We start from the raw sequence: 57671 nt of genomic DNA on the forward strand, positions 1-57671 counted from the left end.
CCGAACCAGGGATGAAGCGCGTTCAGATATCTTTGATTATATTGAACGGTTTCATAATCCAAGAATGCGTCGTAGACTGGCAAAACGAGATCAGCAGTTTAGTGCGATTTTAAACCGTCCGTGATAACTGGGTAGAACCCGTTTGACCGAGTAGCAGTTCACTTTCAAGCCTTTTTGTCAATTTCCACAATAAATGGAAATTTACCATAATAGCTGCAACAGTTGATTTGCGAGTGAATCATATTTGGAGTCTGGTAAGTCAAGATCCCCAGCAACCCCGCCCCATTTTAAAGTTCATTGTAGGCCGGAGTGAGCTGTCCATCATTGGGGGCACCGCGCAAAATAACCCTAAATAGTTGATTATTACCTTAGTAATTTTCTTGGTTAATTATTGTCTCACCAGTATTGTCATACCAAGTCCACTTGCCCGTTTTTTTGCCATAGCTATATTCTCCTTCCATTACAAGCACGCCGTTCTGCCATTCTGTATACGACCCGTGCCGAATTACGCAGTGTCTAGCTCTTCTCTGCTCCCCAACCCCTCCCGTGAAGTTAACTTCTTCTTGGGCATTTGATACGCAATTTAGGGGATAACTGAACATTCGATCCCAGCTCGCTTCCGAGTTATCAAACATGCTGGGATACAAGAGAAACAGCAGAACTGCGAACAGCGATACATTTAAAATAGTAAGCACTTTATTAAGCATAGTTACCACTCTACAGTTTCGTTACATTATTGAGAGAATTCATGACTTGCTCACGGCGTTGTTTATGCCATGTAGCTGTGCGCGCTTGAAATATCACATCTGAAACAAACGACTGGCACTGATTAGTAGGAGCCCATCTTCCCAACTCTTGTCCTGGTCTAATTAGCTTATCTACGATATTTTCGTCAACATCGCTAACTTCTGTGCAGCTTGCGTTAGGATCCCCTGAACGCCCAGTATGATCGACTGTTTCAACCCTTGTGAAAGGGAGCTGGGAATTATTGCCTACATCGTCATCCCCGGGAGCCCCCATACCTGACTCATATGAATTAGTCTTTAACCATTGATGATCCATGGGCATCCAACCAAAGGCTGGTTGGCTACAAACAAATACCTGCAGCCCTATAGGATCCGTATTTAAGATAGGGTTATTCAAAACATAGGTATAAGTATTTAGTCCCCCATTTAGCCCTATTGGGTCACTCTGAAGGTAACGTCCTGTTGTCGCATCGTAGTCCCTGAAATAATTATACCAGCTTTGCTTTTCAGCGTCCCAATATTGTCCCGGGAAGCCAATATTAAAGTCTCCAACTGAACTGGTCAGCACGCTCCGATCAAAGGCTTCCAGTTTAGCTCGCCAGACAATGCTGCCCGAATTGTTTGTCAGCACTTCCGGGCGCCCTAAGTGATCGTTATGCACATAGTAAAGCTGATTGCTCTTAATGAGAGCGACCGGCTGGCCTGCAAAATAAATATATTGCTTGGTCGCTCCCTCAGCCAGTAACTGACCTTCTGGCGAATAAATGAAGTGCGTGGTAACACCCCCTGCAGTCTTGCGCACCCGCTGGCCTAAAGCGTTATACCCATAGGTTGCACTCCCGGCACTGACCATGCGGTTATCATTATTGTACGAATAGCTACGCGTCTGACCGTTAAAGCCGTTCTCACTGATAACGTTTCCGTTCGCATCGTAGCTCAGACTCCGCTGACTGGTGCCGCGTGTCACTGACAATAGCCTATTGGAATTCGCATCCATTGTGTAGCTTTCGCTCAGCGTACCTGAGCGACTCAGGCGATTTCCCAGCGTATCGTAGCTAAAGCCTGAATTACCCAGCCCCGAACTAGTGACACCCGTCAAACGGTTACGATTATCGTAGCTGAATGTCTGGGAGTCGCCGCTACGTATACCATTGGTGATAGAGCTGATATTCCCCGAGCTATCGTAGCTGTAGGTCAGCGACTGAATTCCCGGGGTCGTAATTGATGTCACCCGATAGGACGAGTCATAGTTAATCGTCCGCGAAAGGTTATTCCCAAATACCCAGCCGTTTACTGGGCCGGAGGGCAGTGCGGAAATACTACTCAGGAGCGGCGAGGTGACACCGTTAATGGTTACGGAAAGTGAGGCAACTTCACCGTACGCATTGTACTGATAGTTAACCCGGTTGCCACCCGGGTAGGTCATTGAGCTAACGCGCCCCTGGGAATCGTAGGCCCAGCCTACGGTATAATTACTACTTCCGATTGTACTGCTCTGCCCTGTCATTTTACCCCAGGCTCCGTACGTATAGGATGTTGAGCCGCTGGGGTCAGTAAATGATGTGAGCTTACCACGATGGAGCTGTACGCCCTGGTCGTAGTAAAACTGGGTTGTCTGATTGTTTAAGCGCTTCGTCAAGCGGCCAGCAGCATCATACTTTAACGCTGTTGTTATGTTGTGGGCATCCGTAATAGAAGCCACCGCGCCCACATTATTAAAGATCATAGAGCTCGTGTTTGTATCGGGACTCATCAACTGCTCAGTTTCACCGAACAAATTACGGCTGTAGCTGGTCTGATTAACCCGCGCATCGGTGACAGCTTCTATTCCTTTTAGCGAGTGACTGAGGGATGTCTGGCTGGTGTCGGCCTCCTCGGCCCGTACCAGGCGGTCCAGTAAATCGTGACTGAATTTTTGGGTCTTCGCACCGCCATCTTCGGTTTCAATGACACGCCCGGAAGCATCATAAAGATGTTGTGAAATGATATTGCCGTTGTGGTCTTTAACGGCGCGCAACATTCCCCTGGCAGTATATGTCAGGGTCTCAAGGTATACTGAAGTGGTGGTCGTTCCGACCTTTTCTCTAATCTGCCGCTGGGTAATATTACCGGCCAAATCACGGGTTAGAATAATTTCGTCATAGTTGCTTCCTTTACTTGTTTGGACGCGGATTAAGCGGCCTGCCAGGTCATATTCGTAATTGATGTCTTCGCCGGTACTATAAAGCTGCCGGGAAACCTTATTAAAACGGTTATACCAATACGTTACCTGATTGAAGCTGCCGTTCGTTGCGCGCTGCTTCACGGTCTGAATGCGCCCACGAACATCGTAGGTATATTCAGTTTTCGTGCCATCGGGATAGATAATGGTGCCGACATTGCCCAGGGCGTCATAGTTCTGATAAGAGGTGATGAATCCCAGCTCGTCAGTTACCTGGGTTAAATTACCCAGGCTATCGTAGGATTCTGAACGCGTCTGTCCTTGCGGGTTCGTAGTGGTACGGTTCGCTATGAGGTTACCCGTGCCATAGGTATATTGATAGGTCCACTCCCGTGTTAAACCGCCACCGGACAGGGTGTATTTTGTCGGGTCCTTTTGATAGTTGTAGGTATAGCTTTCATTGCGACCATCGCTTCGGCTGACTGAGGTCAGTCGCCGCGAGGTGTTCTCCCATGTATAGGACTCACTATATTCGTCGGCTGTCCCGACAGCCCGAACAATTTTGGTTGGCGAACGGCGGTAATACTGATAGGTGGACTTTTCGCCCGTGGCTGAGATTTTTGAATTTACCTGACCAATACTGTTATGTGTTTGAGAGGTAATAGCGGTACCGCAGTATGGCGTACCATCGGTTGTTACTTTTGTTAGACGGCTCTTTCCTGAATTCGCGTATGTGTAGGTTGTCTTGTTCCCCAGCGCATTAGTTACGACAGAAGTAGTGTATCCATAGCTGAATGTCGTTTTATCAATATTGTTTGCGTGACGGCTCTCTGTCACTCGCCCGTTAAAGTCGTATGTGAACCACGAATACCGCTGACCGCCATAGCTTACACCGACCAACCTATGGGTGACACTGGCGTCGTAATGGTATGTATGCGTAGTGCTGTCTGGATAAGTGACCGAGGTGAGTACACCGTTGGTGTAGCCATACACATATTGGTTGCCCTGGTTATCAATAATTTTGGATACGAGACCAGCAGCGTTCCATTGCACCGTGAGCTTACGGCCGCCAACGGCGACTATTTCGCTTAGCTTTCCAGCAACATAATTGAACGTAACGCCACGCCCGCCTGAGTATGTCTCTATCTTGGTTAGTCGACCTGCGCTGTTAAATACAAACTTGCGGCCATCTTCGAAGAACAGGCCCCAGCCGCTAAAATCCGGTACCGTGTTCAGTACGTTCGACCCCGAAGAGCTTAAAAAGGATAGCTCAGGAGGCTCGCCCGGAGAACGTTGCCTTGGCTCCTCAAAATGAATCTTTCGCCCTGCGCCCATGCGGATGTAATCTGGCCAGGCGTCACCGTCGACATTTGAAGTCAGGATAAGCTTTATATCCAAAGCTGATGCCAGCCTGGCCCAAAAGCGCCAATGTGACTGTTTAGACTTGAGTAGTCGCGCGTCAGCGAAAAGGGGAGCTGCCCTTTAAGTACGACATCGGTAATTGATTCGACCTTTTCCCCTGATGATACGATGACGGGGTTACCCGCCCGACAACTGTCTTCCTTTTGCTCTTCAATATAGGTGTTTACGTTTGCTACGTCAGAACCGATCGAAGCCTGCAAGTCTATCATCCAGAAAGAGTTAAAGACGATTATGGGCTCGGGTTTAAGTCGTGGTGCCGTGACCTGAATTCGCTCTTCTGGCACTTCCTCCTCTGCCAGAGCTTGCGGAACAGAGAAAAGTGCTGTGCCAAAATTAGCGATAAATAGAAGAAGAATAAATCCTTTTTTAGAGCTCATTCGACATACTCTGTAATCCCCCCATTTTAGACAGCAGTTTTTCGTATAAATTAATTGACCGTTAGCGTTATCTGCCTGCAACGACCCTAAGCGTCTGCATTGATGTACGGACATAAAATGCGTAGATTTCGGTAAAATTTTTGGCATAGAATAGGTGAGTCATTATCAAAATCATGATAGCTGACGGGCGAAGCAACCTTTATTGGTTGATCGATTAGACGGCCGAGTCCCGTCGATCCATCGTTATTACAAGTAAGCGGAACAATGCGGTCCTGGTCTCCGAAGAAAATTGGTCTGCAATTCAGGAAACATTCTACCTGCTAGCTGTTCCTGGGATGCGTGAGTCTATTCGTGAGGGGATGGATACTGCTGTGGATAAATGCGATGAGAAGCTGCACTGGTAACGCCGAAGTTAGTTTACACTAAGCAATCTCAGGTTCTGCCGCCAATGGTAAGGAAAAGCCAATGGTTTTCCGTGAAGCGAACGTTGAAGATATCCCCGCCTTGTCCGGGATACGTCTCTCGGTTAAAGAGAATGTTTTGTCCGATCCGGGCAAAGTCACAACTGAGATGTACGTCGCCTATTTAAGTGAGTCGGGCAAGGGCTGGCTTTGTGAAATTGACGGCGAGGTGGTCGGATTCTCGGTCGCATCGCTCAACGATGGGTCCATTTGGGCTTTGTTCGTGAAGCCCGGATATGAGGGAAAAGGTATCGGCGCACGGCTCCTGAAATTGGCGGCTGATTGGCTGTTCGACATGGGCGCGACGAGTATCATTTTGAGTACCGATGCGAATACGCGCGCCGACCGGTTATATGAGAGGCAAGGCTGGTCGCGCGGCGAGGTTAGAGCCGATGGCGAGGTGGGTTATCGACTGGATAAAACGAGCCCGATCTGAAATAAGATAACCATGATCAGAGCGGGCCAGTCCGCTAAAACATATTTGGAACTCCGTTTATGATACGAAGTGAACCCCAGCGTTACGAACCACCCACGCACGGACTCAATATTATTCCGTTCGCCTTTATGGCGGGAGGTTGGCTGGCCCCGCTCATCATGTTCTGGCTCTATGTCTGGGGTCCGCTCAGGCCGTTCGATTACCCAGCTGGCGACCTCATGCCTGGAGTCTTTGTCTTGTTCGCGATGGCCATTTCAGTCGCCCTATGGTGGATTATTCCGCGTGGCTACTTTCGCGTGTCTGAGTTTGAGCAGACCGGTCGGGTCTATGAATTACTCGGCGTACTGGTTTTCCGGAAGTTGGTCCCGGATGGGGACTTCGCCAATCGCTGGGAACGCCGCAAAGATCCCAACTACCGCATGATACGGTCGCGCAAATCGGCAGCCGATTTCATCAAACGCACCGAACAAAGCGAGCGAGGGCATATCGTTTTGTTGGCTATCGGTGCCGTTTCAGCAGCCCACGCATGGAGTATTGGCTGGCATGGCTGGGCGCTGTATCTGAGTGCCGGCAACATTGTGGTAAACGTCTATCCGATATTGCTGCAGCGCTACACGCGTAGCCGTATTTACCGGATTTTGCGGCGAGAGTCAGGAATAGCAGCTTAGGTGCCAGATGGCGGGTAAATGTCGGCTTTTTTTGGTTTCTGACAGGAGTCAATTTATACAATAATCCTGATTCAGGAGCGCATTGTGATTGACAAAATTTCGGATAATTGGAAAACACTTCCGCTATTTGTAAAAGTTTGGTTTGTGTTCAATTTTCTTCAGTCCCGCCCCACCAGAAATACAGCTACCTGTAGTTGCCACCGCTAAAACGGGGTAGAACCCGGGGCCACCATACTTGCTTCGAACCGCCGCCTTGGCTTTTCTTAACTCAGGGTCCACCGTCCTTATTCACTTGTTCGGGACGCGTCATTTCTAAAGGCTCACCTTCGTCGTCCTGAAGCTGATAGTCAAAAGCTGCTTGCAGGCCAGTCTCTTCTTCAGGTATATCAAGCTCATCTTCAGTATGGCCTGGATAAAATGCAGATAGCAGAGAGATAAGAATTCCCACTGATGCAAACATAGAGAAGCTCTCGGCATAACCAAACTTACCCACTAGTAAACCAATCAGCGGCGCCCCGACTGCCTGGCCTAAGGCACAAGCCAAAAAGGGTAGCACCGGCCCCATCGACAGCCGACCCGGCAATAAGCGAATGCCGGTCATCAAGTAAAGGCCGGTTAAGCTCATGTAGGCCAAACCGAAGACCAAGGCTGAAAAAATGGCAAGATAGAGCTGACTTGGGCTGGCGGCCAACAAAGTTAAACTGGTCGCCAACATCATCAGCATAAGTGCGTGGGTAATAGCAGGGTTATTTCTATCGGCCAGATCACTGATAACGGCTCCCCCTAAGCCAGCAATACCTACGGCTAACCACAACCAACCACTTTGTTGAGAAGTTAATGAGCCCAGGTTGGTGACTAAATCGGGGCCAAAGGTCCAGTATGCTGAAGCAATAAAGCCCATAGCAAAAGCAAACAAGGACAGCTTTAAGAGTCGCCACCACTGCCTCACAGTAATTTTAGGGGGCGGTGCTGCGTTTGCGGGGGTGATCTTAGAAACTGACGGAATGAAGTACCAAGCAAGAAAAACGCCCCCAATGGCTATCAGGGTGAATGATAAATAGGCGTAGCGCCATGCCCCAACTAAAAATAAAACTGCCGGAACAGAGAACGCGACACCAATGCTGGTGCCAGCATTCATAATTGAGCTGACACGCCCATGGATGGAACGGTCTACCAAGGCCTGCATCGCAGAAGTTAAGGCTGGCATCATTAAGCCGGTGCAGATACCACAAGCGATGACGCCTAAGCCCAGAATAAATGGGCCACTTGCCTGACTAATGAGCGCCAGGCCGAGAACACTAAACGAAGCAGATAAAACGGTGGTGTTGCGTGCACCGAAATACTTGGTGACCAATGGGGCAATTAAACTGATAAAGACGAAACTAGTCAGCGGTAGAGCGGCGATAAGACCTATTGTACGAGCGCTCATATCCAGGTCAGCACGTATTTGTGGAACAAACAATCCAAAGGCAAAACGAGCTAAACCAAAGCTTATGGCAATAAGGATGGCGCCGATAAGTGCAAAGCGCATGCCTGAGATTCGAGTCATAAAACGCCTCCTACTCTAGCTAGGCTTATTAGTCTAGGATGCTTTCTCAAGTTATTCTCCCAAATTAATGAATCCAGGCATCCCTGATGACAATTTTTCTCGCGTCAGCACAACACGTTTGACTTAACGTACGTACTTAAAAGCGCACCTTTAGTGCATGTTTGAGCATGTAAGAGGTAGATCATGACCAGCATCACAGTAACCGAGGCGCGCAGCAACCGACTACTAGCACGGGTATGAGGCGGAACAAAGCCGCCCCGTTTGAAAAGCTCACGTCGAATTTAATATTTAGCGTCGCTTCGTGTAGACAGTGTTCGATGAAAAAAAGGTAGTGAAACTTTCCGCTTTGGAATCACTACCAATAGCACCAACAGACGCGTCAGCTAAGCGGTCTACATTCGCCCTTAAAAATAGGTCTCATTAATCTTCTCAGCCACGGTAATCAACCCCACCTGCATCTCATCAATGAACTCATGCAGGCTGCCCTGGTTGAGTGACTGCGGTTTGCCGTCCGACAGCCTCGACTGCAAGGTTTCAACTGCCTTGATGGCGTTCTCATTGTGCGGTAGATCCTGCAGCAGCGACTTCGCCTGCATCAGGGTGTGTGACAATGAGCGCGGAAAACGCTCCTCCTGGAGCAGGAACTTCAGCACATCCGGTCGGTTGATGCGCAGGCGGATTTTTTGGCGGTACATCTGATAGGCTGACATGGATTTCAGCACACCCATCCACTGGATATTCTCAAAAGCCGGGGTCTCATCCTTCAGCTCAGGGAGCAGGGTAGCCGAACGGACATCGATGATACGGGTGGTCATGTCGCCCCGCTCCAGATTACGCCCCAGACGCAAAAAGGCATAGCCCTCATCATGGGTCATAATGCCAGCCAAAATACCAGTAAGTGTCTGGTTGGCGCGGATGACCGCAGTCAGCGACTCATAGCGCTTGCGGCGGCCAACCATCGACGGGCGATTCTGCATGGCCGAGAGATAAAGGGAATTAATCTGCTCCCAGCTCTCGGTGGGGATAATTTCCCTTACGGTGCGGGCGTTTTCCCTCGCCATAGTGAGCGAATTGATAATCGAGCTGGGGTTATTCTTATCCGTGACCATGTATTTGACCACGCTATGCTCGTCGGCCTTTTCATAATGCTCATAAAAATCGTCGCGGGCCGATAAAATATCGATTATTGGTTCCCAGCCTAGCTTTACGGTGGTGGGCATGTCCATTAGCAAATGCGAGTTTACGTTGATCAGCCGGGCGGTATTTTCAGCCCGCTCCAGGTACCTGGCCATCCAGAAGAGATTGCTTGCTACACGTGACAACATTGATTAAGCCTCCATATCCACTATCCAGGTGTCTTTACTGCCCCCGCCCTGCGACGAGTTGACCACGATAGACCCTTTGGTTAAGGCTACGCGGGTGAGTCCACCCATAGTGACTTTGATATCTTTGCCACTTAACACAAAGGGCCGCAAATCAAGGTGTCGCGGTTCAGCTTTGTTTTCAATCAGGGTTGGTGCGGTGGACAGCATCAGCATCGGCTGCGCAACATAGTTACGCGGGTCTCTGCGGATCAGGCGCTTAAATTTTTCACACTCGGCTTTGGTGGCATGGGGACCAATCAGCATGCCATAGCCACCGGATTCGTTGGCCGGTTTCACAACCATGTTATGGATATTCTCAATCACATGGTCGCGCTCGTCCTTATTGATGCACTTGTAGGTGGGTACGTTCGGAATCAGCGGATCTTCATTCAGATAGTACTTAATAATGTCAGGTACAAAGGCGTACACCACCTTATCATCCGCCACCCCAGAACCAGGGGCGTTGGCCAGTGCCACGTTGCCGGCCTTCCAGGCCCGCATCAGGCCGGGCACACCCAGCATCGAATCAGGATTGAATACCTCGGGGTCGATAAAGTGGTCATCGACGCGGCGGTAAATCACATCCACCCGCGCTGGCCCTTCAATCGTGCGCATATAGACCACATCGTCGTCATCGACGAACATATCCCGACCTTCAACCACCTCGGCTCCCATCTGCTGGGCCAGGTACGCGTGTTCGAAATAGGCGGAGTTATAGATACCCGGGGTCAATACCACCACTTCGGGTTGATCAATGTCTCGGGGCGACAGCTCGCAGAGCATGTCATAGAGATGGGACGGGTAATCATCCACCGGTAAAATGCTGTACTGCTCAAACATCTCTGGAAAAACCCGTTTCATCACCTTGCGGTTCTCCAGCATGTAAGACACACCGGAAGGAACCCGTAAGTTATCCTCAAGGACATACACGGTGCCATCGTTGTCCCTGACCAGGTCCGAGCCGCAGATATGCGCCCACACACCCAGCGGGGGACGAACGCCCTTGCACTCAGGCAAAAAGTTTTTCGATTTTTTCAGCAGATCAGCGGGAAACACACCGTCCTTAACGATGTTCTGATCATTGTAGAGGTCATCGATAAACATATTCAGGGCTTTGACCCGTTGCTTCAGTCCGCCTTCTATCTTTTCCCATTCTTGCTTGTCGATAATTCGCGGGATAATGTCAAACGGCCAGTCGCGGTCGATAGAGCCTTCTTCCTCGTGATAAACCCGGAAGCTAATTCCCATTACATGAATGGCTGACTCTGCGGCCGCCTTAAACTCTTCAAGATCGTTATCCGTCAGGTTGCGTAAATAGCCGCACATAATTTCAGCTGCAGCACGCGGTTTCCCCGACGCCCGTAATAATTCATCATACAGGTTGGTGACTTTGTAACTTCCCCAACGAATGGTCATGCACAACTCCCTCTGGTGATTTATTATCCAGCTATAACCATAGTGGCAATTCCACCAAAAAGACAAAAAATGGTTTGTTTTTATGCTGAGTAACATAGAAAATACGATGAATTCAGGCTGAGTCTCAGCTGATATTTCTGGAGTATTCTGTGACCTATTGTTTGGCAATCCGTGTTAATAAAGGCCTGGTATTTGCGTCTGATTCGCGCACCAATGCAGGGGTCGATTATGTAGCCACCTACAGTAAAATGAACCGTTTTACCTGGGAAGGTGAGCGCTCGCTGGTGCTGTTGTCCGCAGGTAGCCTGGCCACCTCTCAGGCGGTGGTTAACGCCATTAATTCGGATCTGGAAGATCCTGATGCGCCCTTTAACCTGCGCAAAGGCAAGCACTTGTATGATGTCGCCAGTTACATCGGAAGTTTGAGTCAGCGAGAGCAGCTACAGCACGCTCCGGCGCTTGAGAAAAGTAAAGTCAGCGCTGAAGCGAGTTTTATCCTCGGCGGCCAGATAGCCGGTAAATCTTGCGAAATCTACATGATTTATCCGCAGGGCAATTATATTAGCGCCTCCGACGATACCCCCTATTTACAGATCGGTGAGAACAAATACGGCAAGCCTATTCTGGATCGTATTATCACAGCGAGCACATCGCTGGAAGACGCTGCCCGCTGTGCCATGGTCTCACTTGATTCGACTGTGCGCAGTAATATCAGTGTGGGCTTGCCCATCGAGTTGGCTATCTACACCTGCGATAGCCTGGAGACGCCCTGGCACAACAAATATCGCGCGTTCAGCCCAATGTTTAAATCCATGCAGAAACAATGGAATGAGGGGCTGCGGCAGGCATTTTCGGGCCTGCCACGGTTCGATTGGGAAAAAGAAGATTAATTTTGTGCGCGGTACGCAGTACTTATAATTTTGTGTACAAAGCGTAGTTTATCGATGGCGCTGGAAGACAGCACAAAAGGGTAGGCATCTTCGAGGCCCATGCTGCGGTTAAGTGCATTCAAAACGGCCGTGAGCCGGCACCAGTCGTTATAGAGCTGATTAAAATGCGCTTCTGTTCTGGTCTCGTCACTTTGCGGCAGCTGCTCCAAAGGGTCGATAACCTGATGTGATGATACGCTGAAATCAAAATCACTGGCGGTTTCCAGTGTGTCCACCATATGCAGGTAATGCGCCCAGGTTTCCGCCCAGTCCTCCCAGGGATGCATGCTGGCATAAGCACTCACCCATACCTTGTGCCAGTCCGCCGCCGGACCATTCTGATAATAATTTTGCAGCGCGTAGGTATAATTCAGCGTCTCATCACCGAAGAGCTCCCGGAACTCATCCAGCCACTGGCTGTTACGGACCAGTCTGTCCCAGTAATAATGGCCGGACTCGTGGCGAAAATGCCCCAGCAGCGTGCGATATTGCTCATTCATTTCCTCACGTATTTTCATCCGCGAGCTGTGTTGAGCTTCTTTCAGGTTCAGGGTGATAATGCCGGCACTGTGCCCGGTGGTGACGAAATTTTTGACGGTCAGCTCGTTGCCATAGTCGTCTTCAGTTTCATCTTCAAGAAACTCAAAGCCCAGGCCATGTTGTGGATCCTCATAGCGGGATACCACCGGCAGCTCCAATTTATACAGGGTGTAGAGCAACCGCCGTTTGGCCTGTTCCATACGGGACCAGAGTTGGCGGTTCTCCGGCTGATCCAGATTGGGAATGGTGCGGGTTAACTGGCACGAAGCACATAGATCACCGGACTGTTCAGCCGGAACCATCCAGTTACACACATCCTGCACCGAATAATTTATACACTTCCGGTATAACTGGCCGTTAGCTGCGGCGCGCCACACGCCCTCCGCATGCCGGGTAAAGGCACTCAGTTTTTTTTCATCGGGCATGAACCCCAGCATCAGCCCACACACCACACAACGGGTGTTGGCAAAATGCAGCGTATTACCGCACTGACATGAAAATGTTCGCATAGTTAAGTACCGTGGTTTCCTACCGTTGAGCAATTAGTCTGCTTATTAACTTAGCACGTTAAAGCTACAGAGAAACTTAAAAAGCCGTCTCAGGTTCTGCTTGCTCGTTAACTTAATGAGCAATATGATGAAAACTTGTTGCCTTCTCACGATGCAAGGAATGCCCACAGTGAAACAATTAATAATTATATTGGTGCTGCTGTTATCAGGCTGTGCCACCACCAAAAACAGTAATGAACAGGCCGCAGTTCGTCAGGGAGATTTGATTCAGCAGTACATGGAGCAAGGCTTAGAAGATTTATCCTACGGACACCCGGAGAAAGCCCTCGGCGAATTCGATCAGGCAATTGCGCTTTGTAAAAAGCAGTTTGCTGGTAGTGAAGAACGGGTTTATGTCGCACGGGGAATGACAGACAGTATTTACTATATGCTAAAAGCACGAGTCGATAATGAATCGGCGGTGGCAGTGGCTACCGACTGCGCCGATGCTTTTTATTTGCGTGGTTATGCAAGTATTGAATTAGGGCAGATAGATGCTGGCGAACAGCATCTGAACAAAGCGCTTGAATTTTCTCCGGTAAATTCAATGTACTTGTCAGAAATGGGGCACATCTACCATATTAAAGAAGACTGGCAGAAGGCACTGGATACCTTTGCACAAGCCGAAGAGTTCTCTGCCTTCTCGCCGGAAGAACTGAAAGCGAGTGAATTAGCCCGCGCGAAACGAGGAGTGGGGTTCAGCCTGATAGAGTTAGGTCGGCTCGATGAGGCAGAGGCAAAGTTCAGGGAGTGCCTGGAGCTTGATCCTAACGACGAAGTTGCGCTGCATGAGCTTAAATACATAGAAGAGCAACGAAACAGCGGGTAAAACCAACAGAGGTTTAATCTGATGGCGCCACATCCAAATCGCGTTCTGTTAAGCACAGCTTTCGTGGCGCTTGCAGCCTTTTTCTGGGGGCTGTCGGGCGGCATTGGCGGCATGCTGACCGATCAAGGCTGGAGTCCAGTGGTTGTGTCGTTTTACCGTGGTGCGATCGGGCTGGTGTTTGTTCTTATCTGGTTGGCGTTGCGCCCGGGCGGTAGCGGGCTGTCAAAGAGCCGGCTATGGTTCTGGTCAGCAGTTGCAGGCGTGGGCGTTGCAGGCAATTTCGGATTTTACTTTTTAAGTATCGCTGAGGGTAGTGTTGCAGTGGCAGCGACCCTCATGTACTGCGCTCCGGTTTTTGTTTATCTCGTATCCTTCATTCTCAGACTCGAGCAGCCGACGCCGTTTAAATGGCTCTCAATGGTTTTGGTCATGCTTGGTATTGTGCTGTTGACCGGTATCTACGATATGGATGCCAGTGAGGTAACTTTACTGGCTGCTGGTGCCGGCCTGCTCTCGGGTCTGTCTTATGCACTTTTTATCTTCGGTTTTAAATACGCGGCCCCGCACGGCAGCCCCCAGGAGATTTTGCTGGTCGCTTTCGCGGTACTCGCCCTCATCTTAGGTGTGTTGGGCGACACCGGGCAACTGGTGGCGGCGTTCACCACCCAGTCCTGGCCGTTGTTCTTGATCTTGGGCGTGCTTGGCGCCGGGCTGTCCTTTATTTTATATATCGTTGGCCTGAACCATACCGCGCCGGCGGTGGCCTCGATTGTGGCTATGATTGAACCTGTCACCGCCTCGATGTTCGGCGTTGCGATTCTGGGTGAAAGGCTTGCGGTCTCACAGGTAGTCGGCATAGCGCTGATTTTGATCACGGTAACGGCGTTGAGTTTCTATTCCAATAGCCGCCGGCATCCCACTGAATAGCTTTAGCGACGGTTACAGATTGTCACACTAATTACCTAACGGAATCACAGTTTTGGATTTTATAATCCAGGTAATTATTTTATTTGGAAGCAACCATGAAAAAGCTCATAGTGTCTCTGTTGTTCGGTGCAACTTTAGTTAGCGGCTATGAATCAGATTCCGGTCAGTCGCAAGACCTTTATCATTTCAGTGATGCGGTCCGCTTTGCTGAGTTACTACAGAGCAGCGCTGAGCTGCCAGACGCTGAAGCCATTCAAACAGCCTATCTTGACCATGCCACACGGGGTGTTGAAATTTTCACGCCGAACCGGATAGAGAATGCCAAAAATTTACACGCTGAACTTCATCGCAATCCCGAAGCCTATTTGCATGCTGTGGAACGCTGCCTGCCGGCTGTAAAGGCACTGGAAGCCGAAGCTGTTGACGTACTTCGCCGGGCCGCGGAATTACTGCAGCAAAAAGAGGTAGCGCCAATCTATATGGTATTCGGCGCGATGAATTCAGGCGGGACCGCGGGGCCTGATGGGGTTGTAATTGGCCTGGAAGTTGCGTGTCAGGAGGTGCAAAACCTCGATGAAGCGAATGCGTTGATAGCGAACCTGGTTGCCCACGAAATTGTCCATGTGTACCAGATCCGCAATGTATCATCAGAGCTTGCCAGCATGCGGCCCACAGTGCTCAGTCAGAGCCTGGTCGAGGGCTTAGCGGATTATATTGCGGTGCGGCTGCAGGGCAAAAGTACCCAGTCAGAAGCAGAGCGCTATGACTACGTAGTGCAGCACGAAGCTGAACTCTGGCATGAGTTTTCTGCGCAGCTTGATAGCCACACGCTGCAGCCCTGGATGTATCAGCGGCAGGTTGAAGGCCGGCCAGCTGATCTTGGCTACAGCATTGGGCGACGGATTGTTGAGGCTTACGTCGCGAACTCGGTTGATGAAGCAGCCGCGCTAAAAGAGTTACTGAGTTTCTCCGATCCGCATGAGATCGTGCGTAAGAGCGGTTATGCGGAGTCACTGGATTAAGGGATACCCGGGAGGATTTGATCTTATGCCAGCCACAGGAACCATTAATTACGTTGAAATGCCTGCTAAAGATATTACAGCCACGAAGCAATTTTTCGGCGATGTGTTTGGCTGGGAGTTTATCGATTACGGTCCCGACTACGTATCTATTCAAAAAGCCGGCCTGGATGGCGGCTTTTTTAAGTCGGATAAAATAGCGACCACCGGCGCTGGCAGCGTGCTAGTTGTGCTTTACAGCAGCGAGCTTGAAACGACCCTTGAGCGGGTCAAATCTGCTGGCGGTGTAATTGTGCAGGAAATTTTTTCCTTTCCCGGAGGCCGTCGTTTTCATTTTTCTGATCCTAACGGCAATGAGTTTGCGGTGTGGTCCGAGCCAGAATAATGAACGCCTCCTCCGTCTTCGCAGGTTAACTGATAAAATAGATTTACTTCTGGAAGGGGGTTAATCGCAGCAGCCCCTCTTATCTTCACCCATCCCTGCCAGGCTCTCCGGCGCCTCAATACAGCACTCCGAATACAAAAAGCCCAGCAACGCCTCAACTTGTTCAAACTTGAGCGTGCAGTAGAGCGTGCGGCCGTCGCGGCGCTGTTCCATCAAGTCCACTTTGCTCATTTTGCTCAGGTGGTGTGAGAGGGTGGAGTTGGGGATCTCCAGCGCCTGTTGGATGTCGCCCACGGGGATGCCCTGGCGTCCGGCTCGTACCAGCAGGCGGAAAATGCCCAGGCGGGTTGGGTGCCCCAGCTCCGCTAACTGGGCTGCTGCCTGTTCGATTTCAAGGGATTGTTCCATCACATGCACTCCATCCGGCCTATTCGTTACCAGCCAGTTTACTGCTCCTGAAAATAATTTCCACATTTATCGAAATATAGATTGACACTTCGATATTTGTCGAAATAATATAATTCGACAATAATCGAAATATTGGAGCCGTTATGTCTACTTCATTTTTATCTGCCGCGCAGTTTTTTGTAACCACGCTCACCGAACTTCTGGTGTTGTTTGTACTGATCAGTATGTTTGTGTACTGGTTGCAGGATCGCTTCCCGGCTAAGCGTATTCAGGCCATGTTAAGCGGCGGCAGTGGCTATTTTACTGCGGCGGCACTGGGCTCAATCACGCCGTTTTGCAGTTGCTCAACATTGCCGATGCTGGTGGGCATGCTGCGGGCCCGGGCAGATTTTGGCCCGGTGATGACGTTCCTGTTAACCTCGCCGCTGCTCAATCCGGTGTTGATGGTGCTGTTATTCACTATATTCGGCGCAAACTTAACGCTACTATATGCCGCCGGTGTGCTGGCGCTGTCGCTTAGCGCTGGCTTTCTGCTCTCTGCGCTGCATTTCGAGCGTTTCATCACATTGCCCGCTGAGCAGAAAAGTTGCTGCAACACATCCTGTACTGGTGCCGTTGAGCCGGTAAAGCCGACGCTCAGCCCGTACCTGGCGGATTTATTTAAGCGTGCGGTGAAAGAAACCCGCGCCTTCCTGCCGCAACTGGTTGCCGCGGTGGTGGTGGGTGCCTGGATCCATGGTTACGTTCCTGCTGAGTTTTTCAGCCAGTTCAGTCAGGTATCGGGCTGGTACTTGATTCCGGTCGCGGCGCTGTTAGGTATTCCGCTGTATGTTCGTGCCAGTACCATGATTCCGCTGGCGCTGAGCCTGGTAGGCAAAGGCATGAGTTACGGCAGCGTGGTGGCGCTGACCATCGGCGGCGCGGGTGCCAGCCTGCCGGAAATGATTATCCTTAAGCGTATTTTCCAGTGGCCGTTGTTGCTGGCTTTTATTGGGGTGGTTTTTGTCACCGCGTGCCTGACCGGCTTCGCGATTGATCTGGTGATGTAGGGGGCGGTCCATGAACATTGAGGCTTATTCAGCAGATGATAACGCAAGCGCGTTGACTGCCGCTGAGTGGCGCGACCGACTGCGGCAGGCTTCGGTCGGCCTTGAGACCAAGGGGCAGGGCTTTACCCATGCGCCGGTTTCTCTCAGCCCCTGGCGTTTATCGGATAGCCAATGGCAGCAAGCTTTGGAAGCTGCAGACTTGCTCGGGCGGTTATCACAACTTATGGTGCGCGACCGGAGCTGGCTGCTGGAACATACAGCGGGGCTTGAAGCTTCTGACTCGGTGCCGGGGACGATTTGGCGACTGCTGAGCCTTATTCCAACTGACCAGGTGCAAACCGTGCCTGTTGCGCTTCAGCGTCACGACCTGCTAATGGATACCGACGGCCTGTGGCGCTGGGTTGAAACCAACCCGATTGCGGCCGGCATGGGGCCCTTGAATCAGCGCTGGTTGGAGACGCTTGCTACTGTCCAGCCCGCGTTTTACGCAACGAACCCGGCGATCAAGAAGCAAAGCTTTAGTTTGGCGGATGGGGCCCGCCGACTGGCAGCTGAGTTTGGCTCCGACTCGCCAATGATGGTTATGGTTGTCACCGACGATGAGGACAACATTTATGACCAGCAGTTGCTGACCCAGGAAGTCGAGCGTCAGGGCGTCAGTGTGTTGCGGCTGACACTTAAAGAATTCTCAGCTGCGGCTAGCTATTGTGATCAGCGGCTGTTTTTGCCCGATGGCCGAAGGGTAGATTTAATCTACTGGCGTACCGGCTACAACGCTGAAGATTATAGTGATGATACGCTCTGGCAGTTTCGCGCGAAGCTTGAGCAAACCCGCATCGCTCAATGCCCGGATTTAGCCTCGCAACTGAGTGGCAGCAAGTGGTTGCAACATGTTGTCAGCAGGCAGGTTCACTATATTGACGGCTTTGCGGACTACTTCGGTCTGGATGAACGCGAACTGGCGCTGCTGCAGCAGCTTTGTCTGCACTCTTATTCAGTAGCCGATTTATCTGTGCCTGAATTTCACCGGTTGGTCAATCAGGGTTACTGGTATAAAACCCAGCATGAGGGCGGCGGCAGCGTCGCGCGCGGCCTTTCAGCGCTAACACATTACGCCAGCCGGGATGCTGCCGATATCCTGATGGCAAACATCGACGCCGCGGTTCGTTCGGCGCCCATCAGTAAGTTAGTGAATGGCGAACTGATCAGGCTGTCTTTCCATATCAGCGAGCTCGGCATCTTTACTCTGGGCCTGACGTCGGAATACGGCGGCTACCTGTGCCGTACCAAAGCGCAACATAGCCTGGAAGGTGGCGTACATCGCGGTGGAGCGGTACTGGATACCCTGGTTATAGCAAAAGCGGTCTAACTATTGTCGGTCCAGCTTGGGCACCCAGATCGCATCCTCCTGCTGTGGATCACCAAAGTATTCACGCTGACTCTCGGGCAGGCTGGCTACCCAGGCTACGCTGTAAGCATCCACCTTGTCGTGCATTGCGCCCCGGCAAATGTGTTTTAATTCGGCCCAGTCATTTTCGCTATTGGGCCAGCCGGTATATTGGCTCACAGCTTTCAGCTGCACCATCGGCTGGCCTTTCTTGGTTTTATGCTGTGCTGCCGATCCCAGCCGGCGCGCGATGGCTTGTGGATAGATCTCCAGGCTGGGTGCAATTTTCGTGACTTCTTCTGCAATCGCGATGCCGGGCAACATAAATAGCTGCATGGCGTGGGGCATCCGATTGGCCGGGCCGCCTTGAGCCAGATGGGCCTTGCCTTTGGCAATAATGCGGTCAAAGTCATCAATGGATGGTGTTTTGTAGCAACTAATGCCATTTGCGTTCAGCGCACTTTCCGCAAGCCGTGAAGGCATATGATTGGGGCGGGCTCGCAATGCGGAATCAATACCAATGCGTACCGGATTCAGATGGTGCTGCCGACAAACTTCTTCAATGTACTGCCGGGTTTCGCGGGCGTAGTCACGGTTGATTGCGGCCGACACTGTCGATGGGTTTCCCCGGCCTTGTGGCGGTTTCTGGGCAAAGGTATTCAGCGCCAGCGGGCGCAGAATGTCGTCGTCCTGATAACACATTACAACCGGCAGGTATTTAGCCCTGGCGCAGGCTACATCAATCCCGATAAATACATCTCTCATGCCAGTGCCCTTTGCTGAATTTGCCCGATTCTGGGTTGGGTTACTACACTTAACTGAAGTTTATCTAGAGTAACGCGCAACCGGAGGCGGTGTCAGCCCCCTCCTATACAGAGACAGGCAGGTATCTATTATGAACACCAGGGAAACGATGATTGAGCGCCATTTAAAAGGCAGGGATGTTCAGGATTCAAGGGTGATTGAGGCGATGCGTGAAGTCGATCGCTCGTTGTTTGTGCCCGAAGAATTACAGCAGCACACCTATGACGATCGCCCATTGCCTATCGGCAAATCCCAGACTATAAGCCAACCCTATATTGTGGCCTATATGGCACAGGCTTTGCAGCTTAACCCGGATGATAAGGTGCTGGAAATTGGTACCGGGTGCGGCTACAACGCCGCGGTTTTATCCCGCCTGGCAAAGCAGGTTTACTCGATCGAAATTATCGAGTGGCTGGCAGAACTGGCAAAGAAAAACCTCGCGAAAACTGATATCGATAATATCGAAACCCGCTATGGGGATGGCTACGAAGGCTGGCCGGAAGAGGCGCCCTTTGACGCCATTGAGCTGACCGCAGCACCGGCAAAAATCCCGGGAACACTTAAGAATCAGCTAAAAATAGGTGGCAAACTGCTGGCCCCCGTTGGCAAGCAAGAGCAGGAACTGGTGCTGGTTGAGCGCATTAGCGAGGACGAATTCAAGGAGACTAAGCTGCTGCTGGTACGCTTTGTACCCATGACCGGTAAAGCGGGGAAGGAGTAATTATGAGTGAATTAACCGATAGCAATGAGCTGGCGCCGGCCCGCGAACTTATGCAAGGTTTTGCTGAGCGGTCCGGACTTGCTAATGACAGCGGTGACGCCGCCCGCCGCTATCTCTGGACAGACGCTTTCGCGACGCTAAATTTCCTGGCATTAAGTAATCTGGATGGAGACAAAGTTTTTGACGCGCAGGCGCTGCGCACTATTAAAGAGGTCCATTGCCATTTGGGACAGTACGCGGAGCAAGATTCCCGCGCGGGCTGGATCAGTGGCCTGGAAGAGGAAAAGGGCCGCGAACACCCTACGGTCGGCGGTCTGCGTATAGGCAAAAAGCGACCCGAACGCAAAGAAGGCGAACACTACGACCAGAAGCTGGAGTGGGAGCGCGACGGCCAGTACTACCACTACCATACCCGCTGGATCAACGCACTGCTCACCGCCAGCAAGCATTTCAACAATAAGCAACTGGCGACCTGGGCCGCCGAGCTCAGCATCGCCGGCTCGCGCTTCATCGCCGACAAGGAGGGGGCAGGCACCAAGATGTACTGGAAGATGAGCGTGGATCTGTCGCGTCCGCTGGTACCTATGATGGGCGCCCATGACCCGTTAGAAGGACTACTATGCGCGATGCAGGCCTACGCTGAAAGTGGCTCGTTCAAGTATGAGTTTGACGGTTACATAGACAAGCTGAAGGCACTCTGCGCCCGTTCGCACTGGGCCACGGACGACGCGCTTGGTGTCGGGTCGTTGTTGCTTAACGTGGTGCGAGCGGCCGAGTTACAGACCTTTATGGAACTGCCACCAGCGGTTAAACCCGAACGCCTGCTGCGCGATGCTGAGCAGGGACTGGATGCGATTTACCGCTCATTCAACGCGGATGAGTCAGCCAACTACCGGCTGGCATTTCGTGAATGCGGATTATCTCTGGGTCTGCGCTGCCTGAAAGGCAATTTAGCCTTGCTGAAAGAAAATGCCGTCGAGCCACAGATTGATTCAGCCATCTGGCAGATGGCCGATGACATTGAAGCATTCTGGCTGGCTGAGAAAAACCAGCAGGCTTCGACTTTTCAGGACCATCTGGATATTAATGAGGTGAGCCTGGCTGCTAGCTTACTGGCGAAAGAGAAGCCGGAAATCTACACCCGCATTTAATGCGATGACCCGACAGACAGGGAGTAAGACGATGACAGATTCAATCCTTAAGACCGTTCAGGAAAATAAACACGATTTTGAAAGTATCGACGATCTGCGCCCGCTGCTTGAAGCCGTTCAAGACAAGCAAATAGTGATGCTTGGCGAGGCTTCCCACGGCACCCATGAATACTACAAGTGGCGGGCAAAGATATCGAAAGCGCTGATGGAGGATTACGGTTTTGATTTTGTGGTGGTTGAGGGCGACTGGCCGCCTTGCTATGAGCTTAATCGCCATGTGAAAGGCTATGACGATGCCATCCGGGATACGAAGCAGGTGCTTAAAGAGTTTGAGCGCTGGCCGAGCTGGATGTGGGCGAACTGGGAAGTGCACGAATTTGCTCAGTGGCTGCGTGAATTTAATGAGTCACGTGATGAAGACAAGCGTAAAGGCTTTTACGGGCTGGACGTTTATAGCCTGTGGGAATCAATGGACGCCATTATGGAGTATCTGCGCGATGAAGATCCTGAAGCCTATGAAACCGCCAAAACCGCAATGCGTTGCTTTGAACCTTATCGGGATGAAGACGGTCAGCGCTATGCAATTTCCACGCGACTGGTGCCTGAAGGCTGCAGCGATGAAGTCGGCCGGTTGCTAAGTGAGGTACGCAGCAAAGCGCCCAGCTATAACTCTGATCCCGAGGAAGCCTTCAGCGCCGAGCAAAACGCCAACGTGAGCAAAAACGCTGAGCATTACTATCGGATTATGGCCAGCGGCGGCGAGTCGACCTGGAACCTGCGTGACCGTCATATGATGGATACCCTGAAGCGACTGATGGATTTTCACGGCAAAGATGCCAAAGGCATCGTCTGGGCCCACAATACCCACATCGGCGATGCGTCCTACACCGACATGGGCGATCAGGGGCTGTTTAATCTCGGCGAGCTGGGCCGCGAAGAATATGGTAGCGAGCAGGTGGCGCTGGTTGGCTTTGGCAGCTACCGGGGCAGTGTTACTGCAGGTAGTGCCTGGGGCGCCAAAGTAGAGGACATGGATTTACCGGCAGCCCGGGAAGGCAGTTGGGAAGATATCTGCCATCAGGCCGGTAAGCAATTTTTTGTACATTCTAAAGATTTGAAGTCGAACTCCGGTCTAAAGCGGCGCCTTCCACATCGTGCCGTCGGAGTCGTTTATAATCCGCGACACGAGCGCTACGGCAACTACGTACCAACGGTGATTCCGAAGCGCTATGATCACTTTGTGCACTTTGATGACAGCCAGGCGCTGCACCACATCGATATCAGCAGAGATGTCGCTAAAATTCCGGATACCTTTCCGCATGGATTATGAGCGCACGCTCTCCAAGAGTATGGCAGCTACGGGCTTACCAGTTAGCCAGGTAAGCTCTGAGCTCTGCGGCTGCGCCCTCTAAAAACGCTCTGCGATCAGCCAGATAAGGCGCATTGCTGGAGTAGGGCATATATTGTGCGCCATCCAGGCCTAAACACTCGTTATTGAAGGTCGTAAAGAGATTGTTCACCCGGGCTTCTTCGGGTTGCAGGCGTGCAACCTCTACCTGTAGTGCGTTGAATTCGTTTAGAAATCCTTGCATTTGCTGATATTGGCAGTTGGAATTGGCACGGCGTTGCTGCGGGGTATTACAGTAATCGCCGTAATAGTCAGCTACTTGCTCGACGCGCGAACGCAATGACTCAAACTTTCGATCAAAGGCTTCTATATCACGATCCAGTTTTGGAGACGCTGCTTGTATTGGTCGTATCGCGTAGGCCTGACACCAGTCATACAAGGCATTGTGTTGTTCCGTCTCACGAGCTTCATTCATATAACTGATACATTGGTTTTGCCGGTAAGTATCGTTAGGGAATTCGTTTACACAGCGGAGTGAATCATTGAACGCATCCAGTTCTGCTGCGGTGCAGCCAACCAGTAACCACGCGCTGAGCGCCATCATCGACAATTTAGCCCATGACATGTGCGAATTCCTTCTGATAGGGCAGATATTTCGCTTTTTATAATCGCGGAGCTGGTTGGCTGTCAATATGTTTTTTAGTTAGTGATTACTTCGCCTCTATAGCAATCTCCTGGAGGCCTTTTTTAAGTAGTTCGGGCTCCTGCGCGCCGCTGATTATGTACTGCTGATTAATGATAAAAGCGGGTACAGCGGTGACTCCGGCTTGCTGATAGACAGCCTCGTCCTGACGCACATCGTTGCCGTAATCCTCTGATTGCAGTATGTGCTGTGCGGCGGCCACATCCAGCCCCGCCCGGTCAACGCAGGTAAGTAGCACATTATGATCCGATACATCGTCGGCATGGCCGAAGTAAGCCTCAAATAAGGCCATTTTCAGCTCGGTCTGACGATCAAACTGTTTGGCCCATTTCACCAGCCGGTGGGCGTCAAAGGTATTGCAGGTCAGACGCTGCTGCATCTTGCTGAAATCCAGGCCCAGATCGCTGGCAATCTCCATCATCTGCGCCTGGCTCTTTTCCATTTCAGCTTCGCTGCGGCCATATTTGCGGCTCAGTGCCGGCAGGATCGGTTCCTGCTCCATATTCGGATCAGGATTAAGCTCAAAGGCATGCCATTCAATGGTGAAATCCTGTCCGTCGGCCAGATCTTTCATCGCGACTTGCAGTCGCGCATAACCGATGGCGCACCAGGGGCAGGCAATGTCAGAAACAATATCAATATGCATATGGGCAGCTACAACCTCGCTCTGTTTGATTTAATCAGAGTATAGCGAACTATCGCCGGCTCTGCTGCGATGCTGGACGGCGCGGCGGGTCATCGACTAGGGTTAACTGTAGTTATTTCATTTGGAGATTTCAGATGTTGGTGGTAGCAGCTTTAGGAGGCAACGCGTTATTAGAACGCGGCGAAGCCGTCACTGCGGAGAATCAACGCGATAATGTGAAGAAGGCCATGCACGCGCTGGCGGATGTGGTGCGCGCCGGCCATCAGTTGGTCATTACCCATGGCAACGGGCCGCAGATTGGTCTGCTGGCGCTGCAGAACGATGCCTATGATTCGGACAAAACCTTCCCGCTGGATATCCTTGGAGCTGAAACCGAGGGCATGATTGGCTACCTGTTGGAGCAGGAATTGGAAAACCAGCTTGGCGAGAGCCATGCCGTAGCCACGCTGTTAACTCAGATTGCAGTGGACCCCGATGACCCTGCGTTCGCACAGCCAACCAAGTTTATCGGTCCGGTTTACGATAAAGACGAGGCCGAAGAATTAAAGAACAAACATGGCTGGGATATCGCTCAGGACGGCGATAAGTGGCGCCGCGTGGTGCCATCGCCTGAGCCGCAGAAGATCCAGGATCTGAAAGTACTGAAAATTTTGCTGCAGCAGCAAGTCATCACCATCTGCATTGGCGGTGGGGGTATCCCTATCGTGCGTCAGGAACACGGCACCTATACTGGCGTCGAAGCGGTGATTGATAAAGACGCCGCCAGCGCCTTGCTGGCGGAGCAGGTCGATGCTGAAGCACTCTTGCTGCTAACCGACGTCGATGCCGTTTATAAAAATTTTGGCGAGCCTGATGAGCAGGCTATCGGTCGGATGACCATTGACGAAGCGAAGGATTTCGATGCGCCGTCAGGTTCCATGGGGCCAAAAATTGCTGCCGCGGCGCGCTTTGCCCGCAGTGGCAAATTCGCAGCCATCGGCCGGCTTGAGGACGCCCTGAAAATACTCGAGGGTAATGCGGGTACCCGCATCTCCGACGAAAACTAACCGGCTCAGGTAACCGGATTGCGCTCCTGCCAGCGGCGGTCCAGATGCGCTTCGCTGCTAATGACTTCTTTTAATAGCTCAACTGCATTCCAGACATCCGCATAGCTGTTATACAGCGGGGCGAAGCCAAAGCGCAGAAAATCCGGTGCGCGGAAATCAGCAATCACGCCGGCTTCAATCAGGGCCTGACAGATGCCATATGCATGCTCATGCTGATAGGACAGCTGGCTGCCGCGGGTCACTGGATCTTTTGGCGAGATCAGCCGCAGCTCAGTACTAAGTCCATGTTGCTCCACTAAGGAGTGGAACAGTTCTGACAGCTGAATCGATTTGGTGCGCACTTCTGCCAGGCTGACGCCATCGAATGCCTCAAGCGCTGCGTCCACCGCGCTCATGGATATCACCGGCGGCGTTCCGGAAAGAAACTGACTCATATCGTCGGCGGCTTCATAGTGCGGGCTGAAATCGAACGGCCGTACATGACCCATCCACCCGCACAGGGGTTGTTGCAGGGCGGTATGATGGCGCTGCGCCGCATAGACAAAGGCCGGTGCACCCGGGCCGCCATTCATGTACTTGTAGGTGCAACCAATGGCGAAATCAACCTGCCAGTTATCCAACTCCACCGGCATCACACCGGCGCTATGGGCCAGGTCGGCAATCATCAGGGCGCCAGCGGCCTGGGCGGCGGCGGTCAATGATTGCAGCTCCAGTCGGCGGCCGGTGCGGAAGTTCACCTCAGTGGCCAGCACCGCTGCAGTTTTCTCATTAATGCTCGTTTCAAGTTCATCTTCTTCGACCATTACCAGGTGACAGTTGCCGGCGCCGATAAGCTGTTCCAGCCCCTGCACCATGTAGAGATCCGTTGGAAAGTTGTCCACCGTCGATAGGATCTGATTGCGTCCAGGCCGTATGTACAGGGCGGCGGCCAGTACCTTGAACAGGTTCACCGAAATCGAATCACAGCAGACGACCTGGCCATCGGCAGCGCCAATTAACCGGCCAATTTTATTGCCGACCCGCTGCGGCAGGTCGATCCATTTGTGGCGGTTCCAACTGGTGATCAGGTGTTCGCCCCACTGGGTGGCGGTGACCTCGCTCACACGTTCGCGGGTGGCGTAGCTCATTAGGCCCAGTGAGTTGCCGTCGAGATAAATGGTATCCGCTGGCAGGTGAAACTGCTGCCGCCCCGAAGCGAGCGGATCCTGTTCATCCAGCCGGCTGATATCGCTTGTGCTGATTAGCTCGCTCATTTATCCGCTTCCTTTTTAGCCGCTTCCTCTTGTAAGCTTTTTTCAAGTACATCAACAATTTGTTGCCAGACTGGCGCACCCGGGTGAATCATATCAAAATGCCCGGCATCTTCGACCCATACTGTGGTTGCGCCCTCAAGCTGTGCCTGTTCGGCTGAAACGATTTTATCGGCACGACCATGGATAAGGATAGTTTGTGGGTGAGCCTGCTGTGCGGCGGGGTTTGCCTGCTGATAAAGTGCCGGGATAGCGTCTGGGAGTCCGCCCATGAACGCGGCGGTTACGCTCTCGCAGCTATTATCACCGCGGGCATAAGCCGGCAGGTCAGTGATGGCCGCCAGGCCAATTACCGCGTCGACATCGAGCTGCGCTGGCGCGTTGGTACCGGCTAGTAATGCCAGGTGGCCGCCGGCTGAATGGCCCAACAAGGCTACGCGTGACAGATCCAGTTGTGGGTTTTGCTGTTTAGCGAGCATCGCCAGGGCCGCCTGAATATCTTCGTAGGATCCTGGCCAGCCACCACCCGCATCGCCGGTGCGGCGGTATTCAATGGACCAGACCGCAAAACCGGCGTCAGCCAGGGCTGTGGTGAAAGGCCGGGTATGGGCGATATCGTAGGCGTTCAGCCAGCAGCCACCATGGATAAAAGCGACCACCGGTACTGCGTCGGCCTGCTCAGGTAACCATAGTTCAGCATATTGCAGGGCATCGGGGCCATAACTCACCACCTGAACGGGAGTGCCAGGTTCTAACTGAGCGACAGCGGGATAAGGGACATCAGGGCTAGTCGCCTCATACCGTGGCGGCGTGGCGGTACAAGCCAGCAGTGTCGTGGCCGCTGTCAGCAAAGCGCTGGTGCGGATTGCAGTTGTATATCGTTTAGTTAAACCCGGCATTATAAAAACTTCCTTATGAATCGAGTTACGGCGCTCTGTGCTTCGGCTATAATACCAGCTTAATTTCTGTCAGGATCAGTTATGCAAGACCAACATATTATCGTCGTCGGCGGCGGTGCCGGCGGTCTGGAACTGGTTACCCGCTTAGGTAAAAAATTTAAGAACGATCCCGGGGTACGGGTTACCCTCGTTGACCGCTACCTTACCCATGTCTGGAAGCCATTGCTACATGAAGTGGCTGCCGGAGCCCTCGATGCCGACTCTGATGGTGTCGATTACCGGATCCAGGCAGCAACCCACGGTTTCCATTTCCGCCCCGGTGAATTGTCCGATATCGACGTCAAAAACAAAAAAATTGTATTAGCCCCAATTTATGATGCGGAAGGCGATGAGCTGGTGCCCGGCCGCACCATGGATTACACCCGGTTGGTGGTAGCGATTGGTTCAGTGACCAATGATTTTGGCACCAAAGGCGCTGAAGAACACTGCTATTTTATTGATGATGTAAAGCAGGCCACGCAGTTCCACCATACCCTGATTAATACGTTCTTATCTATGCAGGCGCATAACTACGATCATCCTATGCGGGTGGCGATAGTGGGCGCTGGTGCTACCGGTGTCGAACTGGCCGCAGAGCTATACAAATCAGCTGAGCTGATCCGGACCTATGGTTTTGAGGACTTTGATCTTAGCCAGTTGCAGATCTGCGTGATTGAAGCAGCACCGCGGATCTTGCCGATGTTGCCGGAACGCATTGCTGAGTCAGCGCGCGAGAAGCTCGAAGAAATAGGTGTAAAAGTTATTGTCGATACCCCTATTACCGAAGTTCATGAAAAAGGCTTTGAAACCAACAGCGGCGAAATGATTGAAGCCGAACTGAAAGTCTGGGCTGCCGGGGTGCGGGCGCCGAAGTTCCTGAGCCAGATTGAAGGTCTGGAAACCAATAAGAATAATCACATTGTGGCTACCGCTTTGCTGCAAGCCAGCACGGATCCCTCGATTTATGTCATTGGTGACTGTGCTGCCTGTGTGCAGCCGGACGGCTCACGCGTGCCGCCGCGGGCGCAAGCGGCACATCAGATGGCAAAGCATGTGTACGAGGCGCTGCAGCGCGACTTTAAAGGTCAGCCGTTAAAACCCTATATTTACCGCGACCACGGATCGCTGGTATCGCTGGCGGACTATACCGCCGTCGGCACGGTGATGGGGCGTCTGACCCGTGGTGCGATGAAGGTGGAGGGCTGGCTGGCGCGGTTTATGTATAAATCGCTTTACCGCATGCATCAGGTTGAAGTGCACGGGTATTTTCGGACGTTGCTATTCATCATTGTGCAAAAAATTAATCGACGGCTGAAGCCGCGATTAAAATTGCATTAACCCACTAGCGAGTCGGTTAATATTTGTACTATGCTGATCAGTGGCAACAGACTGCCAGGAGGTGATTATGCGGTACTTACTAATAGCTATTGGTATGGGGTTAATAAGCTTCAGCTTATCAGGCTGCCAGCAGACAAACTCTGCGGCTGTCGCAAAACGGACTGTCAATTATGACTACGTAAAGGCCGTTGAAGATGCTGCCGATAAAAGCTCAGCGAAGCGAGTTGAAATTATCTGGATTAACCCGCCTACCATTAAGGTCGCAAAAAACGACAGCGACTAAGGATATTTCAGACACGGATGTCTCTTATTCGTGTTGAAACCGGGATTCAATATCCTGGCGCAATTGTTTTTTCAGTCCCAGCAGAAATAGCACTTCAGTCACTACAAACAGCGGGCCCACCGCCAGACCCATCAGGTCGTCAACAAAGGCCGGTTTACGCCCCTCAAAGTAATGACCGATAAACTGGATGATCCAGCCGATTACGAACAGACCAATACCCCAGCCCAGCCACGCAGCGGTATCCAGTTGCGCGACTATGCCGCCAAGCCACACCGCGAGCAATAGCAGTACTGTCATCAGCAGGCCGATACCCAGATCAAGGCGGGCATAGAAAGCCGCAGCAAACAGGCTGATAATGAGGGCGGGACTAATCCAAACAGTCAAATTTTCAGTGCCGGGCAGGCTGGCGAAAAACAGCGGTCGCGAGAGCAATATTTCGATAGCGATAACAATCATAGGCACGCCCACAATATGGGTAATGATATTACGGCGGTTGCGATGATAGGCGGCATAGCCGGCAAGATGCTCAGTTATTGTTTTCATGGGCTTGCTCACTTGTTGTTTTGTTGTCAATATTACCGCGTTTGCTCTAAACCACAAGGATAACTAAATGCGTGAGCAACTGGAACGTAAAGCTTTTCTGATATTGCTCGCCGGCGTCTCGCTGGCCTTTTTCCTTATTCTTGAGCCCTTCTGGTCAGCCATTTTCTGGGCCTGTGCTATCGCAATTATTTTCAGCCCTATGCAAAGCTTCTTTAAGCAGCGGATGGGTGATCACCCGAACAGTATTGCCTTGCTGACGCTGTTGATCTGTATGGCTATAGTGGTTATTCCGGTGATTTTTCTCAGCGTCATGTTTGTGCAGGAAGGGATTCAGTTCTATCAGCGCCTGGATACCGGGGAGATCGATCCGCAGCTTATTCTGCAGCAGTTGCGTGAAGCCTTTCCGTTACTGGATTCATTGTTGGCGGAGTTCGGCGTGAATACAGAAAATATCCGTGAGCATATTACCCAGCTGGCGAAAAATGCCAGTCGACTGCTGGCGCGGGAGACCCTGGCAATTGGCCAGAATACATTCAGTTTTCTGGTGAGTCTGGCACTGATGCTCTATCTGGCATTCTTTCTTCTACGTGACGGCAGCAAATTACAACAGTTGATGATTCGTGCGCTGCCCCTTGGCGATGAACGTGAACATGCGCTGTTTAAAAAATTTGTAGAAGTTACCCGGGCGACAGTAAAAGGCAATCTGGTCGTGGCGGTGGTACAAGGCGCACTGGGTGGAATTATCTTCTGGGCATTAGAGATTCCCGGGCCTTTCCTTTGGGGTGTGGTGATGGCTTTCTTATCGCTGATCCCGGCAGTCGGAGCGGCCTTAATCTGGTTTCCTGTAAGCTTATATCTGTTCGCCACGGGTGACTGGATCAGCGCCAGTATTCTGGTGGCTTACGGCGCCATTGTCATCGGCCTGGCGGACAACGTGCTGCGCCCGGTGTTAGTTGGCCGCGATACCAAACTGCCTGACTATGTGGTGCTGTTCTCCACCATCGGTGGCTTGTCGCTGTTCGGCATCAACGGCTTCGTTATCGGGCCATTGCTGGCAGCGTTGTTCTTAGCTTGCTGGCAAATTTTTATGACTGACTTTAACCAGGATCACAAAGCCTGAGCGTCAGCGGCATCGCTGTCCAGCCGCGGACGGTGATAGCCGCCGGTGATGCCCTGTTTACTAAATACCCATTGCCAGAGCTGCAGATTGCGGGCGCGGAAGGCGCCAGCGCAGGACAGCAAATAGTAGCGCCACATGCGGAAAAAAGTCTCGTCATAATCGCCTTCGAGCTTTGACCAGTTGGCCTCAAAATTTCGGTACCAGCTCATTAGCGTCGGGTCATAGTCCGCGCCGAAATTATGGACATCCTCAGTACAAAGTATGTCCCGGGATACCCGGTCGATGTGTGTCAGGCAGGGAAGCTCGCCGTTCGGGAATATGTATTTACTGATCCAGGGGTCGGTACCGTGCATATCGCGGTTACGCCCGATGGTGTGGAGTAAAAACAGACCGTCATCGCGCAGGCAGCGCTCAACCACCTCAAAGTAATCTTTATAGTTGCGCTGGCCGACATGTTCGAACATGCCGAGACTGACAATAGCGTCAAACTTTTCATTCAGATCACGGTAATCCTGCAGGCGAAATTCAATTGGCAGCCCTGCGCATAGCTGTTCCCCTAGTTTGACCTGCTCTTTGGAGATCGTCACACCGACACATTCAACGCCGTAATTTTCAGCAGCGTATTTCATGAAACTGCCCCAGCCACAGCCAATATCGAGGAGTTTCATTCCGGGTTGCAGTTGCAACTTACGGCAAGTCAGCTCGAGCTTGTTGCGTTGGGCCTGTTCAAGGTTCTGGGCGTTATTCCAGTAGCCGCAGGTGTATACCATACGTTTGTCGAGCATCTGCTGATAGAGCTTGTTGCCGATGTCATAGTGGTGCTCGCCAACCTTCCAGGCACGTTTGGTATTCTGCAGGTTGAAGAAGCGGCTTCTCAGGTGATGCCAGAGCAACCGGCTGGGTTTGATTTTTTCGCCGATTCGGGCCCGCAACAGCCGGTGGAAGAATTCATCCAGCTGCTTACAGTCCCACTCGCCAGCCATATAGGCTTCGCCAAGCGCAAGGTTGCCGCGCGCCAATACATCCTGAAAGAAGCCCTCATTATTAACCTGGATATCCCATGGGCGATGTCCATTGATCTCAATATCCGCTTCTTTTAATAGTTCTTGAATAAAGACCCTGGCTTGACTCATGAATTCCTCCTGAAGATAGTCGCTGCATCATTCTAGGCCGAATTTCATGCTTTTGCATATTCAGCGATTAAGATGATCGCGATGAAACAAACTCAGGGTAAGCCTCGACACCACAGTCAGTCACATCCGCACCGACATATTCGGCTTCTGCCGGGATACGAATGCCAAGCGTTTTTTTCAGAGTCCACCATACCGCCAGGCTGGTTATGAATACCCAACCAAAAATGACACCGATGCCATAAAGCTGGGCAAGCAGGCTTGCTTCAGGGTTAGTCAGCACCACACAAAGCAGCCCATAACAGCCGGCTACACCGTGCACGGATATTGCTCCCACCGGGTCATCCAGTCGCATACGATCCAGCGCTATAATTGCTAAAACCACCAGCAGCCCGGCGCCCACTCCGATCAGGCTGGCTACCGCAGGCGATGGTGCTGCCGGCTCCGCAGTAATCGCCACCAGGCCTGCCAGGGCGCCGTTTAGAATCATGGTTAAATCGGCCTTTTTCCAAACAAGTCGCGTTAAGAGGTAAGCGCTGATCGCTCCGGTTGCAGCTGCCGCGTTGGTGTTCACGAAGATCGAGGCGACCGCGTTGGTGTTCGCCATACCTGTTATCTGCAATTGAGATCCGCCGTTAAACCCGAACCAACCCATCCAGAGAATGAGCGTGCCTAATGCGGCGAGAGGCATGTTAGCCCCGGGAATGGCATAAACGCGTCCTTGCTGCCCATATTTTCCGTGACGGGGACCAAGTAGCAGCACCCCCGCAAGCGCGGCCCCAGCGCCAGCCATATGAACAATGCCCGAGCCGGCGAAATCTATGAAACCGGCTTGGGCGAGAAATCCTCCGCCCCAGGTCCAGTGGCCTTCAATAGGATAAATAACGGCGGTAAGGATAATGGTAAATAGCAGAAAGCTGGTTAGCTTCATTCGTTCAGCGACCGCACCCGATACAATTGACATAGCGGTGGCGACAAAGACAACCTGGAAGAAAAAGTTTGCCGCTGGTGCATGACCGCCAGGTTCTGGCTGGCCGTACATTAGCTGATAGCCAATAAGCAAAAAACTGGTGCAGGCGATGGCATAGAGTAAAATATTTTTGACCAGTATTTCGGTGGTATTTTTACTGCGCACCAGCCCGGCTTCAAGCATCGAAAAGCCCGCCGCCATCCACATGACTAAGGCAGCACTGATCAGTAAGTAAAAGGTATCGAGGGCGTAACTTAGTTCGCTAACAGACATATTGTTCTCCTTAGATTGCCTCAGCGTCAACTTCGCCGGTACGAATTCGGACTACATGGCTCAGGGGAATCACGAAGATTTTGCCGTCGCCGGTGCTGCCGCTATAACTGGTCTGTTGGATGGTATCGACGACAGCATTAAGCTGGTCATCGGTAACCGCGATGTCGATTCTTATCTTCGGCAGAAAATCAATACGGTACTCAGCTCCCCGGTACAGTTCGGTGTGACCTTTTTGTCGTCCAAATCCCCGAACTTCGGTGATCGTCATACCCTGGCAGCCAATTTCACTAAGCGCTTCGCGGACATCACCGAGCTTGGATGGCTTGATAACGGCTATAACCAGTTGCATACGCCTCTCCTTGTCTATTTCGTACTGTGTCAGGCGTTACTAGAGCAAGCATCGTGCCAGATCGTAAGCAACTGATATATCGTTGTTATTAATAGCCATCGCGCTGGCTGCGCACCACCAGGGTGCGGTGCACGCGGCGTTCGCAACATACTGGTGCAGCAATCACGCACCGATTCATACTGGACACTGGTGAGAACAGGCCGTAATGTTTGAGGAACCAGTTTGAGATGCTTAAAGATATATAAGAGGTGGGTGAAGTGAGTATAAAAAAATTGACTATCGCCGTTACCGCTTTGCTGTTGTCTGCATGCGCCACGGTCCCGGATAGTCTGAACGATCAGCAGCTGGCGCAGGCCCGCAATGTTACATTCATTAAACCTTATGAGCTGTCGCGCACCGATGTGGAATTTACGAGCCGCGGTGAGGTGGTTGGCGAGTCTTGTCAGGCTAATGTCCTGGCTCCCCGGGCAACCCAGGAACGCGCGCTGTTGGAACTAAAGATCGCAGCGGCGGAGCTCGGTGCCAATGCAGTGGTTCTGCAAAGCTGCCAGCAGCCGGCCGGCGGTGGTTGTAAAAAACTCTGGGTTTGCACAGGAACGGCACACGATATGCGGTCACTTCAATAATACAAAAGAGGTTTAGTTATGCGCAAGGCGCGGCGAGCGATCGATCTAATCGGTCAGACCGATCTGCTGAGAGTAAATTCACTGTCTGAATTAACTGGCTGTGAAATGTATGTAAAACTGGAATCCCAAAATCCGGGCGGATCCATTAAAGACCGCGCGGCACTTCAGATGATCACCGACGCCATGGCCCGGGAGGAATTGCGGCCGGGTATGACAGTGGTTGAGGGCACCGCCGGCAATACCGGTATTGGCCTCGCAATCGTCGCGCGCGGCTTTGGACTCAATATGCTGGCGGTGATGCCTAATGATCAAAGCCCGGAAAAGGAACGCATGATCGCGCTGCATGGAGCCCAGCTTAAAACGGTAAATCCGGTGCCATTCCGCGATGACAATCACTTTTACCACACCGCCCGGCGGCTGGCAGAGTCGCGGGCTGATTACTGGTGGGCAAATCAATTTGAGAATACCAGTAACTTGCGTGCCCACTACCTGCATACCGGGCCTGAAATTTGGCAGCAGACCGAGGGAAACATCGACATTCTGGTATCGGTAGCGGGAACTGGCGGCACTATTGCCGGCAATTCGATGTATCTCAAGGAGCAGAACCCTGACGTGCAGGTGTGGCTGACCGACCCCGATGGGTCCGGGATATTCAGCTATCTTAAGAGTGGTCAGCATATCGCTGACGGTAGCTCAATGACTGAAGGCATAGGCATTATGCGGCTGGTCGAAAACTTTAAGCAGGCGCAGATTGATGCGGCGGTTAACCTGCCGGATCAGGATCTTATCAGCATGTCGCGCCATGTACGTGAACATGATGGCATCGTGCTGGGTAGCAGTTCGGCGCTGAATCTGGCCGGCGCGCTGCAGGCCGCAGCCCTGCATGGGCCGGGCAAAACAATCGTGACCTTTGCCTGTGACCTGGGCGAACGCTCAGCCAGCAAACTCTATAATCCTGATTATTTGGCTAATCGCGGCCTGAGCGATCAGCCTGAACCCATTACTGAGATGCTGGCGCGCTATAGCGAGGCCGGTGACAGAGTCTGGTATCGCTGACATGAAGCTGAAAGCGCTGCTGCTAATTACATTACTATCGCTGGCGCAATTGCTGTCGCCGGCGCTGGCGCAGCAGCAGGAGCCGCTGGTTATTGCGCATCGCGGCGCCTCGGGCTATGCGCCGGAACATAGTAGTGTGGCAGTGGCACTGGCACACGCTATGGACGCTGATTATATCGAGCAAGATATTGTGCTAACCCGGGATAAGGTGCCGGTGGTGCTGCATGACCTTCAGCTCGATGCGATAACCAATGTCGCTGAGGTGTTTCCCGATCGAACCCGACCGGACGGTCGCTATTACGTATTAGACTTCAGTTTCGCCGAGTTGCAGCAACTCACGTTGCAGGCGCGTATTGACCCTGTCAGTGGTCAGGTGAAATACCCGCAGCGGTTTCCGGCAGGCCAGGGGCAGTTTGATATTATGAGCCTGGCCGAGCAACTTGAGCTTATTCAGGGGCTCAATGTCAGTCGCAATCAACAGGTTGGCATTTATATAGAGATTAAAGCCGCCCGCTGGCACCGCGATCAGAATTATGACATAACGGCAGCGGTGATGCGGGTGCTGCATGACTACGGCTATACCGACGAAGTGAGGCCCACCCCGGTATATCTGCAGAGCTTTGATCCTGAAGTATTACGACGCCTCAAACGAGAATTCCACACCCTTATCCCGCTGGTGCAGCTGATCGGCGAAAATCGCTGGAATGAGAGCCCGGCGGATTATGATGTTATGCGTACCGCAGCAGGGCTTGAGGCAGTAAGCAGCTACGCCGACGGAATTGGTGTTTGGGTACCACAGGTGTTGCTGGGAGTTAATAAACAAGGGCAGCCAGAGTTTTCAGCCGTGATTACAGATGCGCACGAGGCCGGGCTCTTTGTTCATGCTTATACTTTGCGTGCCGACGATTTACCTAAAGGGGTATCCGGTTACGAGCAACTGTATGCCTGGTTGCGCAAGGCCGGAATTGATGGTGTTTTTACCGACTTCCCTGATCGGCACCGCTAAGCAGGCGGAAAAGTATGCCGCATGCGGTAGCCATCGCTGCCTTCATCGTAGTAACCAGCAAGCACATCGATTACCGCGAAATCAAACTTCTCGTATAGCCGGATAGCAGCCAGGTTATCTGTTTTTACTTCCAGTGAAATGCTGCCAGCGCCTTGTGTTCGAGCGTAGTTCATCGCATGTTGCAATAAGGCTTTACCCAGCCCGGTACCCCGGGTACTCGCTAACGTGGCCAGCGAATAGAGCCGCCAGTTACGGCTATTACTGCGACTCAACAGTAATGAGTAACCAACCAGCTGTTGCTCGCTGGTAAGCGCAATATGCAGGGCGGCACTGGGGGATTTCAGCAGCCGGCGAAAGCTGCGACGACCAATCTGACTGTAATTGAAGGTCGCGGCTTCCAGTGCCACTAGTTGATCAAGGTCAGTTACTTCTGCGGGCCGGATAATCCAGCCCGGTGCTGTAGTCATTTTATTTTTCGTCCAGCCGCCGCGCGAAGTCACGCATGATGATGTGATAAAGCTCATCACCAAGCAGTAAATCTTCAACGCCGGAATCGATTGACGGGTTATCGTTGATCTCGATGATAACCGGGCCGTTGGTGGTGTTTTTGACGTCAACACCGTACAGGCCGTCGCCAATCAGGCGGGTAGCCTGTAGCGCGGTTTTCACGATTTCCTTCGGCACCTGGTGCAGACTTACGGTTTCAAAGCCGCCGGATTTACCGCGGCTGCTGGCGCTGGCATGGTTGTAGATCTGCCAGTGATTGCGAGCCATCAGATATTTGCAGGCGTAAATCGGGCGATTATTGAGTACGCCGATGCGCCAGTCAAAATCGGTTCGGACAAATTCCTGGGCCAGCAATATGGTCGACTTCTTAAAGAGTTCGGTCGCAATTTTCTTAAAGTCTGCCTCGTTTTCGGCTTTTTCCACACCGATGGAAAAAGAGCCATCCGGAATCTTTAGTACGACCGGGTAGCCCAGCCGCCCGCCAATTTCGTGGTAGTCAATCGGTTGCTGGCTCAGCAATAGCTCCGTGCGGGGCGTAGGAATGTTGTGTTTATCCAGTAACTCCTTAAGGAACACTTTGTTAGCACACTGCAGGATCGCATCCGGCGCATCAATAACCACCAGCCCGTTTGCTTCTGCTTTTTTGGCGAAGTGGTAGGTGTAATGGTTAATCCGTGTGGTTTCACGGATAAAGAGCGCGTCAAATTCCAGCAACCGGTTGAAATCGTCAGCAGTGATGAGTTCGGCTTCGATATCAGCGTCTTTTGCGGCTTTCACAAAGCGCTGCAAGGCTCTTTTATCGCTGGTCGGGATATGCTCGTCCGGGTCATGCAGAATTGCCAGGTCATAGCGGTATTCTTTGCGTGCCCGAGCTTTGCGCCAGACGCGCTTACTAAAGGTATCCAGCGAGTTACCAAAAAAGGTCTGCTGCTCATCGTCAAGCTCAGGCAAACCACCGGCCCGCAGATTATTAATGAACCACCGGCCCTGATAGGCGAATTCCACCCAAAGCACCGGGCACGGATAACGATCAAAAATCTGCCGGGCAAAGTGGCTAAGCTGCGGTTGCTCGGCCTGACCAAAACAAATTAACACCGATACGGGTTCATTCTGATCCGTACTTGCCAGAAACTTGCTGAGCTGCTTATCAGTATTGGTCAGCAACAGCTGATAATGTGAGAAGTTCGTCAAATCGGTAATAGTAGCTACCGACGGCAGCACACGTTGCCCCCGTGCCTCGGCTAGCAGACTCACATAATAGCCCGTAGACAGGTAACTCAAATCTCCGCACAGGTTCAGCAGTTGTGTGCGGGTTTTTGAAGGCTGCTGAAGTAGGTATTCGCTTGCTGTAATAGTCGATTGGCTTGGGTAGTAGGGCTGCCAGTCGGTAATGTCATCTAGAATAATTAACGCAGAGTTTTGCATAGCGGCTCCGAGGTGGATATGCGGCGCATTTTTATGCTCATTAAGCAAAAAATACAAGAACTATTTTACCAAAATATCGTAAAGCATTCGTCCATCAATAGGATGTAAGCTATTCTCAATAATCAATAATATAGCCAAGTGTAACAAACTTGCGCTACTTAAAGGTGATGGAGGGCTGGACATGCTGACTCTGCTGGCAAAATTTCTGCGTGCACTTAACTCGGAGACCGGCGCCTGGGCGCTCGCCTTTGCGTTTGTGTTGGGCATGATTATGGGGCTGACCCCTTTATGGCGCGTTCATAATCTGTTGATTCTGTTAATTGCATTATTATTTCGGGTCAATCTCACTGGCTTTATTCTGAGCTTTCTGTTGTTTTCAGGCTTTGCCTACCTGCTTGACCCGCTATTTCATCAGTTCGGGTTTGCGATTTTGTCCGCAGAGAGTTGGCAACCGGTGTGGCAGTCAATGTATGACTCGGCTTTCTGGCGGGCCTTACAGTTTCATCACACCATCACCATTGGCAGCATTGTGATCAGTCTGGCCTTCGCGCCGGTGCTGGCGGGGGTGAGCTTCTGGATTATCAGCCAGTACCGGCGGCGCATTCAGCGCTGGTTTAATCAGCTGCGCATTGTACAGGCGCTGAAAGCCAACCGCTTTTGGGCGATTTACTCAAATTTACGGGGGTAACGGATATGGCAACTCACGTTCGTCGTAGTGCAGTACGCTGGCCTGGATTGGCTGCTTTCCTGATTATTCTGGCGCTGCTGGCGGCATTTTCATGGTTATTGCTGGATAGCATTTTGCGCTGGACCTTTGAACGCAGCCTGGGCACGCTCAATGGCGCCGAGGTCAATATTGAACGGGTTGAACACCAGTGGGTGCCCCTGACCATTCAGGTGGACGGCGTGCAGATGACAGACCCCGCTGAACCCGAGTTCAACCGGGTGGTGATCGGTCAAGCCCGCGGCGTGCTGAACTGGGAGCAACTGCTGCTTGGCCGCATTCATTTTGACGACGTGGTGAGTACTGGTATCCGCCTGCGGCAGCAGCGCGAATCGCCCGGTGAGGTCTATAGCCTGCCTGATAAGAAAGCCATGCAGGGCTGGGCAAAAGGTAAACTTGCTGACCTGGGGCTCGAGATGCCGTCGGTGGATGATATTATCAGCCGCGTTGATTTAAAGACCCCGGCCGCGATTGAGCAAGCCCGTACTGCGTTTAAACAACAGCAGGCGCAGGTAAAGGCAGCGCTTGATGGTTTGCCTGGCAAAGAGAAGCTGACTGAATATGAAAAGCAGGTCAAAGCACTCAGTGAAGGCGATATCAGTAATCCGCAGCAACTGCAGCAACGCATGGAGAAGTTTGAGCAACTCAAAGCTCAGTTTGAGAAAGATCGCAACGCGGTACAACAGTTTCAGGAGCAGGCCTCGGAAGCAGTTAAGGTGTTGCGGGAAAACCTTGAGCGGGTCAAAGCGGCGCCCCAGCAGGATCTGAACCGGGTTCAGCAACTTATGCAGTTTAATGCCGAGGGGCTGGGCGAGATTACTGAGGTACTCTTTGGTGAGCAGATGCGCGTGTGGAGTAAATACATTTTGCTGGCCTATGAGCAATTGGCACCCATGATTGCCCGTGCTGCTGACGAGTCGGTGGTGAAGCCGCAGCGCGGAGAAGGCATCTGGTTTTCTTATACCGGTGCCGACGCGGCGCCGGATTTTCTGATCAAAGAGGCGCGGACCGAGTTTGAGCTATTCGGTACGGTGCTTAATATCGACTGGGATAATATTACTCACCAACATCAGCAACTGGGGCAACCTACGGTATTTCGGGCGTCGGCCGATAACAAGGCGCTTTGGCGTAGCCTGAATCTGAACGGCGAATTAAAAATGACGGATGCCGGCGTGGATGCCCGTCAGCAGTGGCAACTGCAGGGCGTGAATTTGAGTAATATTGGCCTGAGCGACAGCGATGAATTTACCGCCAGCCTGATCAATGCGCTGCTGGACAGCGATGGTTCGGTATCGCTGCGCGATAGTCAGCTGGACGGCTCCGGCGTGGTCCGGCTATCGGATATGCAGGTAAGCGCGGCAGCGGACAATCGGTTTGCTGAAGTTGTGGCAAAAGCTCTGGAAACCTTACAGCGGCTCGACATTAAGGCTGATATTCGCGGTGCGATGACCACGCCGCTATTTAACCTGCGTTCGGATTTGGATAAGCAACTCGGTGGGGCGTTGAAAAGAGCGGCGTTAGAAGCTGGTGAGCAGGAGCTGTCAGCACTACGTAGTCGTCTGCAGGCGCAGGCCAGTGGCTTCACGGAAGAAAATCAGAACGATCTGAATGAGATTTTGGCACTGCTCAAGGATGCGGAAAACCGCGAACAGCGCCTGAATGATTTACTATCGGTAAAACTACAGGATCGCTTACAGGATAAATTAAAAGGCCGGTTAAAAGGGCTACTCGGCAATGGTGAGTAGCCCCGCCTGGAAATCAGTTTTCTAAGAAATCTTTGATGGTTTCAGCTTTGCTCTGGATGCCAAAAATACCATCCAGATGGCCCCAGATTCCGTCAATTTCTTCGTAGATGGGGTCTTTGCCCTGGGCCTTTAACAGCTCAACGGTTTGTTTTGCCAGGTAAGGCTGTAACAACAAATCATTGCTCGCTGGCAGAAATAAGGTTTTCGCCTTGATCCGTGCCAGCCCGCTGGCTAAATCCTCCTGATGACCAGCCACAAATAACTGATTAGCCCGTATCAGGTACAACAGATGGTTGGCATCAGCCAGTGGTGCGCGGGTGGCTGCTGCACCAAAGAGGTAGTCAACCGCCGGCAGACTGTTGGTGACACTGACCAGTCCGTCCTCCGGCAGGGTTTCCTGCTGCGGTGCCTGCATATTCATAATCACCGGATGCATGGCTTCCTGGGTGATCATAGCCAGGGTGCTGGTCACACCTTCCAGTGGCGCCACGCCATCGTAGTAATCGCCCTGATTCCAGTTTGGATCCGATTTAATGGGGCGCGCCCAGTGTTCCAGTGCCATGATCGTCCAGGCATCCATAGCCCCGGTGCCAATGACTGAAATCATGCGTTCGACCTGATCCGGATAGGCTGCTGCCCACTCAATCGCCTGCAGTGAGCCCATCGAGGCTCCCGCTACGGCGTGCAGCTTGTCAATGCCCAGACTGCTAAGTAGTTCACGCTGTACATTGACGAAATCGCGGATAGTCACGACCGGAAAGTCGAGGCCATAGGGTTCGCCGGTGGCCGGGTTAATTGAGATTGGCCCGGTCGTAATCACGTTCGGGTCGTTCGGGAAGGCGTTAACCAGGGTATCTGAACTGATTACGAAGTATTTATCCGTGTCGATGGCCTTGCCCGGGCCAATGATGCTGTTCCAGTAGCCAGGCATAGGGTCATTCTCGGTGTACTTGCCAGCGGCGTGGCTATTACCCGAGAAATAGTGGGTGATGAGAATCACGTTATCTTTAGCTTCGTTAAGCTGGCCATAACTTTCCCAGCCTACATTGACCACCGGGATCACTTCGCCGCTTACCGTGGCGAAGTTCTCGGTTGTGAAGGTCTGTTTTTCGACCAGCATATCGGCCTGGGCCGGCGTGGCCAGCAGATAGCCACTGATTAGGCCGATGGATAATAATAGGTTTTTCATGTCAATTGCGCTCCACGAGGTAATTTGCGTACTCTTTGCGTAATTCATTTTTGACCAGTTTGCCGGTTCCGGTATGCGGTAATGAGTCGACAATCAGAATTTCATCCGGTGTCCACCATTTGGCAATCTTTCCCTGTAAAAATTCATAAATCATGTCGGTAGTTAGTTCCATGCCTTTATTGGCGACTACCAGCAGCAGTGGGCGCTCATCCCATTTCGGGTGTTTTACGCCGATCACACAGCTTTCATTAACGGCCGGATGCTGACTACAGATATTCTCGATTTCGAGTGAACTGATCCACTCACCGCCGCTCTTGATGACATCTTTTTTACGGTCCACCACCTTCATATAGCCGTCCGGGTCAATCACTGCGATATCGCCCGTGGCCAGCCAGCCATCGGCAAAAGTGTCAGGGTCATTGCGCTGGTAATAACTGCTGGCAATCCAGGGACCCCGTACCCGCAATTCACCACTGGTGGTGCCGTCGTGCGGCAGGGCTTTACCATCGGCATCTACGATCTGCATATCAACGCCAAAGCAGGCGCGTCCGGCGGTGGTCTGGATGGCGTAGCGCTGCGCTTTCGGCAGCGCCATCAGCGCCGGTTCTGGCGGCGCGGAACTGGCCAGCGGGCCGGTTTCAGTCATACCCCAGATTGGCTGCCAGTAGACGCCGTAAACTTCGTCATAAGTTTTAACCAGCCCCAGTGGCGAGGCTGCTCCGCCCACACAGACCCGCTCGAGTGATGGCATCGACCGGCCTGATTCACGCAAGTAGTTATGTAGCGCCAGCCAGATAGTCGGCACGGCTAGCCCGACGGTAACCGCTTCGGTACTGATAAGTTCGTGCAGGGCTTCGCCGCTCATACCACTGCCCGGCAATACCAGCTTGCAACCGGACAGCGGCGCAGCATAGGGTGCGCCCCAGGCACCGGCGTGATACATGGCCACCACTGGCATCAGTACGGTATCGCCGCGCAGATCAAGTAGTTCGCGGCTGGCAGTGGCCTGTGCGTGCAGTACCATAGCGCGGTGCGAGCTTAATACACCTTTCGGATTACCGGTGGTCCCAGAGGTATAGCAAAGCAGGGCGCCGCTGTCTTCATGCACAGCCGGCCAGTCAAACTCCAGCGGGTGGGGTTCAATAAATTCTTCATAGGGTTCCACCGGCAGCCAGATTTGCTGCAACTCTTGTTTGGGGTAATGCTCATTGTCGCAAAGCATCACTATGCCTTTCACTGACTTCAGTTCATTAGCAAACTCACTGAGCAGGCCGGCAAAGCCGATATCAACAAATAACCAGGTATCTTCAGCATCGTCGATCATCCAGCGGATCTGCTCGGCGAATAAACGTGGATTTACAGTGTGCAACACGGCGCCGATACCACTGACGGCATAATAAAGCTCCATATGCCGGTAGGTATTCCAGGCCAGCGACGCCACCCGGTCTCCGGGTTTGATACCGGCCTTAGTCAGAGCATGGGCTAACTGGCAGCTGCGCTGGTAACATTCGGCATAGGTGTAGCGATGGATATCGCCTTCCAGACGGCGGCTGATTATTTCTTGCCGCGGATGCCGGCGCACGGCATGACGCAGCAGGTCAATAATTAGTAATTGGCTGGCTTGCATGGCACCGGGGAGAGCCGGTGCCAGCTGGGTTGTCTCAAACATAATACTCTTACCACCAGATGAATAGTGCGATAGCTACGGCCAGGCCCATCAGGGGCACAGCCACGGTGACTGCTGCCACCGGCCAGTAGGCAGCTTTATGTGTTTCATTACAGATCGCCCGAATTGTGGTCACCACATAGCCATTATGTGGTAACGAGTCCAACGCGCCCGAAGAGATCGCTACGATACGGTGTAACTCATTCGGATTCACGCCAGCATCAATGTAATGCGGGCCCAGAATCGGCAGGGCGATAGCCTGGCCGCCTGATGCCGAACCCGTTAAACCAGCGATCACGCTTACCGCAACTGCGGCGCTGACGAGCTCATTACCGGGCAGGCTGGTCATAAACGCGACTGCGTCAGTAAATGCGGGCGTAACTTTAGCGATGCTGCCAAAGCCGACCACTGCCGCCGTATTACCAATCGCTATCAGAGCGCCGGTAGAGGCTTCGGAAATTGCCCGCGAGATATTCTGGAAATACTTGTGATTGATAATAGCGATGGCTATTACCCCGCCCAGCAGCGCGATAATCAGTGCATTCTGTTTGAGATCATCATGGAACATGAAGCTGAGGGTCAGTACCGTAGCCAGCGGAATAAGGCCGCTAAATGGCGACGGCAATTTGCGCTCGACTAATACCGGGTCGCCTTCGCGCGCTTCAAAATGCTCGCCGTTGTTGACTGCCTTAGTAATTAATTTTTTCAGCCACCAGTAACCGAACAGCGCCATCAGAATCGCCACAAACAGGCTGACTTCCCAGGCCGCGTACGGCGAGGTTCCGAGGTGTTGAATCGGAATCCAGTTCTGGATCTCCGGCGAACCGGCCGAGGTCATGGTAAAGGTTACTGAACCGAACGCCAGCGCAGCCGGTATAAAGCGGCGCGGCAGGTTGGCGTCTTTAAATAAAGCCAGCGCCATCGGGAATACCGAGAAAGCAACGACGAATACACTGACGCCGCCGTAAGTTAAAATGGCGCAGGCCATCACTACGGCCAATACGGCTTGTTGACGGCCCAGCTTGCCAATGATCCATTTGGCGACACTATCTGCAGCGCCGGTATCTTCCATGAACTTACCGAACATGGAGCCGAGCAGGAACATAAAGAACCAGGCTGCGACAAAGCTGGCGAAGCCATTCATATAAGCACTGACAAAGTTCACATCACCCTGGAACAATGGCACATTACTGGTAAGGGCTACCACTACCGCACACAGCGGCGCGGTGATAAATAAATTCATTCCACGCAGGGTGAGAATGATGAGCAGCGCCAGTCCACCGATCAATCCAATCATGCTTAACATGCATTACCTCATTGAGTATTAGGTTTCAGGTATGCCATGACCTGACCTGGTGATACTGCGCTGATGATGGACCACATCATGCGGCAGACCGACCTCTTTTTACATAGTACTAACGTACAGAATACAAAGTTGTGGCTTTAGGTTAGGGTAACTGTGCCATGACAACAAGAGTGTGTGCTGATACACCAAAAAACGCTTTTTAAACAACAATAATCAGGAACCGGGAGAAGGACACCATGAGTCAACCCAAATTTCGTCATTCGTTAGTTGCTGCTGCAATCGCTTCGGTGGTTGCCATGCCAGCATTGGCGCAGGACCAGGACACCGCCACCACTGATGAATATCAGGGTCTGGAGCGAATCGAAGTAACTGCACGCCGCACCACTGAAAGCATTCAGGAAGTGCCGGTAGCGGTCACCTCGGTCGGAGAAATGGAACTGGAAAACAACGGCATCACCGTGTTAACCGAAGTCCAGCAGTTCTCTCCCAATACTACCTTACAGAACAGCCGGGGTACCAACTCAACCTTAACCGCCTTTATCCGTGGTGTGGGCCAGCAGGATCCACTCTGGGGCTATGAGCCGGGCGTCGGTATCTATATCGATGACGTATTTGTCGCCCGTCCCCAAGGTGCCGTACTGGATATCCTTAACGTCCAACGGATCGAGGTACTACGTGGTCCACAGGGCACGCTGTACGGTAAAAACACCACCGGCGGTGCGATTAAGTACGTTACCAAAGAAATGACCGGCGATGCTGAGTTTAATATTCGCGGTACTGTAGGCAGCTACAACCAGCGCGATATAAAAATCACGGGGCAGATGCCATTAATTGACAACACGTTATACCTGGGTGTTGGTATCGCTGATTTGAACCGTGACGGTTACGGCGAATTTCTGGAAGTGAGCTATCCAAATCAGGATAAAGAGAACTACAACAAAGATCTGACCGCCATGCGGGCAACTCTTGAGTTTCACCCAACGGACGATTTGTTCTTCCGGTTAGCCTGGGATAAAACCGAGGATGATTCAAATTCCAAAGGTGGTTATCGCTTACTGCCAAGTCTGTTAGCACCAATTCAAATCCCTGACAGTGTCTATGACTCATATTCTTCTATGCCAACCTGGAACAAGGTTGAGCTGGAGAATCTTAGCTTAACCGCAAATTGGGAAATCTCAGCGGATACCTCACTGAAATACATCGGTGCTGCCCGCGAGAGCTATTCACCAACCAACATCGACTTTGACAGCACGCCGCTGCCAATCTTTGACGTGCCGGCTTTCTACGATGATGAGCAATCATCTCATGAGCTGCAGATAACGCATCATGCTTCTTCGTATAAGGTTGTTGCGGGGGTTTATTATGATGAGAGCGATTCGTGTGGCCGTTTTGATGCGATTCTGACTGTGCTTGGTCAGGCCGCATTTGGCTTGCCGGGATTGACCCGCGAAGTCAGTGGCTGTAGCTACGGTGAAAGCTTGTCTGTATATGCACAGGGATCAATTGATCTGAACGATCAGTGGTCACTGACTCTGGGCGCTCGCCATACTAAAGATGAGAAGTCAGCGATCGTTCGTAACGGTCTGTTATTTGCTCCGGTTTATCCGCTGGACGGCTGGATCGACGGCTTTACCCGTGACGAAGCGGCAATTGCTGCGGCTACTCCAATCGTACTGGGCTCGGATACTGATGGTGACGGCGTACTCGACGCGCCAAAATCTGCTGACTGGTCGCGCTTTACCCCACGCGTTGGTGTTGAATATCAGTACAATCGTGACGTTATGTTCTACGCCAGCTATGGTCAGGGCTTCAAGTCCGGTACCTTCAACCCGCGGGCGACTACGAACGAACCAGCAGCTGATCCGGAAATCGTTGATTCATTCGAAATTGGTATGAAGAGCGACTGGAATGACCGTCTGCGCGCCAACGTAACCCTGTTTATGCTGGATCACGAAGACCGTCAGTACATTTCGGTATTACCGGGTGAAACGGCGACTGATCTGAACCAACGTTTGGGTAACATCGGGAAATCAAGCGCCACAGGTATCGAAATCGAAACCACTTATGTGGTCACTGATGCGCTTAATGTAGATTTCAGCCTGGGCTACATCGATGCAGAGTTCGAAGAAGTACTGGATACCGATCCGAATACTGGTGCTACTTTCGATAAATCAGAACTGTTCACCATCTCGAACACGCCTGAGGTTACTGCAAATCTTGGCTTCACTTACAACATTGACTCAGCAATCGGTGATATGGCCGTCGTGGGTAACTACTACTACCGCGGTAAGTATGACCTGTTCGAAGAGCTGAACCTGCTGAAGCAAGACGCTTATGGCATCCTGAACCTGGGTGTCAACTGGTATAGCGATGACGGTCGCTGGACAGTTGGCTTGCATGGTAAGAACCTGACTGATGAGCAATATATGGTCGGTGGCTACCAGTTCGTTACGCCTGATCCAAGCAACCTGAATGATACCAGTTTGTATCAGCCTGGCTTAGGTGGTGATACCACCTTGACCGCTTACTACGGCGACCCACGTACTATCTCCCTGACTGTGGGGTATCGTTTCTAAGACCCTGCCCGGTGCCCGCCGGAGGATAACTTCCGGCGGGCACTGACTTTTACCGATGGACGCGTTAGCATGGAACCTCTGTTTCCAAATCAAACCGACACCTCTATGGCGCGTGCAATTATAGCTGACGATCATCCGTTATTTCGGGCAGCCCTGAAACAGGCGCTTACCGAAACCCTTTCAACGGACATCAAAGAAGCAGCCAGCTTTGAACAGCTGCTCGAGATTCTCAAACACGAACCGCAAATTGAACTGGTATTACTGGATTTATCCATGCCCGGCAATCGCGGGCTGACCGGACTGACTTCCTTGCGCAGCCGTTACCCCGATATTCTGGTGGTCATTGTTTCTGCCAATGAACAGCTGTCCGTTATTCGCCAGGCTATGGCTTATGGCGCCAGCGCCTATATTCCCAAATCAATGCCGCTGGCTGAACTACAGGGTGCGGTGCATACTGTGCTGGCTGGCGATACCTGGCTGCCGGAACACCTTATTGACGCCGTTAATCAGGCTCCCGCGCCGGAAACGCTCGACTTTGCGCGTCGCCTTGAACAACTTACTCCGCAACAATTCAGAGTACTCGAATGTTTAGCAGATGGCTTGCTGAACAAGCAAATCGCATATGAGCTGAATGTGCAGGAAACCACCATTAAGCAGCACGTTTCAGCTATTTTGCGCAAACTTGATGTACTGAACCGTACCCAGGCTGGCATTCTCTTTAAGCAGATGCTCAGTGCGCCGGATTCAGCGGATCAGGCGTTTGAGTAGGCGTTTGAGCGCTGCTGTTTTTAACGGTTTAGGAATAAAGGCGGCTTGCTGTGCTATGGCTTGTTCACGCAGATGTTCATCGGGGTCGGCCGAATTCAGAATTGCCGGTAAATCTGCTCCATAGACTTCACGTAGTAGCCGCAGTATTGCTATGCCCGTATCGCCGTGATCCAGGTGGTAATCCAGAATAACCAGATCAGGGGCGTCTCCGGTAGCCTGAGGAAGTTGCTCGCGGTTAGCAAAGGTTTGCACCTGTGCGCCCCAGCCAGTTAATAGCTGTTGCATAGCGGTGAGGATCCTGAGGTCATTATCGACCACCCAGATACTGCGGCCATTCAGGAACTTTTCATTGCGCTCCGGCTGGGACAACGACCGGGTTGGGGGAACCTTTCGCCAGGCGGCCACCGGCAGGACCAGGGTAAAGCGTGTACCACGACCGACTTTTGAGTGCAGATCGAGCGGAATATTCAGCAACCGGCACATGCGATCCACAATAGCCAGCCCCAGCCCCAGGCCCGGGTTATCACCACTTTGCGCCAGTTGGTGAAATTCGCGGAAAATATTATTCCGCTGGTCACTCGGAATACCCCGACCGGTATCAATGATATGCAGTTCCAGAGTATTACCGCGGCGGCGGCCACCCACCAGAATCTTACCCTGATCGGTGTAGCGCACGGCATTGGAAAGTAGGTTCTGGATGATGCGGCTCAGCAACTTACGATCAGTATCCACCATCACCATATTGGGCACATAGCGAATTTTCAGCTGTTTTTCGGCCGCGATAATACGCTGGTTCTCCAGTAGCGGCTGGATAATATCATGCAGTAATACGGTCTGCCGGTTTACTGGTAAATTACCCGCTTCGAGCCGGGTCATGTCCATCAGCATGGTAAGCAACTCTTCAGCATTCTGCAGCGATTGCTGGATTTGTCTGACCAATAACCCCTGCTCACCATCAAGTCGCTGCCTTAGCATGTCGCAAAAGAGCGTTGCAGCATTAAAGGGTTGCATCAGGTCATGACCGACAGCGGCGAAAAAGCGCGTCTTACTCTGGTGAGCCCGCTCTTCGGCATGCTTGGCCTCAAGCAACTGTTGGGTGCGGTCTGCCACGCGTTGTTCCAGCTGCGCATTAATATTTTCGAGCTCGCGTTGTGCTGCCACCAGTTCGGTAATGTCCGTATAGGTGGTTACGAAGCCGCCGTCGGGCATCGGTGCGCCCTGCAGCTCAATAACCAGATCGCCTTGCTGGCGCTGATACCGGTAGGCACTGCCGGCCCGCAGGTAATTCAGCCGTTTGGCAATTTCGTCAGCCAGTTCAGCGTCTTCGCGATCACCAAGTAAACCGCGTTTAGCGTTATAGCGCAGCAGTTCCACTACCGGCATCCCGGCCTGCAGAAACCCTGCCGGATAATCAAAGAGTTCGATGTAGCGGCTGTTCCAGGCTACCAGGCGCAGATCCTGATCAATAACACTGATGCCCTGCGGGATATTCTCTACCGAGGCCTGTAGTAGTTCACGGTTAAACTTATACAGCTGCGAGGCCTGCGTTGCCCAGGTTACGACCTGGGCTATGGGTACCCCCGGTTGCTGGGTTATAGCCTCCAGCAGAATGCGGCTGGCAGCGCTACCTATTACCGCGGACAGTTCCCGTTCTACCCGCGCCAATACCGGGCCGGGCACCAGTTCGTCGCCCGCGGGAGTGGTTAAATCCAACTGCAGACGACGGCTTATCCGTTCCATCTCAACGCTGTCGAAGAATCGTGCCAGTACCTGCCGCAGCCGGCCCCAGCTAATGGGCTGGTGGTGATACAGCTCTGGGTGAGAACCCATGGGATCGATAAACTGATGCCGCTGCCGTTTTTCGACGGCGCTGGGTTTGAACAATAATGAACCCAGAATATAGAGGGATAAATTGGCTGCCAGGCTTACTAATACGCCGTCACTAAGTGCCGTGTCGGTCAGGTTCCTGGAAGCCTGAATAGACGGCCACAGCAGGGAGTACGCCCAAAGCAGGGTTCCGGCACTAATACCGGCAATAGCGCCGGCTTTGTTGGCGCGGGTCCAGATTAAACCACCCAGCAGCGCCGGCGCCAGTTGCGCTAGCAGCGCCAATGACAGCAAGCCGGCATTCACCAGCGGCAGATTGGCCTCGGTTAATTTATGAAAGCCGTAAGCCAGTACAATGATTAAAATAATCGTTGAACGGCGAATCAGCAGCACCCGGCCGGGAGTGAAAGTGAACTTACGCATCCGTTGCTCAGTCAGGCGCAGCCACATCGGCATGATCACATCGTTAGACATCATGATACTCAGTGCCAGGGTGGCGATAATAACCATGCTGGTCGCTGAAGCGAGGCCGCCAATAAAGGCAATCATGGTCATTACCGGCTGTTCAGCCTGCAGCAACAGCGTGAGCATAAAGGTATCACTGCGGGCGGCGTCAGGCACCAATAGCAGACCTGCCAGTGCGATCGGCAAAATGAACAGGTTAATGGCGAACAGATAAAGTGGGAATGCCCAGCGTGCCGTGCGCAGTTCTTCTGGATCGGTATTTTCGATATATAAAACATGGAACTGGCGCGGCAGACAAAACATAGAGATGGCGCCGAGTAGAATATGGGTCACGTAAATATAGGCACCGCTGGGTTTGCCCTCCAGCACGGGGCGTACGTCAAGGTGGTTCGCCGCCTGCAGGAAAATATCACTGACGCCGTCAAACATAGAGTAACTGACAAAAATGCCAACCCCCATGAAAGCTAGCAGTTTCACCACCGACTCAAAAGCCACCGCATCCATCAGCCCGGCATGTTGCTCGGCCAGGCTCAGTCTGCGGGTTCCGAATAAAATCGCGAAGCCCATCATTGCCAGAGCCACTAATGCTGCAACGTCGCCAAACCAGGGCAGGGGCCGATCAACCAAGCCGGTAGCTGTTGCAAAGCTGCCCGTGACCGCCCGCAACTGCAGCGCGATGTAAGGAATGATGCCGATTAAGGCAATGAGCGCGACCGTTATCGAAAGTGATGAGGTTTTGCCATAACGGCTACTGATGACGTCGGCGATAGAGGTCAGATTCTGTTGTTTACAGGCGTGTAGCAACCGCATCTGAATGCGGTGGGCAAACAAAAACACCAGCATAGCGCCGACATAGGTGGGTGCCATGGACCAACCATAGTAAGCCGACTGCGTGACGGTACCGTAGAAAGCCCAGGTGGTGCAATGTATGCCTTGTGCCAGGGCGTAGCGATAGGGCTTGATTTGATTGGGTGGTTTGCGCTCGCCGCGGTACGCGATGCTATAGAGCACGGCGATATAGCTGATGGCAATAAAGACGGTAAGCGATGTACTTAGCATAAGTTACCGGTGCTGATCGCCATGGGGCTGAAATACCGTTAAGGACCACTGCCAGCGAATGGCTCCGAACCGCAGCAGCAGCGTGCTAAAGCCGCCGGCGATAACAGCTACGACCGGCGTATACGGTTCCAGGATAACAAAGATGCTCGCACCAATAATACAGGTCGTGGCATAGAGCTCGCTCTTGAGTACCATAGGAATATCGCGCGCCAGCACATCGCGCAGCATCCCGCCAAAGCAGGCAGTTATAGTGCCCATCACCACGCAGATAACCGGTGAGAACCCGGCCTCCATTGCTTTAGAAGCGCCCATCAAGGTGAAGAACGCGACGCCAAGCGCGTCGGCCGACTGCAATAATTTCTGGTGAATGTAATCGCGAAAGCGCAGCCAGATGATAGTGGCTATTGCTGCGACCAGAATACTGTAAAGATAAGTGGGGTCATGAGCCCAGAATACGGGCAGGCCCAGGATCAAATCACGCACAGTCCCCCCGCCAATAGCTGTAACCGAGGCGAGTACAATCACCCCGAAGCCATCCATATTTTTACGGAATGCCAGTAAGGTGCCGGAGATCGCAAACACGGCGACTCCCATATGATCAATCCAGTAAAATAGTGTTTCCATGGCAAATGGTTATTTATTGTTATTTGTATAACGGCAGTTTCGCATGCTTTATTGTCCCTGCCTAGTGCCCTCAGCCGTGAACGGACTGAGTTGCTTCTCCCTATTTGGTCAGAAATTCGTTAGAATGCTGCACAATTCTGAAAAACTGGTGGCGGAGCCTTGTTTGCTTTAAAGTTTGGCCCCATCCTAAGACTAATTAAACACTAATAACTTGTAGGGGAATATTATGGACTTTTTAATTTCTACAGCGTACGCACAAGATGGCACAGCACAAACCGGTGGTGGCATGGAACTGATTTTTATGCTGCTGATGTTCGGTCTGATTTTTTATTTCATGATCTATCGGCCGCAAGCTAAGCGCGTTAAGCAGCATAAAGAACTGATCGCCAGCGTTAGCAAAGGTGACGAAGTTCTGATGAATGGCGGTTTGGTAGGTCGCATTACCAAAATCAGCGAAGATAAAGATTTTATGGTCATTGCTTTGGCTGAAGCAGTTGAAGTAACAGTGCAGAAGTCAGCAGTAACAGCGGTACTTCCGAAAGGGACTATGAAATCTCTGTAAGCAGAGATAAGGATTTGATGTGTTAAACAAGTTTCCGCTCTGGAAAAATCTGCTGGTAGTCGTGGTGATAGCGGTAGCCGCGCTATTTGCCCTGCCGAACCTTTATGGCGAAGACTATGCCGTGCAGATTTCTGCCAGTCGTAACGCAACGATCGACATGACCACGCTCGGGAAGGTAGAAGACGTTCTTACCGAGCAGGGGATCGAACCGAAGTCCGTTGCTATGCAAGATGAACAGATCATGGTGCGGCTGACCAATGATAGTGACCAGTTGACCGCCCGTGACGCGATTCTGCGGGAATTAGGAACCAACTATGTCGTGGCGCTTAACCTGGCGCCGGCAACCCCTGACTGGTTAGACAGTATTGGGGCGACGCCGATGAAGTTGGGGCTGGATTTGCGCGGTGGTGTGCATTTCCTGATGGAAGTCGATATGCAGGAAGCCATCCGCAAAATTCAGAATCAGATGCGCGATACGGTGCGAACCGAGTTGCGCGAAGAGCGGATTCGTTATACCAGCGTGGAGCGTAGTGACAACGAAGTCGTTGTTACGTTACGTACTGCTGAAGACTACGCTGCGGCAGAAGATTACGTCGATAACCGCTACAACGGTTATACGCTGATCGAAGAGCCAGAGACCCGTCAGTTGCGTTTACGTATGACGGACGCCAAGTTACAGGAAACCCAGAACTACGCGGTTTCTCAGAATATTACCATTTTGCGTAACCGGGTTAATGAGCTGGGCGTCGCTGAACCACTGGTTCAACGCCAGGGAGCTGACCGCATTGTGGTGCAGTTACCGGGCGTGCAGGACACCGCCCGCGCTAAAGAAATTCTTGGTGCTACAGCAACCCTCGAATTCCGTTTCGTGGACAACGAAAACAGCGTTCGTGATGCAGAAATGGGGCGCGTCCCCTTTGGTTCTGAGCTATTTCCGTCGCGTAGCGGCGGTAATGTGTTGCTTGAGCAGGACGTGATCCTGACCGGTGACCACATTGTTAACGCCACCTCGGGCTTTGACGAGAATCAGCGTCCGCAGGTCAGTATCTCTCTTGACGGTCCGGGCGGCGATCTGATGTCACTCGCCACCCGCGATAATATCGGTGAGCCGATGGCAACTCTCTTTATCGAGTTTAAAGCCACCGGTGAGCGTGATGCTGATGGCAAAATCATTTTCGAACGTCATTCTGAAGTGATCAACGTTGCGACTATCCAGGCACGGTTAGGCAGTAATTTCCGTATTACCGGTATCAGCAGTCAGCAAGAAGCACAAAACCTCGCGCTGCTATTGCGGGCCGGTGCCCTGATCGCACCGATTCAGATTGTCGAAGAACGCACAGTGGGGCCAAGCCTGGGCCAGGAAAATATCAACATGGGCATCCAGGCGATTGTCTGGGGTTTCGTGTTGGTGCTTGCTTTCATGGTGATGTACTACAAGAAATTTGGCATGGTGGCAAACATCGCACTGGCTACGAACCTGGTGCTGATTGTTGGTGTCATGTCGATGATTCCGGGCGCGACCCTGACCTTACCCGGCATGGCGGGTATCGTTCTGACGGTGGGTATGGCAGTTGATGCCAACGTACTCATATTTGAACGGATCAGAGAAGAAATAAAAGCGAAGCGAAGTCCGCAACAGGCCATCCATCATGGTTATGATAGTGCCTTGTCGACTATCGCTGACGCCAACATTACGACCCTTATTGCTGCGGTTATTCTGTTCTCCATCGGCACCGGTCCGGTGAAAGGCTTCGCAGTAACCCTGATGATCGGTATCCTGACATCGATGTTTACGTCCATTGTGGGCACCCGGGCGATTATCAACGCCGTTTGGGGTGGTAAGCGCATCGATAAGTTGTCGGTTTAGGAGGCCACATGAGAGAACTAATTAAAACAGATAAAACTATACCTTTCATGAAGCTGCGGGTTCCGACCTGGATCTTCAGCGGCCTGTTAGTTATCGCCTCCATAGTGTCACTGAGTATTAATCAGCTGAACTGGGGACTGGATTTCACCGGCGGTACCATCATTGAGGTGGGTTATGCTCAGAATGCTGACTTACCGGCAATCCGGGATACTCTTGATGCAAACGGATTCAGCGGTGCTGTAGTACAAAACTTTGGCACCCAGCAGGATGTATTGATCCGCTTGGAACCCCAGGAAGGCGTCAAGGCACAGGAAATAGGCAACCAAATCCTTGAGCTGTTGCGTGCGGAAAGCAGCAGTACCGTCGATATGCGGCGGATCGAATTCGTTGGTCCGAATGTAGGCGATGAACTCACCGAGCAGGGTGGTCTGGCAATGCTTACCGCGCTGGTTTGTATTCTGCTGTACATCGCAGTGCGTTTTGAGTGGCGGCTGGCAGTAGGCGCCGTAGGTGCTCTGGCGCACGACGTTATCATTACCCTTGGATTATTTTCGATTCTCGGGCTGGAGTTCGATCTGACCGTACTGGCAGCTTTGCTGGCGGTAATAGGTTACTCGATAAACGATACCGTCGTGGTCTGCGATCGGATCCGGGAAAACTTCCGTAAGTTCCGTAAAGGTAGCTCCGAAGAAATCATTGATGGTGCCCTGACGGATACCATGAGCCGCACGGTAATTACCTCATTGACCACCATTTTAGTGCTACTTGCGCTATTCTTCTTAGGTGGTGCGCTGATTCATGGCTTTGCGACAGCATTGCTGTTCGGCGTAATTATCGGTACTTACTCGTCGGTCTATGTAGCCAGCTCGCTGGCGCTGGCATTGGGAATCAGTCGTGAAGATCTGATGCCACCGGAAGTTGAAAAAGAAGGCGAAGATCTCGAACCGATGCCCTGAATGGGCTGAATAGCTGGACGTAGCGGAGAAAAGGAGAGGAAGTAATGCTTGTCGTATTATCTCCGGCAAAAAATCTGGATTTTGAAAGTGATCTGCGTACCAAAGAGCATTCGCAGCCGCGTTTACTCGATCAGGCCGAGCAGTTGGTTGAACGCTGCCGTCAGTTGAGTCCGCAACAGTTGGGCTCTTTGATGAAGATCAGCGACAAGCTGGCGGGTCTAAATGCGGCTCGCTTTACTGAGTGGCAACGCCCGTTCACACCAGATAATGCCCGTCCGGCTATCTACGCTTTTGACGGTGATGTTTACGCTGGGCTGGCTGCCGAAAAGCTAAGCGATGACGCAATCGCCTTCGCTCAGGAACATTTGCGCATACTCTCGGGTCTATATGGTGTCTTGCGGCCGCTGGACCTGATGCAGGCCTACCGGCTTGAAATGGGTACTAAACTTGATACGGAGCGCGGTAACACCCTGTATGCCTTTTGGGGTAACATCATTACCGACATGCTGAATGAAGATTTAGCCGCAATAGATTCTGATGTATTGGTAAACCTTGCGTCTAATGAGTACTTTTCCAGTGTTAAGATCGCTGACCTGAATGCCCGCGTGATCACTCCGGTATTCAAGGACGAGAAAAACGGCGAATTTAAAGTCATCAGTTTTTGGGCCAAGAAAGCTCGCGGTATGATGGCACGTTTTATTATGACCGAGCAGCCTCAGTCTGTAGCTGAGCTAAAGAACTTTAAAGCAGCGGGTTATAGGTATAATGCCGAGCAGTCGAGTGAGACTGAGCTGGTATTTTATCGCGCCGAGCGCGACCAGTAGTACGCTGCGCCGACAGGAGTAATTGAAATGAGAGATCTCCACGAAGAAGAGCTAGAGCAAAAGTCGGGTCAGGGAAAATTACTGACCACTTTGGTTATCGTTATTGCGATTGCCGTGGCCGTGGCCGTTATTGCCTGGTTATGGCAGCAGCAAGGCGCGAAGACTGTGCCCACTCCTGAACCTGCCGAAGTTGTGGTAACCGAGAGTGAACCGCAAACCCCATCCGAGCCTGAGCCAGAGGTTGATTTGATCACTGAAGCAGAAGAGCCACTTGAAGATATACCCGAACCTGCTCCTGATCTACCGCCGCTCGATAACAGCACTGCTGAGGTGCTGGAAGATCTTCGTGATGCCGAACAAAATATTGTACCTATTGAAAGTGATCAGTTGATCCGTGATGTCGTGGTTTTTGTTGATAACCTGCGCAACGGAGTCGTGGCCCGCGATAATGCTGTGGTACCGGCGCCGAAAGGTCGCTTCCGGGTGCTTGAGCAGAACAATAAAATCTATATTGATCCCCGGTCCTATGATCGCTATAACGCCACGGTAGACTGGTTTGTTAGTCTGAATACCGATTCTCTGGTTAGCTTGTTCCGCTACTATAAGCCCCTGGCCGACGAAGCGCTGGGTGAAATTGGCTATCCTGACGCCAGCCCGGATGACGTGCTGATCGAGGCCATCAACCTGTTACTGGATACGCCTTCAGCCGGTACTGTTATTGAATTAACTGATGAAGACGTCATGTATAAGTACGCTGATCCGGCACTGGAGTCATTACCGCCAGCACAAAAGCAGATGCTGCGGTTAGGCCCGGACAATATGCGCCGTGTGAAACTGAAGCTCGAGAGCATCAAGCAGGAGCTGACTGAGTAATAGTCTTTATGACGGGCAACGTTAACGCGAAGATCCCAGATCGCCTGCGGGCTCCTTTGCCAAAGCGGGGTAACAAAGTCAGTCGCTGGTTCGGTCGGGTTGGCATGCGGCTATTAGGCGGCTGGCGGATAGAAGGCACCTTGCCGGCAACCCGTAAGGCGATAATCCCGGTTGCCCCCCACACCTCGAACTGGGATTTCTTTGTCGGTGTTTTTGTCATGCTGGCACTTGGGGTCCGGCTCTCTTTTTTTGGTAAACATACGCTGTTCCGTTTTCCGATTAACGGCATCATGCGCTGGTTGGGCGGTATTCCGGTCGATCGTCGCAAGCCGCAGGGCGTGGTGGAACAGTCCATTGAAGCCTTTGATCAGCGTGACGAGCTGATTCTGGCGTTGGCGCCCGAAGGCACCCGTCGTAAAGTGGCAGAATGGAAGAAAGGCTTTTTGCATATTGCGAAAGCAACCGGCGTTCCGGTTATTCCGGTCTCGTTTGATTTTTCCAAAAAAACTGTGAATATCGCTGAACCCATGATTATCAGCGGCGATATTGACGACGAACTGGCCCGGGTTAAGGCTGCGGTATCCCACGCTGAAGGAAAACATCCAGAGAATGCCTGAACCCGAAATCTGTGCTATTATCGCGCCGTTTTCAGCAAAAGGAATCCACCATGAAAGTCATTGAAGGCGGGATCGCCGCTCAGGGTAAGAAATTTGCGATTGTCGTATCGCGCTTTAATCATTTTGTGGTCGATAGCCTGCTGGATGGCGCGCTGACCACCTTAAAACA

52 protein-coding genes and 2 pseudogenes (1 of these 54 running past the window's edge) are annotated in these 57671 nt (G+C 52.1%); 31 read left to right on the plus strand and 23 right to left on the minus strand.

What is annotated here, in order from left to right:
- Positions 1-135 (plus strand): annotated as a pseudogene (locus tag R3196_RS03770) (IS3 family transposase); the annotation flags it as partial.
- 582 nt (positions 136-717) lie between these two features.
- On the opposite strand, the gene R3196_RS03775 reads toward R3196_RS03770, so the two are convergent.
- Positions 718-4305 carry an RHS repeat-associated core domain-containing protein gene (locus R3196_RS03775; protein WP_318935319.1) on the minus strand — a complete coding sequence of 1196 codons (3588 nt, stop codon included), beginning with the start codon at positions 4303-4305 and terminating at the stop codon, positions 718-720.
- Complete coding sequence (locus R3196_RS03780) at positions 4296-4706, minus strand: DUF6531 domain-containing protein (protein WP_318935320.1); 411 nt, start codon at positions 4704-4706, stop codon at positions 4296-4298. The genes R3196_RS03775 and R3196_RS03780 overlap by 10 nt, the downstream gene beginning before the upstream one ends.
- Positions 4707-4879: 173 nt before the next feature.
- On the opposite strand from R3196_RS03780, the pseudogene R3196_RS03785 reads away from it, so the two are divergent.
- The 3 genes and pseudogenes from R3196_RS03785 to R3196_RS03795 all read left to right on the plus strand — a co-directional run bounded on the left by R3196_RS03785 (position 4880) and on the right by R3196_RS03795 (position 6271).
- Positions 4880-5110: pseudogene (locus R3196_RS03785) on the plus strand (type II toxin-antitoxin system Phd/YefM family antitoxin).
- A gap of 61 nt (positions 5111-5171) precedes the next feature.
- Entirely contained in the window at positions 5172-5603 is a 432-nt protein-coding gene (locus R3196_RS03790; protein WP_318935321.1) for a GNAT family N-acetyltransferase, read from the plus strand.
- Between the two features lie 59 nt (positions 5604-5662).
- On the plus strand, positions 5663-6271 hold the full coding sequence (locus R3196_RS03795) for a hypothetical protein (RefSeq protein WP_318935322.1): 609 nt from the start codon (positions 5663-5665) through the stop codon (positions 6269-6271).
- 268 nt (positions 6272-6539) lie between these two features.
- On the opposite strand, the gene R3196_RS03800 is transcribed toward R3196_RS03795, so the two are convergent.
- The 3 genes from R3196_RS03800 to R3196_RS03810 form a co-directional block, all read right to left on the minus strand.
- Positions 6540-7820, minus strand: coding sequence for a CynX/NimT family MFS transporter (locus R3196_RS03800; protein ID WP_318935323.1), 1281 nt, complete (start codon positions 7818-7820; stop codon positions 6540-6542).
- Between the two features lie 404 nt (positions 7821-8224).
- Positions 8225-9145, minus strand: a complete 921-nt coding sequence (locus R3196_RS03805) for an alpha-E domain-containing protein (protein ID WP_318935324.1) — start codon at positions 9143-9145, stop codon at positions 8225-8227.
- Between the two features lie 3 nt (positions 9146-9148).
- Positions 9149-10600: a circularly permuted type 2 ATP-grasp protein gene (locus R3196_RS03810; RefSeq protein ID WP_318935325.1), complete on the minus strand. Its 1452-nt coding sequence runs from the start codon at positions 10598-10600 to the stop codon at positions 9149-9151.
- Between the two features lie 149 nt (positions 10601-10749).
- On the opposite strand from R3196_RS03810, the gene R3196_RS03815 reads away from it, so the two are divergent.
- Positions 10750-11490, plus strand: a complete 741-nt coding sequence (locus R3196_RS03815; protein WP_318935326.1) for a peptidase — start codon at positions 10750-10752, stop codon at positions 11488-11490.
- Here R3196_RS03815 and R3196_RS03820 read toward each other — a convergent pair.
- A complete protein-coding gene (locus R3196_RS03820; RefSeq protein ID WP_318935327.1) occupies positions 11487-12578 on the minus strand; it encodes a putative zinc-binding metallopeptidase in 1092 nt (363 codons plus the stop codon). The genes R3196_RS03815 and R3196_RS03820 overlap by 4 nt on opposite strands.
- A 169-nt stretch (positions 12579-12747) precedes the next feature.
- On the opposite strand from R3196_RS03820, the gene R3196_RS03825 reads away from it, so the two are divergent.
- The 4 genes from R3196_RS03825 to R3196_RS03840 all read left to right on the plus strand — a co-directional run bounded on the left by R3196_RS03825 (position 12748) and on the right by R3196_RS03840 (position 15777).
- Positions 12748-13446 (plus strand): tetratricopeptide repeat protein, encoded by a 699-nt coding sequence (locus R3196_RS03825; protein WP_318935328.1) that lies wholly within the window; start codon positions 12748-12750, stop codon positions 13444-13446.
- A 21-nt stretch (positions 13447-13467) separates the two neighbouring features.
- Positions 13468-14373: a DMT family transporter gene (locus tag R3196_RS03830; RefSeq protein WP_318935329.1), complete on the plus strand. Its 906-nt coding sequence runs from the start codon at positions 13468-13470 to the stop codon at positions 14371-14373.
- Between the two features lie 95 nt (positions 14374-14468).
- Entirely contained in the window at positions 14469-15395 is a 927-nt protein-coding gene (locus R3196_RS03835; RefSeq protein WP_318935330.1) for a DUF2268 domain-containing putative Zn-dependent protease, read from the plus strand.
- Between the two features lie 25 nt (positions 15396-15420).
- Positions 15421-15777, plus strand: coding sequence for a VOC family protein (locus R3196_RS03840; RefSeq protein ID WP_318935331.1), 357 nt, complete (start codon positions 15421-15423; stop codon positions 15775-15777).
- A gap of 60 nt (positions 15778-15837) precedes the next feature.
- Here R3196_RS03840 and R3196_RS03845 read toward each other — a convergent pair whose 3' ends face one another.
- Complete coding sequence (locus R3196_RS03845; protein ID WP_318935332.1) at positions 15838-16185, minus strand: metalloregulator ArsR/SmtB family transcription factor; 348 nt, start codon at positions 16183-16185, stop codon at positions 15838-15840.
- Positions 16186-16328: 143 nt separating this feature from the next.
- Between R3196_RS03845 and R3196_RS03850 the strand changes: the two genes are divergently transcribed.
- Entirely contained in the window at positions 16329-17234 is a 906-nt protein-coding gene (locus tag R3196_RS03850) for a permease (RefSeq protein WP_318935333.1), read from the plus strand.
- Between the two features lie 10 nt (positions 17235-17244).
- Complete coding sequence (locus R3196_RS03855) at positions 17245-18603, plus strand: glutathione synthase (protein WP_318935334.1); 1359 nt, start codon at positions 17245-17247, stop codon at positions 18601-18603.
- Here the strand turns inward: R3196_RS03855 and R3196_RS03860 are convergent, their stop codons facing one another.
- The gene (locus R3196_RS03860; protein ID WP_318935335.1) at positions 18604-19386 is read right to left on the minus strand and encodes a DUF429 domain-containing protein; all 783 of its coding nucleotides are present in this window, start codon (positions 19384-19386) and stop codon (positions 18604-18606) included.
- A 130-nt stretch (positions 19387-19516) separates the two neighbouring features.
- Between R3196_RS03860 and R3196_RS03865 the strand changes: the two genes are divergently transcribed.
- From R3196_RS03865 to R3196_RS03875, 3 genes are read left to right on the plus strand one after another with little or no spacing between them, the layout of a single operon-like run.
- Positions 19517-20146, plus strand: coding sequence for a protein-L-isoaspartate(D-aspartate) O-methyltransferase (locus tag R3196_RS03865; RefSeq protein WP_318935336.1), 630 nt, complete (start codon positions 19517-19519; stop codon positions 20144-20146).
- Between the two features lie 2 nt (positions 20147-20148).
- Entirely contained in the window at positions 20149-21297 is a 1149-nt protein-coding gene (locus tag R3196_RS03870; RefSeq protein WP_318935337.1) for a hypothetical protein, read from the plus strand.
- Between the two features lie 31 nt (positions 21298-21328).
- Positions 21329-22627: an erythromycin esterase family protein gene (locus tag R3196_RS03875; RefSeq protein ID WP_318935338.1), complete on the plus strand. Its 1299-nt coding sequence runs from the start codon at positions 21329-21331 to the stop codon at positions 22625-22627.
- 34 nt (positions 22628-22661) lie between these two features.
- On the opposite strand, the gene R3196_RS03880 is transcribed toward R3196_RS03875, so the two are convergent.
- Positions 22662-23270, minus strand: a complete 609-nt coding sequence (locus tag R3196_RS03880) for a hypothetical protein (protein ID WP_318935339.1) — start codon at positions 23268-23270, stop codon at positions 22662-22664.
- A gap of 85 nt (positions 23271-23355) precedes the next feature.
- Positions 23356-23994, minus strand: coding sequence for a DsbA family oxidoreductase (locus tag R3196_RS03885; protein ID WP_318935340.1), 639 nt, complete (start codon positions 23992-23994; stop codon positions 23356-23358).
- 134 nt (positions 23995-24128) lie between these two features.
- On the opposite strand from R3196_RS03885, the gene arcC reads away from it, so the two are divergent.
- Complete coding sequence (gene arcC, locus R3196_RS03890; RefSeq protein ID WP_318935341.1) at positions 24129-25040, plus strand: carbamate kinase; 912 nt, start codon at positions 24129-24131, stop codon at positions 25038-25040.
- Between the two features lie 5 nt (positions 25041-25045).
- Here arcC and kynU read toward each other — a convergent pair whose 3' ends face one another.
- Complete coding sequence (gene kynU / locus R3196_RS03895; RefSeq protein WP_318935418.1) at positions 25046-26281, minus strand: kynureninase; 1236 nt, start codon at positions 26279-26281, stop codon at positions 25046-25048.
- Between the two features lie 8 nt (positions 26282-26289).
- Positions 26290-27189: an alpha/beta hydrolase gene (locus R3196_RS03900; RefSeq protein ID WP_318935342.1), complete on the minus strand. Its 900-nt coding sequence runs from the start codon at positions 27187-27189 to the stop codon at positions 26290-26292.
- Positions 27190-27270: 81 nt separating this feature from the next.
- Here R3196_RS03900 and R3196_RS03905 point away from each other — a divergent pair, with 81 nt between their 5' ends.
- The gene (locus tag R3196_RS03905) at positions 27271-28566 is read left to right on the plus strand and encodes an NAD(P)/FAD-dependent oxidoreductase (protein ID WP_318935343.1); all 1296 of its coding nucleotides are present in this window, start codon (positions 27271-27273) and stop codon (positions 28564-28566) included.
- A 307-nt stretch (positions 28567-28873) separates the two neighbouring features.
- Here R3196_RS03905 and R3196_RS03910 read toward each other — a convergent pair whose 3' ends face one another.
- Complete coding sequence (locus R3196_RS03910) at positions 28874-29392, minus strand: DUF962 domain-containing protein (protein WP_318935344.1); 519 nt, start codon at positions 29390-29392, stop codon at positions 28874-28876.
- Positions 29393-29459: 67 nt separating this feature from the next.
- Here R3196_RS03910 and R3196_RS03915 point away from each other — a divergent pair, with 67 nt between their 5' ends.
- Positions 29460-30512 carry an AI-2E family transporter gene (locus R3196_RS03915; protein ID WP_318935345.1) on the plus strand — a complete coding sequence of 351 codons (1053 nt, stop codon included), beginning with the start codon at positions 29460-29462 and terminating at the stop codon, positions 30510-30512.
- Here the strand turns inward: R3196_RS03915 and cfa are convergent.
- The 3 genes from cfa to R3196_RS03930 form a co-directional block, all read right to left on the minus strand.
- The gene (cfa, locus tag R3196_RS03920) at positions 30500-31645 is read right to left on the minus strand and encodes a cyclopropane fatty acyl phospholipid synthase (protein ID WP_318935346.1); all 1146 of its coding nucleotides are present in this window, start codon (positions 31643-31645) and stop codon (positions 30500-30502) included. The genes R3196_RS03915 and cfa overlap by 13 nt on opposite strands.
- Before the next feature lie 67 nt (positions 31646-31712).
- Positions 31713-32885: an ammonium transporter gene (locus tag R3196_RS03925; RefSeq protein ID WP_318935347.1), complete on the minus strand. Its 1173-nt coding sequence runs from the start codon at positions 32883-32885 to the stop codon at positions 31713-31715.
- Between the two features lie 10 nt (positions 32886-32895).
- Positions 32896-33234: a P-II family nitrogen regulator gene (locus tag R3196_RS03930; protein ID WP_318935348.1), complete on the minus strand. Its 339-nt coding sequence runs from the start codon at positions 33232-33234 to the stop codon at positions 32896-32898.
- 257 nt (positions 33235-33491) lie between these two features.
- On the opposite strand from R3196_RS03930, the gene rcsF reads away from it, so the two are divergent.
- Genes rcsF through glpQ form a run of 3 tightly spaced genes read left to right on the plus strand, consistent with a single transcriptional unit; the run spans position 33492 to position 35922 of the window.
- A complete protein-coding gene (rcsF, locus tag R3196_RS03935; protein WP_318935349.1) occupies positions 33492-33860 on the plus strand; it encodes an Rcs stress response system protein RcsF in 369 nt (122 codons plus the stop codon).
- Positions 33861-33878: 18 nt separating this feature from the next.
- Positions 33879-34916: a cysteine synthase A gene (locus R3196_RS03940; protein ID WP_318935350.1), complete on the plus strand. Its 1038-nt coding sequence runs from the start codon at positions 33879-33881 to the stop codon at positions 34914-34916.
- A complete protein-coding gene (glpQ, locus tag R3196_RS03945) occupies positions 34894-35922 on the plus strand; it encodes a glycerophosphodiester phosphodiesterase (RefSeq protein WP_318935351.1) in 1029 nt (342 codons plus the stop codon). Before R3196_RS03940 ends, glpQ begins: the two co-directional genes overlap by 23 nt.
- Here glpQ and R3196_RS03950 read toward each other — a convergent pair.
- The gene (locus tag R3196_RS03950) at positions 35919-36389 is read right to left on the minus strand and encodes an N-acetyltransferase (protein ID WP_318935352.1); all 471 of its coding nucleotides are present in this window, start codon (positions 36387-36389) and stop codon (positions 35919-35921) included. The genes glpQ and R3196_RS03950 overlap by 4 nt on opposite strands.
- 1 nt (position 36390) lies before the next feature.
- The gene (locus R3196_RS03955; RefSeq protein WP_318935353.1) at positions 36391-37854 is read right to left on the minus strand and encodes a RimK family protein; all 1464 of its coding nucleotides are present in this window, start codon (positions 37852-37854) and stop codon (positions 36391-36393) included.
- A gap of 181 nt (positions 37855-38035) precedes the next feature.
- On the opposite strand from R3196_RS03955, the gene R3196_RS03960 reads away from it, so the two are divergent.
- Both R3196_RS03960 and R3196_RS03965 read left to right on the plus strand, forming a co-directional pair.
- Positions 38036-38542, plus strand: coding sequence for a TIGR03546 family protein (locus R3196_RS03960; protein ID WP_318935354.1), 507 nt, complete (start codon positions 38036-38038; stop codon positions 38540-38542).
- A 5-nt stretch (positions 38543-38547) separates the two neighbouring features.
- Entirely contained in the window at positions 38548-40323 is a 1776-nt protein-coding gene (locus R3196_RS03965; RefSeq protein ID WP_318935355.1) for a TIGR03545 family protein, read from the plus strand.
- Positions 40324-40336: 13 nt separating this feature from the next.
- Here R3196_RS03965 and R3196_RS03970 read toward each other — a convergent pair whose 3' ends face one another.
- The 3 genes from R3196_RS03970 to R3196_RS03980 are packed head-to-tail and all read right to left on the minus strand — an operon-like array spanning position 40337 to position 44484.
- The gene (locus R3196_RS03970) at positions 40337-41512 is read right to left on the minus strand and encodes an E22 family MetX-like putative esterase (protein ID WP_318935356.1); all 1176 of its coding nucleotides are present in this window, start codon (positions 41510-41512) and stop codon (positions 40337-40339) included.
- Position 41513: 1 nt separating this feature from the next.
- Positions 41514-43181: a long-chain fatty acid--CoA ligase gene (locus R3196_RS03975; RefSeq protein WP_318935357.1), complete on the minus strand. Its 1668-nt coding sequence runs from the start codon at positions 43179-43181 to the stop codon at positions 41514-41516.
- A 7-nt stretch (positions 43182-43188) separates the two neighbouring features.
- Positions 43189-44484, minus strand: a complete 1296-nt coding sequence (locus R3196_RS03980) for an SLC13 family permease (RefSeq protein WP_318935358.1) — start codon at positions 44482-44484, stop codon at positions 43189-43191.
- A 236-nt stretch (positions 44485-44720) separates the two neighbouring features.
- Here R3196_RS03980 and R3196_RS03985 point away from each other — a divergent pair, with 236 nt between their 5' ends.
- Positions 44721-47060 carry a TonB-dependent receptor gene (locus R3196_RS03985; RefSeq protein ID WP_318935359.1) on the plus strand — a complete coding sequence of 780 codons (2340 nt, stop codon included), beginning with the start codon at positions 44721-44723 and terminating at the stop codon, positions 47058-47060.
- Between the two features lie 105 nt (positions 47061-47165).
- On the plus strand, positions 47166-47828 hold the full coding sequence (locus R3196_RS03990) for a response regulator transcription factor (protein WP_318935360.1): 663 nt from the start codon (positions 47166-47168) through the stop codon (positions 47826-47828).
- Here the strand turns inward: R3196_RS03990 and R3196_RS03995 are convergent.
- The gene (locus R3196_RS03995) at positions 47805-51179 is read right to left on the minus strand and encodes a PAS domain-containing hybrid sensor histidine kinase/response regulator (RefSeq protein ID WP_318935361.1); all 3375 of its coding nucleotides are present in this window, start codon (positions 51177-51179) and stop codon (positions 47805-47807) included. The two genes, R3196_RS03990 and R3196_RS03995, sit on opposite strands and share 24 nt — an antisense overlap.
- A 3-nt stretch (positions 51180-51182) precedes the next feature.
- The gene (locus R3196_RS04000) at positions 51183-51803 is read right to left on the minus strand and encodes a trimeric intracellular cation channel family protein (RefSeq protein WP_318935362.1); all 621 of its coding nucleotides are present in this window, start codon (positions 51801-51803) and stop codon (positions 51183-51185) included.
- A gap of 226 nt (positions 51804-52029) precedes the next feature.
- Here R3196_RS04000 and yajC point away from each other — a divergent pair, with 226 nt between their 5' ends.
- The 7 genes in view from yajC to ribE are tightly spaced (at most 50 nt apart) and all read left to right on the plus strand, a layout consistent with a single transcriptional unit that may run on beyond the window.
- A complete protein-coding gene (yajC, locus tag R3196_RS04005) occupies positions 52030-52365 on the plus strand; it encodes a preprotein translocase subunit YajC (protein ID WP_318935363.1) in 336 nt (111 codons plus the stop codon).
- A gap of 19 nt (positions 52366-52384) precedes the next feature.
- Positions 52385-54232, plus strand: a complete 1848-nt coding sequence (gene secD, locus R3196_RS04010) for a protein translocase subunit SecD (protein WP_318935364.1) — start codon at positions 52385-52387, stop codon at positions 54230-54232.
- An 8-nt stretch (positions 54233-54240) separates the two neighbouring features.
- Positions 54241-55188 (plus strand): protein translocase subunit SecF, encoded by a 948-nt coding sequence (secF, locus tag R3196_RS04015; protein WP_318935365.1) that lies wholly within the window; start codon positions 54241-54243, stop codon positions 55186-55188.
- 44 nt (positions 55189-55232) lie between these two features.
- A complete protein-coding gene (gene yaaA, locus R3196_RS04020; RefSeq protein WP_318935366.1) occupies positions 55233-56012 on the plus strand; it encodes a peroxide stress protein YaaA in 780 nt (259 codons plus the stop codon).
- Positions 56013-56039: 27 nt separating this feature from the next.
- Positions 56040-56885 (plus strand): DUF3014 domain-containing protein, encoded by an 846-nt coding sequence (locus tag R3196_RS04025; protein ID WP_318935367.1) that lies wholly within the window; start codon positions 56040-56042, stop codon positions 56883-56885.
- A gap of 8 nt (positions 56886-56893) precedes the next feature.
- Positions 56894-57502, plus strand: a complete 609-nt coding sequence (locus R3196_RS04030; protein WP_318935368.1) for a lysophospholipid acyltransferase family protein — start codon at positions 56894-56896, stop codon at positions 57500-57502.
- A gap of 50 nt (positions 57503-57552) precedes the next feature.
- On the plus strand, positions 57553-57671 hold the 5' end (the start) of the coding sequence (gene ribE, locus R3196_RS04035) for a 6,7-dimethyl-8-ribityllumazine synthase (RefSeq protein WP_034776396.1). Its footprint extends 346 nt past the window's final position; the window shows 119 of its 465 coding nt (coding positions 1-119); it begins with the start codon at positions 57553-57555; its stop codon lies beyond the right edge, outside the window.

The organism is Pseudidiomarina sp., from assembly GCF_033722695.1.
GTDB lineage: Bacteria > Pseudomonadota > Gammaproteobacteria > Enterobacterales > Alteromonadaceae > Pseudidiomarina.

What these genes read in the sequence shown, in the direction of transcription:
- R3196_RS03910 (WP_318935344.1), bottom strand. Translation starts at nt 29,392, where the DNA reads ATGAAAACAATAACTGAGCATCTTGCCGGCTATGCCGCCTATCATCGC.
- R3196_RS03905 (WP_318935343.1), top strand. Translation starts at nt 27,271, where the DNA reads ATGCAAGACCAACATATTATCGTCGTCGGCGGCGGTGCCGGCGGTCTG.
- R3196_RS03885 (WP_318935340.1), bottom strand. Translation starts at nt 23,994, where the DNA reads ATGCATATTGATATTGTTTCTGACATTGCCTGCCCCTGGTGCGCCATC.
- R3196_RS03915 (WP_318935345.1), top strand. Translation starts at nt 29,460, where the DNA reads ATGCGTGAGCAACTGGAACGTAAAGCTTTTCTGATATTGCTCGCCGGC.
- R3196_RS03955 (WP_318935353.1), bottom strand. Translation starts at nt 37,854, where the DNA reads ATGCAAAACTCTGCGTTAATTATTCTAGATGACATTACCGACTGGCAG.
- R3196_RS03845 (WP_318935332.1), bottom strand. Translation starts at nt 16,185, where the DNA reads ATGGAACAATCCCTTGAAATCGAACAGGCAGCAGCCCAGTTAGCGGAG.
- R3196_RS03900 (WP_318935342.1), bottom strand. Translation starts at nt 27,189, where the DNA reads ATGCCGGGTTTAACTAAACGATATACAACTGCAATCCGCACCAGCGCT.
- R3196_RS03960 (WP_318935354.1), top strand. Translation starts at nt 38,036, where the DNA reads ATGCTGACTCTGCTGGCAAAATTTCTGCGTGCACTTAACTCGGAGACC.
- R3196_RS03810 (WP_318935325.1), bottom strand. Translation starts at nt 10,600, where the DNA reads ATGACCATTCGTTGGGGAAGTTACAAAGTCACCAACCTGTATGATGAA.
- R3196_RS04000 (WP_318935362.1), bottom strand. Translation starts at nt 51,803, where the DNA reads ATGGAAACACTATTTTACTGGATTGATCATATGGGAGTCGCCGTGTTT.
- R3196_RS03965 (WP_318935355.1), top strand. Translation starts at nt 38,548, where the DNA reads ATGGCAACTCACGTTCGTCGTAGTGCAGTACGCTGGCCTGGATTGGCT.
- R3196_RS03930 (WP_318935348.1), bottom strand. Translation starts at nt 33,234, where the DNA reads ATGCAACTGGTTATAGCCGTTATCAAGCCATCCAAGCTCGGTGATGTC.
- R3196_RS03870 (WP_318935337.1), top strand. Translation starts at nt 20,149, where the DNA reads ATGAGTGAATTAACCGATAGCAATGAGCTGGCGCCGGCCCGCGAACTT.
- R3196_RS03940 (WP_318935350.1), top strand. Translation starts at nt 33,879, where the DNA reads ATGCGCAAGGCGCGGCGAGCGATCGATCTAATCGGTCAGACCGATCTG.
- R3196_RS03950 (WP_318935352.1), bottom strand. Translation starts at nt 36,389, where the DNA reads ATGACTACAGCACCGGGCTGGATTATCCGGCCCGCAGAAGTAACTGAC.
- secF (WP_318935365.1), top strand. Translation starts at nt 54,241, where the DNA reads ATGAGAGAACTAATTAAAACAGATAAAACTATACCTTTCATGAAGCTG.
- R3196_RS03820 (WP_318935327.1), bottom strand. Translation starts at nt 12,578, where the DNA reads ATGCGAACATTTTCATGTCAGTGCGGTAATACGCTGCATTTTGCCAAC.
- R3196_RS04030 (WP_318935368.1), top strand. Translation starts at nt 56,894, where the DNA reads ATGACGGGCAACGTTAACGCGAAGATCCCAGATCGCCTGCGGGCTCCT.
- R3196_RS03880 (WP_318935339.1), bottom strand. Translation starts at nt 23,270, where the DNA reads ATGTCATGGGCTAAATTGTCGATGATGGCGCTCAGCGCGTGGTTACTG.
- R3196_RS04025 (WP_318935367.1), top strand. Translation starts at nt 56,040, where the DNA reads ATGAGAGATCTCCACGAAGAAGAGCTAGAGCAAAAGTCGGGTCAGGGA.
- R3196_RS03800 (WP_318935323.1), bottom strand. Translation starts at nt 7,820, where the DNA reads ATGACTCGAATCTCAGGCATGCGCTTTGCACTTATCGGCGCCATCCTT.
- R3196_RS03835 (WP_318935330.1), top strand. Translation starts at nt 14,469, where the DNA reads ATGAAAAAGCTCATAGTGTCTCTGTTGTTCGGTGCAACTTTAGTTAGC.
- R3196_RS03830 (WP_318935329.1), top strand. Translation starts at nt 13,468, where the DNA reads ATGGCGCCACATCCAAATCGCGTTCTGTTAAGCACAGCTTTCGTGGCG.
- R3196_RS03865 (WP_318935336.1), top strand. Translation starts at nt 19,517, where the DNA reads ATGAACACCAGGGAAACGATGATTGAGCGCCATTTAAAAGGCAGGGAT.
- arcC (WP_318935341.1), top strand. Translation starts at nt 24,129, where the DNA reads ATGTTGGTGGTAGCAGCTTTAGGAGGCAACGCGTTATTAGAACGCGGC.
- R3196_RS03795 (WP_318935322.1), top strand. Translation starts at nt 5,663, where the DNA reads ATGATACGAAGTGAACCCCAGCGTTACGAACCACCCACGCACGGACTC.
- R3196_RS03850 (WP_318935333.1), top strand. Translation starts at nt 16,329, where the DNA reads ATGTCTACTTCATTTTTATCTGCCGCGCAGTTTTTTGTAACCACGCTC.
- R3196_RS03990 (WP_318935360.1), top strand. Translation starts at nt 47,166, where the DNA reads ATGGCGCGTGCAATTATAGCTGACGATCATCCGTTATTTCGGGCAGCC.
- R3196_RS03855 (WP_318935334.1), top strand. Translation starts at nt 17,245, where the DNA reads ATGAACATTGAGGCTTATTCAGCAGATGATAACGCAAGCGCGTTGACT.
- R3196_RS03995 (WP_318935361.1), bottom strand. Translation starts at nt 51,179, where the DNA reads ATGCTAAGTACATCGCTTACCGTCTTTATTGCCATCAGCTATATCGCC.
- R3196_RS03790 (WP_318935321.1), top strand. Translation starts at nt 5,172, where the DNA reads ATGGTTTTCCGTGAAGCGAACGTTGAAGATATCCCCGCCTTGTCCGGG.
- R3196_RS03970 (WP_318935356.1), bottom strand. Translation starts at nt 41,512, where the DNA reads ATGAAAAACCTATTATTATCCATCGGCCTAATCAGTGGCTATCTGCTG.
- R3196_RS03875 (WP_318935338.1), top strand. Translation starts at nt 21,329, where the DNA reads ATGACAGATTCAATCCTTAAGACCGTTCAGGAAAATAAACACGATTTT.
- R3196_RS03840 (WP_318935331.1), top strand. Translation starts at nt 15,421, where the DNA reads ATGCCAGCCACAGGAACCATTAATTACGTTGAAATGCCTGCTAAAGAT.
- yajC (WP_318935363.1), top strand. Translation starts at nt 52,030, where the DNA reads ATGGACTTTTTAATTTCTACAGCGTACGCACAAGATGGCACAGCACAA.
- cfa (WP_318935346.1), bottom strand. Translation starts at nt 31,645, where the DNA reads ATGAGTCAAGCCAGGGTCTTTATTCAAGAACTATTAAAAGAAGCGGAT.
- R3196_RS03860 (WP_318935335.1), bottom strand. Translation starts at nt 19,386, where the DNA reads ATGAGAGATGTATTTATCGGGATTGATGTAGCCTGCGCCAGGGCTAAA.
- R3196_RS03975 (WP_318935357.1), bottom strand. Translation starts at nt 43,181, where the DNA reads ATGTTTGAGACAACCCAGCTGGCACCGGCTCTCCCCGGTGCCATGCAA.
- yaaA (WP_318935366.1), top strand. Translation starts at nt 55,233, where the DNA reads ATGCTTGTCGTATTATCTCCGGCAAAAAATCTGGATTTTGAAAGTGAT.
- R3196_RS03805 (WP_318935324.1), bottom strand. Translation starts at nt 9,145, where the DNA reads ATGTTGTCACGTGTAGCAAGCAATCTCTTCTGGATGGCCAGGTACCTG.
- R3196_RS03780 (WP_318935320.1), bottom strand. Translation starts at nt 4,706, where the DNA reads ATGAGCTCTAAAAAAGGATTTATTCTTCTTCTATTTATCGCTAATTTT.
- R3196_RS03985 (WP_318935359.1), top strand. Translation starts at nt 44,721, where the DNA reads ATGAGTCAACCCAAATTTCGTCATTCGTTAGTTGCTGCTGCAATCGCT.
- R3196_RS03925 (WP_318935347.1), bottom strand. Translation starts at nt 32,885, where the DNA reads ATGTCTGTTAGCGAACTAAGTTACGCCCTCGATACCTTTTACTTACTG.
- R3196_RS03980 (WP_318935358.1), bottom strand. Translation starts at nt 44,484, where the DNA reads ATGTTAAGCATGATTGGATTGATCGGTGGACTGGCGCTGCTCATCATT.